The following is a 57,509-nucleotide window of genomic DNA, read 5'->3' as shown; positions in this document are numbered from 1 at the left end:
CAAAGGGAACCCGTTCTGCGGGGGACAAGGCGTCTACGTACGGCACCTCGCACGCGAGCTGGCCCGCCTGGGCCACACCGTCGAGGTCATCGGCTCCCAGCCCTACCCGGTCCTCGACGAGGGCCACGACGACCGCCTGAGCCTCACCGAGCTGCCCAGTCTCGACCTCTACCGGCATCCCGATCCCTTCCGCACCCCGAAGCGCGGCGAGTACCGCGACTGGATCGACGCCCTCGAGGTCGCCACGATGTGGACCGGCGGCTTCCCCGAGCCGCTCACCTTCTCGCTCCGCGCCCGCCGCCATCTGCGCGCCCGGCGCGGCGAGTTCGACGTCGTCCACGACAACCAGACACTCGGCTACGGCCTGTTGGGCGACGTCGGCGCCCCGCTGGTCACCACGATCCACCACCCCATCACCGTGGACCGCCGGCTGGAGCTGGACGCGGCGCAGGGCCTGCGGCGCAAGTACTCCATACGCCGCTGGTACGGCTTCACACGCATGCAGAAGCGCGTGGCCCGCCGCCTGCCTTCCGTGCTCACCGTCTCCGGCACCTCGCGCCAGGAGATCGCCGACCATCTCGGCGTACGCGACGACCGCATCCACGTCGTCCACATCGGCGCCGACACCGACCTGTTCGCCCCGGACCCCTCGGTGCCCGTCGTGCCGGGCCGGATCGTGACGACGTCCAGCGCCGACGTGCCGCTCAAGGGCCTCGTCTTCCTCGTCGAGGCGCTGGCGAAGGTACGCACCGAGCGCCCCGACGCCCACCTCGTCGTCGTCGGCAAGCGGCCCGCGGAGGGACCCGTCGCCCAGGCGATCGAGCGGTACGGCCTCGAAGGATCCGTCGAGTTCGTCAAGGGCATCACGGACGCCGAACTCGTCGACCTGGTGCGCTCGGCGGAGGTCGCGTGCGTGCCGTCGCTCTACGAGGGCTTCTCCCTGCCGGCCGCCGAGGCCATGGCCACCGGAACACCGTTGCTGGCCACGACCGGCGGCGCGATCCCCGAGGTCGCCGGCCCGGACGGCGAGACCTGTCTCGCGGTACCGCCGGGAGACTCCGGCGCGTTGGCGGAGGGCCTGAGCCGCCTGCTGTCCGACCCGGAGCTACGAGCACGACTGGGCGCGGCCGGCCGTGAGCGCGTACTGGCCCGCTTCACCTGGGCCCGCGCCGCACAGGGCACGGTCGCCCGCTACCGGGAGGCCATGGCCCGCTCCGCGGGCGAGGCCGCCCCCGCGGTCCCCGCCCCGAGCCGCTCCGCGCCCACGCCACCCGGCCGCTCCGCGGCCCCCGAAGTTGCCGACGTTGTATCCGATCGCGAAAGCAGGGCCACGTGCTGACCGTCGACTTCTCCCGGTTCCCGCTCGCCCCGGGCGACCGCGTCCTGGACCTCGGCTGCGGCGCGGGCCGGCACGCGTTCGAGTGCTACCGGCGCGGCGCCCGGGTCGTGGCGCTCGACCAGAACGCCGAGGAGATCCGCGAGGTCGCCAAGTGGTTCGCGGCGATGAAGGAGGCGGGGGAGGCCCCGGAGGGCGCCACCGCGACGGCCATGGAGGGCGACGCCCTCGCGCTGCCCTTCCCCGACGAGTCCTTCGACGTCGTCATCATCTCCGAGGTGATGGAGCACATCCCCGACGACAAGGGTGTACTCGCCGAGATGGTGCGGGTGTTGCGGCCCGGCGGCCGGATCGCCGTCACCGTCCCGCGCTACGGCCCCGAGAAGGTCTGCTGGACGCTGTCCGACGCCTACCACGAGGTCGAGGGCGGCCACATCCGCATCTACAGGGCGGACGAGCTGCTGGCGAAGATCCGTGAGGCGGGCCTCAAGCCGTACGGCTCCCACCACGCCCACGCGCTGCACTCGCCGTACTGGTGGCTGAAGTGCGCGTTCGGCGTCGACAACGACAAGGCGCTGCCGGTGCGGGCGTACCATAAGCTGCTGGTCTGGGACATCATGAAGAAGCCGCTCGCGACCCGGGTCGCCGAGCAGGCGCTGAACCCGCTGATCGGCAAGAGCTTCGTGGCGTACGCGACCAAGCCGCACCTGCCGCGTCTCGCCGGGACCGAGGTGGCCGCCAAGTGACCACCCCCCGGACAGAACACCTCGTCCTGCCCGGGGTCCTCACCGCGGAGGAGGCCGCCGCGACCGTCGCCGGCATCCTCGCCGTGCAGCGGGAGGACGGGGCGATCCCGTGGTTCCGGGGACACCACCTGGACCCGTGGGACCACACCGAGGCCGCGATGGCCCTGGACGCGGCGGGCGAACACGAGGCCGCCGAGCGGGCGTACACGTGGCTGGCGCGACACCAGAACGAGGACGGCTCCTGGTACGCGGCGTACGCCGACGGCGCCCACGACGACGTCACCGACAAGGGCCGGGAGACGAACTTCGTCGCCTACATAGCCGTCGGCATCTGGCACCACTACCTCTCCACCGGCGACGACATGTTCCTCGACCGGATGTGGCCGACGGTCTACGCGGCGATCGAGTTCGTCCTCCGACTCCAGCAGCCCGGCGGGCAGATCGGCTGGAAACGCGAGGACGACGGCACGCAGACCGCGGACGCCCTGCTGACCGGCTCCTCCTCGATCCACCACGCGCTGCGGTGCGCGCTCGCCATCGCCGAGCAGCGCGAAGAGCCCCAGCCGGACTGGGAGTTGGCGGTCGGCGCGTTGCGGCACGCGATCCGCCGCCACCCGGAGCGGTTCCTCGACAAGGACCGCTACTCGATGGACTGGTACTACCCGGTGCTGGGCGGCGCGCTCACCGACGCGGAGGCCAAGTCCCGCCTGGAGGCGGACTGGGAGCGCTTCGTCGTCCCCGGCCTCGGGGTGCGCTGCGTCGTGCCCAACCCGTGGGTCACCGGCGGCGAGTCGGCCGAACTCGCCATCGCCCTGTGGGTGGTGGGCGAGTCCGACCGCGCGCTGGAGATCCTCCAGTGGATCCAGCACCTGCGGGACCCGGAGTCCGGCCTGTACTGGACGGGTTTCGTCTTCGAGGACAAGGCCGTCTGGCCGCGGGAACTGACCACGTGGACGGCCGGCTCCCTGCTCCTCGCGGTCGCCGCGCTGGGCGGCGACGAGGCGACCTGCTCGGTCTTCAGCGGCGACCGCCTGCCGAGGGGCCTGGACCCGGACTGCTGCGACTGAGGGGTCCTTTCACTATGAGCGACCCGGACGGGCATAGTGAAAGGACCCCTGAGCACGTCCGGGCCCGCTCAGTGCCGGTGTACGCGGTTGGCGATGGCGTGGCCGACGAAGAGGTAGACGACGGCGGCCAGACCGTAGCCCGCGACGACCCGCGCCCAGGCTTCGTCGAACGTGAAGAGGTCGTGGGACCAGCCGGCGAGCCAGCGGGCTGCGTCGTGGATGAACTGCACGAAGTCGTTCGCGCGGTTCGCGTCCATCAGATACATCAGGATCCACAGGCCCAGGATGAAGGCCATGATGTCGGCGACGACGGCGATGACCGTGCCGGCCTGGTTGGAACCGTTGCGATATCGAGGGGACATGCCCATCGGATTGCCGCTCAACCCTGGATGAAACCTCAACCGGCCCGACCGGGCACGTCATGGGCGTTCGTCATGCAGGTTCCTTTCGTTCAACTGGACTTCGATCTATGGTCGTTCGGGGGTAAGGAGCGTCGTCGACGATCCTGGCCCACCCTGGGGGGAGGACGCCGGTGTCCCTGAACAGACCCGCTCCGCTGGAGCCTCGTCTGGCCGTCACCAGACCCGCGCGCGGCCGCCTGCGCAGAGCTCTGGCGGTCGCGCTGCCCGTCCCGGTCCTCGGCCTGGTGCTGCTGATGACGTCGGGACATCTGCTACTGCCGGTGCAGAACGTCGTCACCATCGAGGCCAAGATGGCCTCCAAGCGGGACTTCTTCGAGGACCCCGAAGTCGAACGGCTGCTGCTGAAGCACGGCTTCCGGGTGCACATCACCCGCATGGGCTCCCGGGAGATCGCCAACCAGGACGTCAAGGGCTACGACGTCGTCTTCCCGTCCGGCCAGCCCGCCGCCGACCTGATCACCCGCGAACGCGCGGCGGCCGACCGCCCCGTGACGAACTACCGCCCCTTCGTCAGCCCCATCGTGCTGGCCACCTACCGGGGCTACGCGGAGGCCCTGCGAGGCGCGGGCGTGGCCGAGCGCCTGCCCGGCCCGGGCGGCCGGCATCTCTACTACACCCTGGACATGGCGGAATTCCTCGAGCTGACCAGGTCCGGGAAACGCTGGGACGACATCGGCATCTCCCGGCAGGGCGTCCGCAACGGCAACAAGATCCTCGCCCAGTCCTCCGACATCTGCGAGGCCAACTCCGGCGCCACCTACCTCGGCCTGGTCGCCTTCGTGGAGGGCGGCAACGACGCCCCGGACACCGAGGCGGAAGCGGAGAAACTCGCCGGCCGTATCAAGCCCCTCCTCGTCGAACAGGGCCTGCCCTCCTCGGAGAAGGCCGAGACCTACCTGTCCGCCGACGGCAAGGGCATCTCACCGATCGCCGTGATCTACGAGCACCAGTTCCTGGCCCACCAGATCCAGTACGAGGCCGAACACGGCACCCCCGACACCGAACGCGTCCTGCTCTACCCCTCCACCCGCTTCGTCACCGAGCCCCAGCTCGTCGCCCTCACCCGGGACGGTGACCGGCTCGGCGACCTCGTCGCCAACGACCCCGAACTCCAGCACCGCGCCATGGAGCTGGGGTTCCGCGTGCGTGACTCAGGCAGCGACGCGACCGGCGACGGGCTGGCCGACTTCCTCGGCGAGCGGAACATCCCCGCACCCGTCACCTCCGCCGACGACACCAAGGCCGTACTGCCCCGGCTGCCCCTGCTGGAGCGGATGATCCAGATCGTCGGCGACTGCCCGCCCGCCGAGGGCGCCGAGTGAGGGGCAAGGCAGCACTTCTGACGGTGTGCGCGGTCCTGGTCACCACTCTGCTGTCCGCCTGCACCGGCGACGGCGACGGCGAACGCGTCCGGCTGCGCGTCCTCGCCGGCCCCGATCTCGCCGTGCTCGCCCCGCTCCTCGACGAGCTGGCGGACGAGACCGGCGTCGACCTCGACCTCGACCCCCGGGCCGACGCGGAGACCCTGCTCGCCGCGTCCCGCACCGGATACGACCTCGCCTGGCTCTCCTCCGACCGCTATCTGCGGCTGCGCGACAAACGGTCCACCCAGGGGATGCAGCGCACGCCGACCATGACGTCCCCCGTCGTCATCGGCCTCACCCCCGACACCGCCCGCACCCTGGCCGCGGACGTACCCGGCTCCCGGCTCACCTGGGCGGACGTCGCCGACGCCGCCGCGCGGGGCGAGGTCCGCTTCGGCATGGCCGACCCCCGCAACGCGGGCAGCGGGCTCGCCGCCCTGGTCGGCGTGGCCACGGCCGCCGCCGGCACCGGCGCCGCCCTGCGCACCGAGGACGTCTCCTGCGACCGGCTGCGCGGTTTCCGCTCCGGCCAGAGTCTCACCGCGGCCACCTCACCCGACCTCGTCGACTCCTACGTCACCCACCAGGACCGGGCCGACGCGCTGATCGCGTACGAGTCCGACCTGCTCGCCCTCAACGCCTCGGGACGGCTGAAGGAGAAACTGACAGTCGTCCGCCCCGAGGACGGCATGGTCCTGTCCGACTTCCCCCTCCTCCTGCTCGACCCGTCCCGCCGCGCCGCCTACGACAAGGTCACCGAGTGGCTGCGGCGCGACGCCGTGCAGGAGAAGATCATGCACAGCACCCAGCGCCGCCCGGTCAGTGCCACGGTGCCCCGGGACGCCCCCCTGCGCGCACCGATCGGCAACGCCCTCTACTTCCCCGACCAGCCGGCCGTACTGGACCGCCTGCTGGCCAACTACGGCGACCCGCAGCACCGCACCGCAGGCCAGGTCGTCTTCCTGCTCGACTTCTCGGGCTCGATGCGCGGCCCCCGCATGGCCGCCCTGCGCGAGGCGTTCGCCGGGCTCAGCGGTGCGGACTCCTCGGCGACGGGCAAGTTCACCCGCTTCTACCGGGGTGAGCGCCTGACCGTCGTACGGTTCGGCGGTCGTGTCCTGGAGGAGAGGACGGTCACCGTCAACGGCCCGAAGGACCTGGACGCGCTCTCCGACACCGTCGCCCGCGGCGGCTACGGCGACGGCACCGCCGTATGGTCCGCCCTCGACCACGGCTACCGCACCGCCGCCGACGCCGTCGCCGCCGACCCCGGACGTTCCGTCTCCGTGGTCCTGATGACGGACGGCGAGAACAACGCGGGCCTGTCCTACCCGCAGTTCGTCCGCCACTACGAGGCGCTGCCCGACGCGGCACGCCAAGTCCCCACCTATTCCATCCACTTCGGCGAGGCCGACGCGGGCGAACTGCGGCGCGCGGCGGCGCGGACCGGTGGGCGGATGGTGGACGCGGACGACTCGTCCCTTTCCGAGGCTTTCAAGGAGATCCGTGGCTGTCACTGATGGACTGTGGTGGAGCGTGTGGTGGCCGTGGATGACGCTCTGGCTGGTGACGGCAGCGGGCCTCGTGGTGCTCGCCGTCGTCCTGCTGGTCCACGCCCGCGAGGCCCGCCGGCGGGCGGCGGCACGGCAGACGGCGTACAGCATCTGCTTCTACCTGGACGGGAAGTCCGTCATGGACCTCTACCAGGTCAGCCACTACAGCGAGGCGCTCGAACAGGCGGTGGAGCACCGCACCAACGTCAACACCAGCGTCGGCTTCCTCGGCAAGCTCATGCCGTGGACCGTCAAGGCCGGCCGGGACGTCACCCAGGAGAAGTTCACCAAGTACGTCCAGAAGAACGAACCCATCAACGTCATAGGGATGCTGATGGACGCCCTCGACCGGGCCGACGCCATCGTCCACGCCGACCTGCGCACGGGCGACGTACGGCCCAACCGGGCTCTCACCGACGCCCTCGACGGCGACACCCGGATCGCGCTGAGCGACATCGACGAGTTCGTCTCGGTGCGGGGCCGCTTCCTGATGGACCCGGACACCTCGCAGGGCATCGTCCTGCGCGCCGCGTACAGCGATCCACAGGCACCGCCGTACGTCAGGGTCGTCGGCGCCCGTGAGGGCCTGCGGCGCGAGACCATCCCGGAGGGCACCTTCACCGCCCGCTGCCTGGGCAAGATGACCGGCTGGCGGCAGGACACCGGCGAGGTGACGCTGGAGGCGATCGCGATCTTCCGCTGACCACCGACGTTCTAGGAGTTGAGCTCGGCCAGCACCCGCAGCGTGTGCCGGTCCGGGTTCATCGCCAGCAGGTCCGTCACCGGCCCCTTGCGCCACGACTCCAGCCGTTCCGCGATGCGTTCGCGCGGTCCGACGAGGGAGATCTCGTCCGCGAACGCGTCCGGCACGGCGAGCACGGCCTCCTCCCGGCGGCCGGACAGGAACAGCTCCTGGATCCGCCGCGCCTCCTCCTCGTACCCCATGCGCGCCATCAGGTCGGCGTGGAAGTTGCGGGCCGCGTGCCCCATCCCGCCGATGTAGAAGCCGAGCATCGCCTTGACGGGGAGCAGCCCTTGGGCGACGTCGTCGCAGACCCTCACCTGCGCCATGGGCGCCACGAGGAAGCCCTCGGGGAGGCCGGCCACCGCCTCCCCGTACACCTCGGGCCGGCTCGGCGACCAGTACAGCGGCAGCCAGCCGTCGGCGATCTTGATCGTCTGCGCCACGTTCTTCGGCCCCTCGGCGCCGAGCAGGACCGGGAGGTCCGGGCGGAGGGGGTGGGTGATGGACTTGAGCGCCTTGCCGAGGCCGGTGCCGTCGGCGCCCCGGTAGGGGTGGGAGTGGAAGCGGCCGTCCAGCTCGACCGGCCCCTCCCGCCCGAGGACCTGGCGTACGACATCGACGTACTCCCGGGTCGCGGTCAGCGGCGACCTCGGGAACGGGCGGCCGTACCAGCCCTCGACGACCTGCGGGCCGGACAGCCCGAGCCCGAGCATCATGCGGCCCCCGGAGAGGTGGTCCAGGGTGAGGGCGTGCATGGCCGTCGTGGTCGGGGAGCGGGCCGCCATCTGCGCCACCGCCGTACCGAGCCTGATGCGGGAGGTCTGCGCGGCGATCCAGGTCAGCGGGGTGAACGCGTCCGATCCCCACGACTCGGCCGTCCACACGGAGTCGTAGCCCAGCCGCTCCGCCTCCCGCACGAGCGGAACATGGTCCGGGTCGGGGCCGCGGCCCCAGTAGCCGAGGGTGAGACCGAGCCGCATAGCTGCCTCCTGATGGGGCGTCAGCCGAGGGGAGACTGTACGACAACGGCCCCCCGCCCGGAAGGGCGAGGGGCCGCAGGTCGAGAACGGGATCAGCCGCGCTGGATCCCCGAGGTGTCCTGCAGCACGCCACGACGACCGTCCTGGGTCTGCGCGACCAGCGCCCCGCCGCGCTGCTCGACCGCCAGGTACCAGGTGCCGGGGGCGAGTTCGGCGATCGGTGCCGACGAGCCGTCCTCCGCGAACAGCGGCCGCGGCACCGGCACGGCGAACCAGAACGGCGAGAAGTCCGGCGCCGGCGGCTGAGCCTGCCCCTGCTGCGGCGGCTGAGGCTGCTGCGGCTGCGCGCCGAAGGGCTGACCGGGCTGCGGCTGGGCACCGTACGGCTGCTGCTGCTGCTGCGGGGGCTGGGCGCCGGGGTAGCCGTAACCGCCGGGACCACCGGGGGGCTGGGCGCCGTAGGGCTGGGGGGCGGCCGGCTTGGGGGCGGGGATGAGGGCGGCCTGCAGGGCGGGGACCAGGGGGGTGGCGACGGCGGCGCCGGCCAGCAGCAGCGCGCCGATCAGACCGAGGATGAGGCCACCGCCGGTGCTGATGTCCGCTCCACCGAGTTCGTCGCTGAACGCGCCCAGCGGGTCGATGATCGTCCAGAACGAGGTCCATGCGGCGAAGATCGACAGTGCGACACCCAGCTGCCCCAGGTCGAGCCCGACGACCTTGCGCGGCTGCGGGAGTGCGCGGGAGACGACGATCAGGGCCGCCCCGATGATGCCACCGATGTACAGGCTCATCACCAGGCCGAGGTTTTCCCAGGCGTTGGGGATGTCGCCGCCACCGCTGTCGCTGGAGTACGTGTCGAGGAACGACGCGATGAACAGCAACACCGCTGCTCCGATCACCACGCCGTCGCCTCGAGTGAGGGAGCGGATATTCACTTCAGGGTCCTTCGTAGGTCGTCTCGTCGTCGGTAGAGGCGTCGCTGTCACCATGTCGCCGTCAGGCCCTGGTGTGAAGCGCGGGGGTGGCCCCTCATCGTGGGGACGACACTATCGTCCGCCAGAACAGGGTGTCCGCCCGGATCAGCGCACCGATCACTACCCGCGCAGGAAACTCACGATTCCGTCAGAGATCCCTTGCGCCGCCTTCTGCCGCCACGCACCACTGGTCAGCAGTGCCGCGTCCTTGTTATCGCGCATGTTGCCGCACTCGACGAACACCTTGGGAACCGTTGACAGATTGAGACCGCCCAGGTCCGTGCGGGTGTCGAGTCCGGTGCCGTCTCCGATGTAGTTGGAGGGCGCGCTGCCCGTGGCGCGTACGAAGTTGCCCGCGATGCGCTCGCCGAGTCCGCGCGAAGGGCCCACGATCGCACGGGTGTCGGCGGCGCCCGCGTGCACGCTCCCCGGCAGGATGACGTGGAAGCCGCGGTTGCCGGCCGCGGAGCCGTCCGCGTGGACCGAGACGACGGCGTCCGCGTGCGCCGCGTTGCCGATCCGGGCGCGCTCGTCCACGCACGGGCCGTAGGGCCGGTCGCCGTCCTGGGTCAGTTTCACCGTGGCGCCCTGAGCCTGGAGGAGGGTGCGCATCCGGTGGGCGACATCGAGGGTGAACTCGGCTTCCGCGTAACCGGAGTTGGTGGCCGTCCCGGTGGTGTCGCACTCCTTCGCGTTCGTGCCGATGTCCACCTTGCGGTTGATCTCGGCGGTGTGCCGGAAGTTGCCCGGGTTGTGGCCCGGGTCGATGACGACGACCTTGCCCTTGAGGGGGCCGGTGGCGGCGGGCGCGGAGGTGGTGGGGGCCGCGCTCGGGCCCGGCTGCTTGGCGTCGTCGGGGGCGGAGGACGTCGGCGCGGATGCCCTCGGGGAGGCCGACGCGCTCGACGACGAGGGTGTCCCGACCGCCCCCGCCGATGCTCCTTCGTCGGATCCGCCCACCGCCTCGTACACCAGCCAGCCGAGCAGCGCGCCCGGCACGAGTGCGGCGACCGCGACGGTCAGGGGGCCGCGCCGGGAGCGGCGGGGCCGGGGAGGTTCGAAGTCCGGGCCTACGTACGACACGACTGCCACCTTACGGGCCGGCCACCTGCTCCGCGGACCCCGGCACACCGCGGAGCAGGGGCCCTTGGGGCGCTGCGGCGGCGATCGTGGACCGGGGTCAGAGTCCTGGCCCGGTGCGCCTCAGCACCCGCAGCGAGTCCGTCACCGAGACCTCGGTGAAGGCACCGGACGCCAGGGCCCGGAGGTAGAGGCGGTAGGGGGCCTGGCCGGTGAACTCGTCCACCGGGTCGGGGAACACGTCGTGGATGACGAGCAGCCCGCCCTCGGCGACGTGGGGCGCCCAGCCCTCGTAGTCGGCGTTCGCGTGCTCGTCGGTGTGGCCGCCGTCGATGAAGACCAGGCCGAGGGGGGTGCCCCAGACCTTGGCGACCTGCGGGGAGCGGCCGACCAACGCCACCACGTGCTCCTCGAGACCGGCGCGGTGCAGCGTGCGGCGGAAGGCCGGCAGGGTGTCCATCAGGCCGATCTCGCGGTCGACCGTCTCCGGGTCGTGGTACTCCCAGCCCGGCTGCTGCTCCTCGCTGCCCCGGTGGTGGTCGACGGTGAGCGCCGTGACGCCGGCCTCGCGGGCCGCGTCGGCGAGCAGGATCGCGGACCGCCCGCAGTACGTGCCCACCTCGAGGAGCGGCAGGCCGAGCCGACCGGCCGTCACGGCCGCCGCGTACAGGGCGAGGCCCTCACCGGCGGGCATGAACCCCTTCGCGGCCTCGAAGGCGGCCAGGATCTCGGGCTTGGGGGCCGCGGGCATGGGGGTCCTTTCGGTCGTACGTCCTTCCGGGCGCCCATGGTGCACCACGCCCCCCGTCCCGACGCACCACACCCCCCGTCTCGTGGGCGACGGGGGGTGCGGTGCCTCATCAGGACGGAGGGGCGTGCGGGGGGATCGTCAGGCGGAGACGGTCTCGCCCGGCAGCGACAGGTCCAGGGCGACCGCGCGCTCGTCGCCCGAGTGGGTCGCCGCGGAGGCGAGCGGGCCGTGTCCGGCGGCCTTGGCGGCCACGACGTACGGGCCCTGGACCGGGACGGCGAGGGTGTAGCTGCCGTCCTCGGCGGAGAGGGTCGCGCCGGCCTGACGGCCGCGGCGGTCGATCAGGGTGACCTTGGCGCGGGCGACGGGAGTGCCGGCGGCGTCCAGGACCCGGCCCCGGAAGCCGCGCAGCATTTCCTCGGCGCGTTCGAGCACCGCGTCCTCCTCGCTGCTCGCGCGCAGCTGCGGCTTGGCCGCCGGGCGGTTGCGGGGCAGGAGGAGCGCCATGACGAGGCCGACCGCGACCGCGCCGGTCGCGATCAGGAAGGAGACGCGGAAGCCGTGCATGGTCGGGACCGCGACGCCGTTCACGTTGTTCGCGGTGTTGGCGAGGACCATGCCGATGACGGCGCTCGACACCGACGTCCCGATGGAACGCATCAGCGTGTTCAGGCCGTTCGCGGCGCCCGTCTCCGACGCCGGGACCGCGCCGACGATCAGTGCGGGCAGGGAGGAGTAGGCGAGGCCGATGCCCGCGCCCAGGATGACGGCGATGACGAGGCTCTGCCAGGGGGCGCTCATCAGGCCGAGGCCGGCGCCGTAGCCGATCGCGATGATCAGCATGCCGAGGATCAGGGTGACCTTGGGTCCGTACTTGGCCGACAGGCGGGCGTAGACGGGGGCCGTGACCATCATGGTCAGGCCGAGGGGTGCGACGAGCAGGCCCGCCACGACCATCGACTGGCCGAGGCCGTAGCCGGTGGACCTGGGCAGCTGGAGGAGCTGGGGCAGGACCAGCGAGACGACGTAGAACGAGACGCCGACCATGATCGAGGCGAGGTTGGTGAAGAGCACCGCCGGGCGGGCCGTGGTGCGCAGGTCCACGAGGGGGGCCTTCAGGCGCAGCTCCATCACGCCCCACAGGACGAGCACGACGGCGGACGCCCCGAACAGGCCGAGCGTGGTCCCGGACGTCCAGCCCCAGTCGCTGCCCTTGGTGATGGGCAGGAGGAAGAGGACGAGGCCCGCGGAGAGACCGATCGCGCCCGCGACGTCGAAGGTGCCCTTGGCGCGCATCGGGGACTCGGGCACGACGAGGAGGGTGAGCGCGATGGCGAGGGCGCCGAGGCCGGCGGCACCGTAGAAGAGGGCGTGCCAGTCGGCGTGCTGGGCGACCAGGGCCGCGGCGGGCAGGGCGAGGCCGCCGCCGACGCCGATCGAGGAGCTCATCAGGGCCATCGCCGAGCCGAGCTTCTCGCGGGGCAGCATGTCGCGCATCAGGCCGATGCCGAGCGGTATCGCGCCCATCGCGAAGCCCTGGAGGGTACGGCCCGCGATCATCGTGAGCAGGTCGCTGGTGAGGGCGCTGACCAGCGCGCCGACGACCATCACCGAGAGGCTGAAGATCAGCATGCGCCGCTTGCCGTACAGGTCGCCGAGGCGGCCCATGATCGGGGTGGCGACGGCGCCGGAGAGCAGGGTCGAGGTCAGCACCCAGGTGGCGTTGCTCGGCTCGGTGTCCAGCAGCTGCGGCAGGTCCTTGATGACCGGCACGAGCAGGGTCTGCATCACCGCGACCACGATGCCCGCGAAGGCGAGCACCGGGACCACGGCGCCGCTCGCCCTGCGTACGGGTTGGTCGGTCGACGTGTGCGTCATGGAGTGGGGCCTCCAGGCCGGTGGTTCGGATGGTCCCGTGCGGGATACGTGCAGGGTGAACCCCGTGCGCCTGGGCAACTATTCCAGTGCTTCGGCCTCCTAACGATTTCTTTGTCTTCTCTTGGCACTGGGGGGACCAGGGGGGACTAGGCCGAAATGCCGATGCAGGGGGAGCGGGTGGTTGAGAGCATGACAGTCATGCTCGGAGCCGCTGACGTCACCCGCATGTCCCCTCGCCGCACCGCGCCGCCGACCTGGCTGGTCCTCGCGCTCGCGTGTGCCGGACAGTTCCTGGTCGTGCTCGACGTGTCCGTCGTGAACGTGGCACTCCCGTCGATGCGGGCCGACCTGGGGCTGAGCCAGCAGGGGCTCCAATGGGTGGTCAACGCCTACGCCATCGCCTTCGCCGGCTTCATGCTGCTCGGCGGGCGGGCCGGTGACCTCTACGGCCGCAAGCGGATGTTCCTGGTCGGGCTCGGCCTGTTCACCGTGGCCTCGCTGGCCGGCGGACTCGCCCAGGAGGGCTGGCAACTGCTGGTGGCGCGCGCCGCGCAGGGGCTCGGTGCGGCGGTGCTCGCGCCCGCGACGCTGACGATCCTCACGTCCGCCGTCCCGGAGGGTGCCGCACGCGCGCGGGCCATCGCGACCTGGACGGCGGTCGGCGCGGGCGGCGGGGCGGCCGGCGGGCTGGTCGGCGGGGTCCTGGTGGACGTCCTGTCGTGGCGTTGGGTGCTGCTGATCAACGTGCCGGTGGGGGTGGTGGTGCTCCTCGGCTCCGTGGTGTGGCTGGTCGAGGGAAGGGCGGGGGACGGACGGCGACTCGACCTGCCGGGCGCGCTGCTGGTGACGGCCGGGCTCGCCACCCTGGCCTACGGCATCTCGCAGACCGAGGCCGAGGGGTGGACGGCGGCGGCCGCCCTGGTACCGCTGCTGGCCGGGCTCGCGCTGATCGGGTGCTTCCTCGCCGTCGAGGCCCGTACGGCGGCTCCGCTGATGCCGCTCGCACTGCTCGGGGTGCGGGCCGTGGCGTCCGCGAACGTGGCGATGTTCCTGTGCGGCTCCGCCATGTTCTGCATGTGGTTCTTCATGACGTTGTACGCGCAGAACGTGCTCGGCTACTCGCCGCTGGACGCCGGTCTCGCGCTGGTGCCGAGCTCCCTGGCCGTGGTCGTCGGCTCCAAGCTCGCGCCGCGCTTCATGCGGCGGGCCGGGGCGCGTGCCGTGGCGGTGCTCGGGACCCTGGTCGCGGTCGCCGGGTTCGGCTGGCAGTCGACGATGACCGCGGACGGGGCGTATCTCACCACCATCATGATCCCGGGCATCCTGATGATGCTGGGCGCGGGCCTGGCCGCGACGCCGCTCGCCGCGCTGGCCACGGCGGGGGCGGCGCCGGGGGAGGCCGGGCTGGTGTCGGGGCTGGTCAACACCTCGCGCACGATGGGCGGTTCGCTGGGGCTCGCGGTCATGTCGACGATCGCGGCGGCCCGCACGGCCGGGCGCGGCTCTCCCGAGGCGCTGACGGAGGGGTACGCGCTGGCGTTCCGGGTGGGGACCGGGGTGCTGGCCGGCGGGGTGGTGCTGATGCTGCTGTGGCTGCCGCGGAGAGCCGCCGTGGAGTGAGCGGGCGGCAGCGGCGCCCGCCCGGAGAGGCCACGGCACACCTGCTCCGGCCATCGAGCTGACACTCCGTCAGGAGCCTTCACAACTGTGGGGCGCTGGGCTATACAGGGGGCGCCGGACTGGAACGCGTTCTAGGTCGGCCCCGTGTCGACCTCGGTGCGGCCGACGGTGCGGACGGCCGCACCGAGGTCTCTGAGCCCTCAGGAGCAGGGAGCCCCATGCCCATCGACGCAGCCAAGGCCCTGGCCGCCGAACCCCGTTCCGGCGAGATCGCCTGGACCGCGAAGGACGTCCAGCTGTACCACCTGGGCATCGGCGCGGGCATCCCCGCCACCGACCCCGACGAGCTGCGCTACACCCTGGAGTCCCGGCTGCACGTCCTGCCGAGCTTCGCCACCGTGGCGGGCGCCGGCTCGCCCGGGGTGATCAGCGGTCTGTCCATGCCCGGCGTCGACGTCGACCTGGCGCGCGTCCTGCACGGCGGCCAGAGCCTGGAGATCCACCGCCCCCTGCCGGTCGAGGGCACGGCCACCGCGACCTCCCGCATCGCCGGCGTGCACGACAAGGGGAAGGCGGCCGTCCTCGTGATGCGCACCGAGGTCGCCGACGCCGACGGCCCGCTGTGGACCAACGACGCCCAGATCTTCGTCCGCGGAGAAGGCGGCTGGGGCGGCGACCGCGGCCCCTCGGCCCGCCTCGAACCGATCGACGCCGAGCCCGACCGCGTCGTCGAGCGGCCCGTCCGCGAGGACCAGGCCCTGCTCTACCGCCTCTCCGGCGACCGGAACCCACTGCACGCCGATCCGGAGTTCGCCAAGGTCGCCGGGTTCGAGCGCCCCATCCTGCACGGGCTGTGCACGTACGGCATCACGCTCAAGGCGGTCGTCGACACGCTGCTCGGCGGGGACGTGACCCGGGTGCGCGGGTACGCCACCCGGTTCGCCGGGGTCGTGTACCCGGGCGAGACCCTGCGCGTGCGCATGTGGCGGCAGGAGGGGGTCGTGCGGGTCGCCGTGCACGCGGTCGAGCGGGACGACGCCCCGGTCCTCGCCGACACCGTCGTCGAACACTCCTGAGCCACCGAGCCAACGGCCACCGAGTCAACGGGCCACCGAGCCACCAGCCTCTCGAGGGGAGCCGCACCATGCGCGCAGCCGTACTGCACGAGATCGGCCAGGACAAGCTGGAGGTCCTCGACGACGTCGAGGCGGTGGGCTTCGGCCCCGGCCGGGCGAGGATCCGGGTGCGGGCCACCGGGCTGTGCCACTCGGACCTGTCCGCGATGGGCGGCGTACTCCCGCAGCCGGCGCCGTTCGTGCCCGGCCACGAGGGCGCCGGGGAGATCCTCGAAGTGGGGGAGGGCGTCAGCCACGTCAAGCCCGGCGACCGGGTCGTCGTCTGCTGGCTGCCCGCCTGCGGTGTCTGTCCCGCCTGCAAGCGCGGCCAGACCCAGCTGTGCCTGGCCGGGTTCATGAACGCGGGCACCCCCAACTTCAGGCGCCCCGGCGGTGACCTCTTCGGCTTCGCCGGCACCGGCACCTTCGCCGAGGAGGTCGTGGTCGACGCCGGCTGTGCGGTGCCGATACCCGACGACGTGCCCTTCGACATCGCCGCGCTCATCGGCTGCGGGGTCACCACCGGACTGGGGGCGGCGCTCAACACCGCGGACGTGGAGGCGGGTTCGTCGGTCGCCGTCATCGGCTGCGGCGGGGTCGGCATCTCCGCGATCCAGGGCGCACGCCTCAAGGGCGCCGCCGAGATCGTCGCGGTCGACCCGGTCGCCTCGCGCCGCGAGTCCGCGCTCCGGTTCGGGGCCACCAGGGCCGTCTCCCCCGACGAACTGGCCGACGCCAAGCAGCAGGTCACCGCTGGTGAGGGCTTCGACTACGTCTTCGAGGTCGTCGGCCGCTCCGCCACCGCCCGCACGGCGTACGACACCACGCGGCGCGGCGGCACCCTGGTCGTCGTCGGCGCCGGAGCCATGGACGACCACCTCCAGCTCAACATGTTCGAGCTGTTCTTCGACGAGAAGCGGATCCTGCCGTCGATGTACGGCGGCGGGGACGTGCTGCGCTCCTACGAGCGGACCATCGCCCTGTGGCGGGCCGGCCGCGTCGACCTGGACGGCCTGATCACCCACCGGGTGCCGCTGAGCGAGATCAACGAAGCGCTCGACCAGATGCGGACGGGGACGGCTCTGCGCACCTGCATCGAGATCTGAGGAACCGGTATGTCACTGCCACTCGAAGGGCTCTGTGCCATCGTCACCGGCGCGGGCCGCGGCCTCGGCCGGGCCGAGGCGCTGGAACTGGCCCGGCTCGGCGCGGCCGTCGTCGTCAACGACTTCGGGCAGCCCGGCCGGGACGGCTCGGGCGAGGCCTCCACCGCCCCGGCCGAACAGGTCGCCGCCGAGATACGAGCGGCGGGCGGAAGGGCGCTGGCCCACACCGGCGACGTCTCCGACTTCCGACAGGCCGGTGTACTGGTCGAGTCGGCGACCGGCGAGTTCGGCCGGCTGGACATCCTGGTCAACAACGCGGGCATCCTGCGCGACCGCATGGTGTTCTCCATGACCGAGGACGAGTGGGACGCGGTGATCCGCGTCCACCTCAAGGGTCACTTCAACACCACCCACTTCGCGGCCGCGCACTGGCGCGAGCGGTCCAAGGCGGTGGGCGGGCCGGTGTACGGGCGGATCGTGAACACGTCGTCGGAGGCGTTCCTGGCCGGGTCCGCCGGCCAGCCCAACTACGCGGCGGCGAAGGGAGGCATCGTCGGGCTCACCACGTCGACGGCCCTCGCGCTCGCCAAGTACGGCGTGACCGCCAACGCCATCTGCCCGCGCGCCCGCACCCGGATGACCGAGGACGTCTTCGCCGGGTTCGAGCAGCCCGCCGACGGACTGGACCCTCTCGCCCCCGAGCATGTCGCGCCGCTCGTCGGCTACTTGGTCTCGCCCGCCGCCGCACGGGTCAACGGCCAGCTGATCGTCGTACACGGCGGCATGGTGGCGATCGTCGAACGGCCGCGCGTACAGGCCAGGTTCGACAGCAAGCAGGACACCTTCACGTACGACGAACTGGACGCGCTGCTCACCCCGCACTACGCGCAACGGCCGCAGGGGGAGACCTTCGCGGCGGCGGAAGTGCTGGGGCTGCGGCGCTCCTGACGCTGGGCGGGGCCGGGTCCTGCGGTTCGGACGGCCCCGGCCATGGCGGCGAGCTCGGAACGGCCGCGGCCCGCGTCCGGGACGCCGATCTCCACCGTGTTCACGCCGGCGTGCGCGCTGCGGACGTCCGTCACCAGGGCGCGGACGCGTAAGGGGTCCTTTCACTATGCCCGTCCGGGTCGCGCGGCCTGGCACCGCACCTCGCCGCGTTGCCGAAACGCCCACGTGGCTCCTCCCCCACGCTCGAACAACCTCGCGCGGGGGGACCCCCATCGCGGCCGCTCCGGCGCCTTGCGATGCACGGCACCCGACCACGCGACCTGATCGGACGCTCATAGTGAAAGGACGCGTAAGCGGGCGCCGTCCGTGCCGGCGACCGGAGCGTGGTCGGCGTGGCCGCCGTCCGCGAGTGCAGCCGGTGGCCGCCCCCGGGCGACGCGGGGGCGTGGTCGAACGCGCGGCTCCGTACGACGGTTTCGGCGGGCAGCGAGTCCAGCAGGAGGTCCCGCAGGTCATCGCGGTCGACCTCGGGGCGGGTCAGCGGGGCGTCGTCCGGGGTGTCCTGGCGCAGCAGGAGCGTGCCGTCCGGTTCCGGCAGCCGCAGCCTGTCCCCTCGGGACGGGCGACCGCGTGGAAGGCCCCCTCCGGCCCGGCCTCGCGCAGGGCACGCCGGCCGCCCTCCGGGTGCAGGTCGAGCATGCCGCTCTGGCCGTGGGCGGCGCGGGAGGAGGTACTGCTCACAGGTCGGGACCTCGGCCTTCTCCATAGGGCTGCTGCCGTTTCGATAGGGCGCCTACTTCCATACGGCGTATCGATCGACATGGCGTATCGTTTATGGCCTTGGTAAAGGCGGGGGGAGATGAGGTCCGATGGTGGTACGCAAGGATGGCGACAGTGAGTCCACGCTGGTCTGGGCGCGCCCGGAACCGCCGGACCGGCCGGCGCCGGCCCCGCTGAGCCGGGACCGGATCGTCCGGGCGGCGATCGAACTCGCCGACGGGGACGGACTGGACGCCGTCTCGCTGCGCAAGGTCGCCGCGATGCTCGACGCCGGCCCGATGCGGTTGTACCGCTACCTGTCCACCAAGGAGGAACTCCTCGACCTCATGGTGGACGCCGTGTACGGCGAGATTCCCCGGGCGGACCCGGCCGACGGAGACTGGCGGGACGCCCTGCGCTCCTTCGCGCACGGCATGCGGCAGGCCGCGCTGCGCCACGAGTGGTTCGCCGACCTGCTGGGGCGGCGGCCCCACCTCGGCCCCGAGGCGCTGGCCAACCTGGAGGCATCCCTGGCGGCCCTGGACGCGGCGCTGTCGACCGGCGACATCGACTCCGTGATCCAGGCCCGCGACGCGGTCAACGCCTATGTGATCGGCGCGCTGCGCAGCGAGATCACCGAGCGCCGTACCGAGCGGGCGACCGGCCTGGACGAGCGCCAGTGGCAGGTCGCCTCCAGCTCGTACCTCAACCAGGTGCTGGCCACCGGCCGTTATCCCACGCTGGCCAGGGTGGTCTCCGATGCCGGCGACCGCGATGCGAAGGCCAAGTTCGACACGGGCCTCGATTTTCTGCTGGACGGCATCGCAGCCCGCCTCGGCGTCTGAGCGCACTCCTCCGCGTCGGATCGCCCCTCTCCGCCCTCCAGCCCCTCTCCGCCCTCCAGTCCCTCTCCGCCCTCCGCGGCCAGGAACGCACCCCGCGTTCCTGGCCGCGGTTCGTTTCCCCCGCCCGCGGAACCAGGCTTGCGATACGTCGCATGCTGTCGATACGGTGTATTGACTAATACGACGTAATCGACAGGAGAGGGGGCCTCGGATCATGTCCACGTCGCAGGCCGAGAAAGCCGAGCCGGAAGCACAGGTGCCGTGGGGCGCCCTCGCCGCCCTGATGGTCGGCTTCTTCATGCTCATGCTCGACACCACCATCGTGGTCGTCGCGATGCCGACGCTCTCCGCCGACCTCCACACGGATGTCAGTACGACGGTCTGGGCGACCAGCTCCTACCTGCTGGCGTACTCCGTACCGCTGCTGCTCGCGGGCCGGCTCGGCGACCGCTTCGGCACGAAGCGGATCTACATGATCGGCATGGCCCTCTTCACCGTCGCCTCACTGCTGTGCGGGCTCGCGGCGGGCATCGGACAGCTCATCGCCTTCCGCGCCCTCCAGGGCCTCGGTGCCGCCACCATGGCCCCCCAGTCCATGGCGACCATCGGCAAGATCTTCCCCAAGGACATGCGCGGCCGGGCCATGTCGTACTGGGGGCTGGTCTCCGGCGCCGCGATCCTCGTCGGACCCATCTCCGGCGGTCTGCTCATCGACGCGTTCGGCTGGCGGTCCATCTTCTTCATCAACGTGCCCATAGGGATCGTCGGGCTGTTCGTCGCGCAGCGCTTCGTGCCGTCCCTGCCCGGCAGCCCGCACCGCTTCGACTTCGTCGGCGTGCTGATCAGCGGTCTGTCCCTGTTCAGCCTCGTCTACGCCCTGGAGAACGGCAGCGGCTACAACTGGTCGGAGATCACCGACGACCTGCACATCCTCGGGTTCGCCACCGGGATCCCCGTCTCGGTGTACGGAGTCCTCGCCCTCGGCGTGGTCCTCGCGGTCCTCTTCGTCCTGTGGGAACTCGTGAACAGGAGCGAGCCCCTGGTGCCCCTGGGGATCTTCCGGGTCAGGACCTTCGCCGCCGCCAACCTGGCGATCGTCACGGCCGGCTTCGCCATCACCGCCGCGAGCTTCCCCGGCACCCTGTACTTCCAGTCGGGGCGCGGCATGACGCCGAGCCAGGCCGCCCTGATGATGCTGCCGTCGGCGCTGGTCTCGGTTCCGCTCGCGCCCCAGATCGGCAAGCTGGTCGACCGGGTCGGTCCCAAGTGGCCGGCGTTCTCCGGGCTCGCGCTGTTCAGTGCCGCGCTCTTCGTACGGCACTACCTGATGACTCCGGACATGTCCCTGGTGGTCCTCCTCGCGCACGCCGCCTGGATGGGTGCCTCCAGCTCGCTGATGATGAGCCCGCTGGCCGTCGCCGCGATGCAGAGCCTGCCGCCGCAGTACATCGGCGTCGGGTCGGGGGTGTTCAACACGTCCCGGCAGATCGGGTCCACGCTCGGCGCAGCGGTCATCGCGACGGTCATGGCCGCCCAGTTCAAGAGCGAGATCGAGGCGCACGCGGCGAGCCTGACCGGCAGTCAGCGCGAGAGGCTCGGCGGCATCGACTTCCAGCAGCTCGACTCGGGGCACAGCGTGCCGGAGTTCGTCCGTACCGTCGTCTCGGCCGTCATGGCCGACTCCCTGCTGTGGCCGGCGGTGGCGATGACGATCGGAGCGGCCATGGTCCTGTTCGTCCGCAATCCGGCCCGCAAGGGCTGACCATCGTCGGGTCCCGCCCGGCCCCCGATCACCGTCCGCTCGTACCGGCCCCGCGGCGAGCGGCGGTGTGCGGAGCTCCCCGCCGTCGGCGGGGAGCTCCACTGGCTCCGGCGTCGGATCAGCGGATCCCGATGGATCCGGTGTCGGATCAGGCCTCACCGATCATGAAGCCCACCCCGCGCACGGTCACGATCCAGTCGCTGGAACCCAGCTTGTTCCGGATGCTGCTGACGTGCGTGTCGACCGTGCGCCGGGAGCAGGAGCCGCCCCAGACCTGCTCCATGACGACGTCCCGCGCGATGACCGTACGGGGGTGCGACGCCAGGAACCGCAACAGGTCGAACTCCTTGCGGGTCAGCCGGATCCGCTGCCCGGCACACGTCACCTCGCGCGCTCCGGCGTCGATTCGGAGCGACCCGTGCTCGATGGTGGCGGGCGTGCGGGACGGCGGGCGGACCCGCCGCATCACGGCGTCGATCCGTGCCGTGAGTTCCCGGAAGCCGAAGGGCTTGACGACGAAGTCGTCGGCCCCGGCCTGCAACCCGAGGACCGTGTCGACCTCGGAGGAACAGGCGGTGACCGCGATGATCGGCACGTCACAGGCGGTCCGGATCACCCGGCAGATCTCCAGTCCGTCCAGATCGGACAGCTCCAGGCCGAGCACGATCAGGTCGGCGTCCCCGTAGGCGTCCAGCGCGTTCGCGCCGGTCGAGACGCCGCGCACCTGGTGGCCCTGTCGCAGCAGGTTCTTCTCCAGGACGTCACGGTCCTGATCGTCGTTGTCCACCAGGAGGATCCGCCAGCTCTCCGGGGTCCTGTGTGGCTGGATGGGGCGCCTGAGGGCCGCCTGGAGGAAGTTGGCGGGGAGGGTGGCCGAGGTGGTCAACTCCGTCGTGAGGTGCCGGAAATGTTCGATGACCTGCAACAAGTTTCCCCCTCACGACGTGGCTCAACGCTCACACGTTGGCGCAGCGCAAATCAATGGCCTTTGGATCAGATGGCCGAAACCGTGTTCGCGGCGCGGTCCCGTTCCCGGTCACCGACCGGCAGAAAAGCGGATTGTTTCGTTCCAGCAATCGGAACGAAACGATCCCTATCGCGGAATGGGTAGGTAAAACGGGCACGTCTCGATCGTCTCCGCCAGACCTGAGCCGCGCGTGACCATTCCCCTCTGCGACGCCGTGCGGGTGTCGGCGGGTGGGTGGTGTTCCGGCCGGTCTCCGACGGAATGGCTCATTTCCGACGGCGAGTCTCCGCTCCCGTCTTCGGGTACGGCCGGCTCGGACTGCCCTGTGGATGAGCCGGCTCCGTTCCGCCTGCCGGTTCCCTGGACGGATGCCCGGCTTGTCGTCGCAGGTCAGGCGCGCCGAGGCGGGGAATCGGGGAAGGTGTGAAGGGGGTGAGCGCCGGCTTTGCGGCCTTGCGATCCGCCGCATCGGTCCGCTACAACGTATCTGTCAATACGGTGTAACGACTGCCGAAGGGCGAGGGAGTCCGGTGATCGGCCCTGGTGGTCGGTGGCGCCGATCCCCCACGGGCACACCCGCAGATCCTCTCCGGGCACACCCGCGCCGCGGCGATCGCAAAGGAGTGCCATGACCCACGTCGAGCACGTCACCGCTACCGGGCCCGCCATCGAGCCCGTCACCTTCCCGATACCCCGGACCTGCCCTTTCGGCGTCCCGGACACCTACGAGCAGCTGCGCCGCACCGAGCCCGTGAGCCGGGTGAGGATGTCCGACGGCCGTCTCGCCTGGCTGCTCACCCGGCACGCGGACATCCAGACCGTTCTGGTCGATCCGCGCTTCAGTGCCAACCGCAGCGACCCGGGCTTTCCGGCGATGTCGCGCGGCGGAAAGAATGCGTTCACCCATTTCGCGCCGTTCATGATCTCCCTGGACGGAGAAGAGCACACCGCCGCCCGAAAGCCGATGATCACGGAGTTCTCCATGCGGCGCGTGGCCGCATTCCGGCCGCGTATTCAGGAAATCGTCGACGACACCCTCGACAAGATTCTGGAACTTCCCAGGCCGGTCGACCTGGTGCAGGAACTGGCCCTCACCGTGCCGTCCCGGGTGATCACCGAACTGCTCGGCGCGACACCGGCCCACCTGGAACGCTTCTACGAACTGGCCGGCGGCATGCTCAAGCGCTCCACCACCGCCGCCGAGCGCGACGAGATAGCCCGCGACATGCGCCTGAACATGGACCGGCTGATCGCCGAGAAGGAGGCGCACCCCGGAGACGACCTGCTCAGCCGCGAGATCGCCCGGCAGCACGCCGAGCACGGCGACATCGACCGCCCCGGCCTGGCCGGCCTGGCCCAGCTGCTGCTGCTCGCCGGGAACGAGTCCACCAGCGAGATGATCGCGCTCGGGATGGTCGCCCTGCTCACCCGCCCCGACCAGCTCGCCGCCGTCACCGCCGAATCCGGCCGGACATCCGGAGCCGTCGACGAACTGCTGCGCTACTTCTCGGTGGTCGAGATCGGCATGGCCCGGGTCGCCACCGAGGACGTAGAGGTCGGCGGCGTCGTCATCAGGGCGGGAGAGGGAGTGGTCGCCTCCAACGTGGCAGGCAACCGTGACCCCGAGGTCTTCCCCGAGCCCGACGACCTCGACGTGCTGCGGGACGCCCGCAGGCAACTCGCCCAGGGCTACGGCCCGCATCAGTGCCTGGGCCAGAACCTGGCGCGGGCCGAGCTGGAGATCGTCTTCGACACCGTCTTCCGGCGTCTGCCGGGCCTGCGCCTCGCCGTCGGCCTGGACGAACTGCCGTTCAAGTACGACGCGTTGGTCTTCGGCCTGCGCCGGCTGCCCGTCACCTGGTGACCGGCGGACGCCTCACCACGTCGCCCGCCCACCGACCGCCCCGCCCGAGCGGGACCCACGGAACCGAGGAGACACCGATGGAAACCGCACTCTCGCACCACACCGGGAGCGCAGTCACCCCCGACGGCACGGCCCGGTTGGCCGCCCGGATCGAGCGGCGTCTGCGGGCCGCGGACCGGCTGCTGCTGCCTCTGGACGAGGAGCTGCGACTCCTGGCCGAGCTGCAGGAGTTCGACCTGGGCCGCTTCCTGCTCCACAACGAGGGACTGAACGGCTACTGGACCTCGTACGTCTTCGGACACCGGCCGGGCGACCCGGTGGCGACCGAGCTGGAGCGCTGGCTGCTGACCCGGTCGCTGCTGCCGGGCATCAGGGAACGCTTCGGCCGGTTCAAGGCGGCGATCGCCCCCTTCGTGACGGACGGCGCCGTGCTCGCCTCCGTTCCCTGCGGCCTCATGGACGATCTCCTCCAGCAGGACTACCGCGGCACCACCGGCGTCCGCCTCATCGGTGTGGACATCGACCCCGAGTCGGTCGGCCTCGCCCGCGAGAACGCCGCCGAACGAGGCCTCGCCGACCTGTGCGAGTTCCGCGTGGGCGACGCCTGGCGGCTCGACCTGGACGCGGAGGCCGACCTGCTCACCAGCAACGGGCTGAACATGTACGAGTCCGACCCGGAGCGCCTGGTGGAGCTGTACCGCAACTTCGCGCGGGCACTGCGCCCCGGCGGCCGGCTCCTGGTCAGCTTCATCCCCGTACCCCCGGCGCCGCCCTGGGCCGAGGGCGGCCGGCCGGGCAGCTGGGCGAAGTACGGGATCGAGGACGCCGACCTGCTCAGGGACATGGCCGTCTTCGGAGACATCCTGCGGGCGAAGTACCTCAACTTCACCGGCGAGCGGGAGATCCGGGACCAGCTGTCCCGGGCGGGCCTCGTCGTCACCGACGTCTCCCGCAGCGCGGCGGGGGCGCTGCCCATCGCGATCGCGGTGCGGCCGAACTGACAGCAGCCCGAAGTCCGTTGTGCAGGTGTGCAGGTGTGCAGGTGTGCAGGTGTGCAGGGGGGAGCGTTCTTTGATGAGCACCGACGACGGAAGAAACGCACGAGACCCGTTCGGAAGGACACCGTTGCCCTTCCGTTCGTCGGTCTCCTGGAGAATCCTGGTGGCCGGCGAGGACGCACAGGACCGTGAGGTGTTGCGGCGGCACCTCGAACGGCACGGTCACCAGGTGCGGTCCGTGGCGCGCGGCACCGAGGCGCTCGCCCACCACGCGGACGCCGATCTGGTGCTCGTGGACCTCGATCTGGTGGATGTGGACGGGCTGGAGGTCTGCCGGTCCGTCCGCGAGACGAGTGACACGCCGATCATCGCGGTCAGCGGCCGCAACTCCGAACTCGACACCGTCCTCAGCCTTCAGGCAGGAGCCGACGGAATTCTCGTGAAGCCATACGGGGTGCGCGAACTACTGGCCCGTATAGAGGCCCTGATGCGCCGCGCGCAACCCGGCCCGAGAAGTCTTTCCCGTATCGAGCACGGACCTTTGCTCATCGATGTGGAATCACGGGAGGTGACGTTCGAGGGTCGTAAGGTCAATATGACGAAAAAGGAGTTCGATCTTCTGCACATGCTGGCCTCGCAGCCCGGCACCATCGTTTCCCGACGCGTCATCATGCAGCAGATCTGGGGCGACTCCTGGTCCCGGCGGACCGTGGACACCCATGTCAGCAGCCTGCGTGGCAAACTCGGCGCCAGCGACTGGATCGTGACCGTCAGGGGAGTGGGATTCATGCTGGGACGAGCTGCCTGAACTGCGGATTCACCAAGGCCGACGCGGCAGTGCCGCGTCGGCCTTCTGCATGCCCGCTGCATGCCCGCTGAATGCCCGTCGCCTACCCCGTCGCCTGCCCGCACAGCGGGATCTGTAGAAGTCCTGACATTGCGCCGACCGATTCCTGCAGTACCCGCACTTTCGCCGCAAGGAAATGAGGAATTCACGAAAAACCCCTCCTTGAGCTTGTCGCCGGATTCCGGCAGCCTGGAGTCGCAAGGTACGGAGCGGCAGGCAGGAAGAATCCATGGAAACCAGCGTCAGTCTGAGTCGGTTGGATTTCGGCTCCCCTTCTGAGATCGGGAAACTGTTCAGTGAATTCGATGCCCGGGCCGGCTCCGCGACGGGAATCCGGCGACGGCAGCTGTTCCATTACAGCGACCTTGTCGTGCACGTCCAGGACTTCGACCACGACGAGGCCGCCGCGGCACCCGGCCGGGCGGACGACATCCTGCCCGCCCGGCCCGCGACCCGCTTCTACCAGTGGTCGGGCGGCCCCGCACCGACACAGGAACCCCTGTACAGCACGGTGATCGTGAACCGCATGGACCCCGTGCACATGCCCGAGGTCCGCCGGCTCTTCGAGGAACTGGACACCACCGACTTCGCGGAGCAGATGGGCACGCGCCACCGGCAGCTGTTCCTGGACGGCGACGTGTACCTGCACATCCAGCACTTCGTCCAGGCCGACGGAGGCGCGCTGATCGACCAGGCATGGAAGGACGCCGACCCGCGCTTCATCAAGATCTGCGACGCGCTGATGCGGATCATCCCGCCCTACGACCCGGCCGTCTGGCACTCACCGGCCGACTCCGTGGCCACCTCCTGCTACCGCTGGGAGGCCGCGGCATGAGGGACCGACGGGTCGTCATCACCGGGATGGAGGTCCTGGCGCCGGGCGGCGTGGGCACCGGCGAGTTCTGGAAGCTGCTGAGCGAGGGACGCACCGCGACCCGCGGCATCACCTTCTTCGACCCGGCCCCGTTCCGCTCCCGGGTCGCCGCGGAGATCGACTTCGACCCGTACGCCCACGGCCTGACCCCGCACGAGGTGCGGCGCATGGACCGGGCCGCCCAGCTCGCCGTGGTCGCCGCGCGCGGCGCCGTCACCGACAGCGGCCTGGACATCGAGACGCTCGACCCGTACCGCGTCGGCGTCACCATCGGCACCGCCGTCGGCTCCACCATGAGCCTGGACGAGGACTACCGCGTCGTCAGCGACGGCGGCCGGCTCGACCTGGTCGACCTGGACTACGCCGACCCGCACTTCTACAACTACTTCGTGCCCAGCTCCTTCGCCGCCGAGGTCGCGAGGACCGTCGGAGCGCAGGGGCCGAGCGGCGTCGTCTCGGCCGGCTGCACCTCCGGCCTGGACGCGGTCGGCTACGCCGTGGAGCTCATCCGCGAGGGCACCGCGGACGTCGTGGTCGCGGGAGCCACCGACGCGCCGATCTCACCGATCACCATGGCCTGCTTCGACGCCATCAAGGCGACCACACCCCGCCACGACGACCCGGAGCACGCCTCCCGGCCGTTCGACGGAACCCGCAACGGGTTCGTCCTCGGCGAGGGCGCCGCCGTCTTCGTCCTGGAGGAACTGACGGCCGCCCGGCGGCGCGGCGCGCACGTCTACGCCGAGATCGCGGGCTACGCCACCCGCAGCAACGCCTACCACATGACCGGACTGCGGCCCGACGGCGCGGAGATGGCCGAGGCGATCCGGGTGGCACTGGACGAGGCCCGCATGAACGGCACCGAGATCGACTACATCAACGCCCACGGCTCCGGCACCAAGCAGAACGACCGCCACGAGACCGCCGCCTTCAAGAAGAGCCTCGGCGACCACGCGTACCGCACCCCGGTCAGCTCCATCAAGTCGATGGTCGGGCACTCCCTGGGCGCGATCGGCTCCATCGAGATCGCCGCGTCGGCCCTGGCCATGGAGCACAACGTGGTCCCGCCGACCGCGAACCTGCACACCCCCGACCCCGAATGCGACCTCGACTACGTGCCGCTGACCGCCCGTGACCAGCTGACCGACGCCGTCCTGACGGTCGGCAGCGGCTTCGGAGGGTTTCAGAGCGCCATGGTGCTCGCCCGCCCCGAAAGGAAGGCGCCGTGACCACCTCCGTGGCAGTGACCGGACTCGGCGTGGCCGCGCCCAACGGTCTGGGCATCGAGGACTTCTGGGACGCGACACTGGCCGGCAAGAGCGGAATCGGCCCGCTCACCCGCTTCGACGCCTCGCGCTACCCCGCCCGCCTCGCCGGTGAGATCACCGGCTTCAGGGCCGAGGACCACGTCCCGGGCCGTCTGATGCCCCAGACCGACCGGGTCACCCGGCTGTCGCTCGCCGTCGCCGACTGGGCTCTGGCCGACGCCGGCATCGACCCCGCCGCCGTACCCGCTTTCGACATGGGCGTCATCACCGCCAGTTCGGCGGGCGGCTTCGAGTTCAGCCAGGGCGAACTGAAGAGCCTGTGGGGCAGGGGCAGCCAGTACGTCAGCGCGTACCAGTCGTTCGCCTGGTTCTACGCCGTCAACACCGGCCAGATCTCCATCCGGCACGGCATGAAGGGTCCCAGCGGCGTGGTCGTCACCGACCAGGCCGGCGGGCTCGACGCCGTCGCCCACGCCCGTCGGCAGATCAGACGAGGCACTCCCCTGGTCCTCGCGGGCGCGGTCGACGCCACCCTCTGCCCCTGGGGCCTGGTCGGACTGCACACCAGCGGACGGCTCAGCACCGCCGACGAACCCTCCACCGCCTACCTGCCCTTCGACGAGCGGGCGAGCGGCCACGTCCCCGGCGAGGGCGGCGCACTCCTCGTCCTGGAACCCACCGAGGCCGCCCGGGCCCGCGGCGCCCGGGTGTACGGGGAGATCAGCGGCTGCGCCGCGACCTTCGACGGACGGCGGCCCGGACTGCGCAGGGCCGTCGAACTCGCCCTCGCCGACGCCGGACTCGACGCCCGCGACGTGGACGTCGTGTTCGCGGACGCGGCGGCCGACCCGGAACTCGACCGTGCCGAGGCCGAGGCGCTCGTCGATGTCTTCGGCGCGTACGGGGTCCCGGTCACCGCGCCCAAGACGATGACCGGCCGCCTCTACGCGGGCGCCGCCTCCCTGGACCTCGCCGCCGCCTTCCTGGCCCTGGCCGACGGCCTGGTGCCGCCCACCGTCCACACCGAGCCCGCCGACCGCCACGGACTCGACCTGGTCCTCTCCCAACCACGCCCCGCCGAGCTGCGCACGGCGCTGGTGCTGGCGCGCGGGCACGGCGGTTTCAACTCGGCGATGGTCGTCCGCGCCGCGGGCGGTTGAGCCCGCTTCCCTCGGAGCCCTCAGCTTCTCGGCCTTCCCAACTCCCTGACACCGAAGGACAGTTCCTCATGGCCCACGCCGCCTTCACTTTCGACGACCTCAAGCGCATCCTCCTCGAGGGCTCCGGCGCCCCCGAGGGGATCGAGCTCGACGAGCACGTCCTCGACACCGAGTTCGGCCTGCTCGGCTACGACTCGCTGGCCCTGCTGGAGACCGCCGGTCGCGTCGAACGCGAGTACGGCATCTCGCTGGAGGAGTCGATCCTCTCCGACGCGCCGACCCCCCGTTCCTTCGTGGCCGCCGTGGCCGCCCACCTCGGCGCGACCGCCGCCGCCTGAGCCCCCGGGAGAAGCACATGCAGCAGCAACGGACCGCCCTCGTCACGGGCGCCACCAGCGGCATCGGCCTCGCGGTCGCCCGCCTCCTGGCCGAGCAGGGCCACCGCGTGTTCATCGGGGCGCGTACGGCGGAGAACGTCGTCTCCACCGTCAAGGAGCTGACCGAGCGCGGACTCGATGTCGCCGGCGCCCCCGTCGACGTCCGGTCCACCGCGTCGGTGCGCGCCTTCGTCGAGGCGGCCGTCGAACGGTTCGGCCCCGTCGGCGTACTGGTCAACAACGCCGGCCGGGCGGGCGGCGGCGTGACCGCCGACCTCACCGACGAACTGTGGGAAGACGTCCTGGACACCAACCTCAACAGCGTCTTCCGCGTCACCCGCGAGGTGCTCAACACCGGCGGCATGCGGACGGCGAGCAGGGGCCGGATCATCAACGTCGCCTCCACCGCGGGCAAGCAGGGCGTGGTCCTCGGAGCCCCGTACTCGGCCTCCAAGCACGGCGTCGTCGGCTTCACCAAGGCCCTCGGCAACGAACTGGCCCCCACCGGCATCACGGTCAACGCGGTGTGCCCCGGCTACGTCGAGACGCCCATGGCCCAGCACGTCCGCAAGAACTACGCGACCCTGCACGCCACCAGCGAGGACGCGATCCTCGAACGCTTCCAGGCGAAGATCCCGCTCGGCCGCTACTCCACCCCGCAGGAGGTGGCGGGCCTGGTCGGCTACCTGGCGTCCGACACCGCCGCCTCCATCACCTCGCAGGCCCTGAACGTCTGCGGCGGGCTCGGCACCTTCTGATCCCCGAAACCGGACGTCCCCACGCGTCCACGAGTACGAGGAGGCCGTAGTGCCGTCCGAACAGCGCGAGGTCGTACACGAGATCAAGGTGTCGGCGCCGGCCGAGACCGTCTACCGCATCGTGGCGGACGTGGCCCACTGGCCGCGCGTCTTTCCACCGACCGTCCACGTCGAACACGTCGAGCGGGGCGAGCACGAGGAACGCATTCGTATCTGGGCCACCGCCGGCAGCGAGGTGAAGAGCTGGATCTCACGGCGCGTCCTCGACCCCGACGGGCTGCGCGTCGACTTCCGCCAGGAGGTCAGCACGCCTCCGGTGGCGGCCATGAGCGGCGCGTGGCTGATCGAACCCCTCTCCTCCGGCGAGTCCCTGGTGCGCCTGCTGCACTCCTACCGGGCGGTGGACGCGGCCGGACTCGCCTGGATCGACGAGGCCGTGGACCGCAACTCGCGCTCCGAACTCGACGCCCTCAAGGCACATGCCGACCCCGTTCCCGCCGACACCGGCCTCGTCTGCTCCTTCGAGGACACCGTCCAGGTGGCCGGCTCGGCGCGGGACGTCTACGACTTCGTCGACCAGGCCCACCTGTGGCCCGAGCGGCTGCCGCACGTGGACCTCGTACGGCTCACGGAGGACCCGCCCGGCCTCCAGGTCCTGGAGATGGACACCCGGTCCAAGGACGGGTCGACACACACCACGAAGTCGTTCCGGGTGACCTTCCCGGACCGGAAGATCGTGTACAAACAGGTCACCCTGCCGGCCCTCATGACCCTGCACACCGGCCGCTGGACGTTCCTCCCGAACGCCGACGGCGTCGCCGCCTCCTCCCAGCACACGTTCGTCGTCCACACCGCGAACATCACGAAGGTCCTCGGCCCCGGCGCGACCGTGCCGGACGCCGTCCAGTACGTCCGCACCGCCCTCAGCACCAACAGCCTGGCCACCCTGAACGCGGCCAAACTGCACGCCGAGACCCGGAGCCGAGCATGACCTCACCCCCGACCAACGGCCCACCCGGGCCGACCCACCACTCGCCTGCTTCCGCCGACGGGCCGCCCGCGCCGTGTTCGCGAGGTGCGACGCGCCACGGGCCCGGTGCGCCGGGGCAGGCCGAGCCGGCCGCACAGGGCACCGACCGGCTGCCCGCGTCCGCCGGCCGATCGGTCGTCCTTGCCGACGGGCTGCCGCCTCTGGCCCGGGGGTTGCCCGCGCCGGGGGAGCAGCGGGTCGGTCCGGCGGATCGGTTGCCCGCGGCCGGGTATCGTCGGCCCGCGCCCGCCGACGCGCCACCCGCCTCAGCCGACCGCTCGCCCACCCCTCCTGACGGCCCGCCCGTGCCCGGGGACCGGCGTCTGCGTTCGCCGGATCGCCCGCCGGCACCCGTCGACGGGCTGTCCGTCGCTGACCCGCCGGCTGCCTCCGCCGCCCGGCCGCCCGCCTTCGCCACCCCCGGGTCCACCCCCACCGCGGAGACCCGTTCGGCACACGTGCGGCGGATCGTCCTCGATGCCGGCGGCATCCCGTTGTCCGCCCTGCTCGCGCTTCCGCGGCAGGGCGTCGCGCGGGCGACGGTCGTCGCTCTGCACGGAGCCGGTATGCGCGCCGGCTACTTCGACGGGCGGGCGTGTCCCGGGCAGTCCCTGCTCGGGCTTGCCTCGGAACTGGGGCACGCGGTGCTCGCCGTCGACCGGCCGGGCTACGGGGTGTCGGCGGCCCGGCTGCCGTACGGGCAGTCCGTCGCCGAGCAGGCGGTGACGCTGGGCGCCGCCCTGCGGGACTTCGCCACCAGGTACGGGACCGGCGAGGGCCTTTTCCTGCTGGCCCACTCCTTCGGCGGCAAGGTGGCGCTGGCGTTGGCCGCGGACGCACCGGCGGAGCTGCTCGGCGTCGACGTCTCGGGCTGCGGCAACGCCTACGCGGCCGACCTCGACGAGCCGGCCGGCCCGGGCGGGCACTGGTCGAGGAACTGGGGCCCGCTGCGGCTGTACCCGCCCGGCACGTTCAGCGCCGGCGCGGCCGTGGTCGCCCCCGTTCCGGAACGTGAGCTGCGGGACGCGGCACGCTGGCCCGAGACGTGGCCCGCCCTGGCCGGCCGCATCCGGGTACCCGTCCGTTTCACCTTCGGCGAGCACGAGTCCTGGTGGCGTCACGACCCGCCCACCCTGACCCGGCTGCGCGTCCAACTGCCCCGAGCACGCCGTGTCATGACGGAACACCAGTCCGGCGCCGGTCACAACATCAGCCTGGGCTGGGCGGCCCGCGCCTACCACCTGCGCGCGCTGGGCTTCCTGGAGGACTGCCTGCACGACCGTCGCCCGGCCGCCTCGCTCCCGCGCCCGTGAGGAGAACCATGCCGACAGTCCTTCCCCAGCCGCAGCCCACCCGGGCACACCCGCTGCTGGACGCACTGAGCGTGTTCGCCCCGAGCGCGAACGAGCCGGAGCCGCGGCCCGGCCCCCTCGCCTCCGGAGCCGCCCCGCCACCGTCGGACGCGACGGGCCGCGTCCGCCCGACCGCCCCGCCCGCCGACCTCGGCGCCGGACAGGGCGACCTGCTCGCGGCCATCCTGTCCGTCGGCCCGCCCGACACGTGCGCCCCGGACGGCAGGACGACCGCACGCGCCCGGCCGTAGGTCCCTTCTTCCCTCCCGGCCGACAGCCGCCGCCAACCAACCCCAGGGAGCGCTGTGTCCCGTCGCCCGCCCGCCACCTTGAAGTCCCGCCGCGCGAGCCCGCAGAGATCCGAGCAGCCCGTCGTGGTCACCGGCTCCGTCGCCACGGACTGCCTGATGACCTTCCCGGGGAGCTTCGCGGAGCAGCTGCTGGCCGATCAACTCGCCCACGTCTCCCTGTCGTTCCTCGTCGACACGCTCGACATCCGCCAGGGCGGCGCCGGTGCCAACATCGCGTACGGCCTCGCCCTGCTCGGTCTGCGGCCGGTCCTGGTGGGTGCCGTGGGCGCCGACTACCAGCCGTACGGGGCGCAGTTGGGCGCGCTCGGAGTGGACCTCGCCTCCGTGCGCACCTCACGGACCCGGCACACCGCCCGCTTCTCGTGCACCACCGACCGGGACGGCAACCAGCTCGCCTCCTTCTACCCGGGCGCGATGGACGAGGCCGTCGAGATCGACCTGGCCGACACCGTGCGGCGCCTCGGCGGCACCGAAATCGTCCACATCGGTGCCGACCAGCCGGCGGCGATGCTGAGGCACACGGACACCGCGCGGGCGCTCGGCGTCCCGTTCGCGGCGGACCCCGCCCAGCAACTGGCTCGCCTGGACGGCCCCGCCGTCCGACGCCTCGTCGCCGGGTCACGGTTCCTGTTCACCAACGCGTACGAACACGCGCTGCTGCTCGACAGGACGGGGTGGACCGAGGCGGAGGTACTGGCCGAGACGCACACGTGGATCACCACGCTCGGCGCGAAGGGCTGCCGTGTCGACCGCGCCGGCGAGCCACCGGTGGAGATCGCCGCCGTGCCCGCCCGGTCCGCCACGGACCCGACCGGCGTGGGCGACGCCTTCCGCGCGGGTTTCCTCGCGGCGACCGTGCGCGGACTCGACACCGTGCAGGCCGCACAGGCCGGTTCGGCGCTGGCGACCTGCGCGCTGGAGGGCGTCGGCCCGCAGACGTACGAGGACACCCTCGACGGGGAAAACCTGGAGGCCACGCTCATCGCCGCCTACGGACCGGAAGCGGCGCTGGTGGCCCGGACGCTGACGGGCGCGAGCTGACCCGTGCGCCCTCACCGAACGCGACGGTCCCCGGCATCCGTTGATGCCGGGGACCGTCGAAAGGAAGCCGAGCGCCTGAGGCTTGACCAGCTTGGTCAGGCCGCGTACTCGGTCTGCGTCTGCTCGACCGGCCTGCGGTGACGGCCGCGGGGGGCCGCCTGGCCCGCCTCGCCGTCGTGCTGCGCCGAAACCGGACCCCGGTGCCGGCCGTGGCCGGTGGACTCCTGGACGTCGGCGGTGTGCTGGTTCGTGCTGGCGTCACTCATCGGAAAACTCACCCCGTCAACATGATCTTTCTGACAGCCGGGCGAGTTTAACCGGCGGCCCACACCCCGAATCCAGGCGGCCACGCCAACCGGCACTACTTCGTTACAAGACGCCCAAGGGGCGCCTCCTGAAGGGGCACAGGACGCAGTACGGCGGGGGCCGGAGGGTCCGCTTCCGACGGCTCGCCGGACGCCGCGGAGGACCCCTCCGACGCCGCCCCCGAAGCCGTACCGTCCCGGACCGGACCCTCCGCCCCCGTGCCCCCCCTACCCCCCGAGCCCCCCGCTTCCCCCGCGTCCCCCGAGGGCGCCGCCACCCGCGCCAGCCCGCACGGCGCCTCGGCCGTCGCGTACGGCAGGTGGAGTACCCCGTCCCCGGTCCAGAGGCCCGCGCCCGCCAGCCAGCCCCGGGGCGGCGGCAGGTGGTGCATCCGGCGCTGCGCGGGCCGCCACACCCCGACCCAGCTGCCGACGGGGCCGTCGACCCGCAACGCCACCGCGCAGCTCTCCGGCATCAGCACCTGCCCGGGCTGGATGGCGAACGGCGTGACCGTGCAGTCGGGCACCCGCAGGCACTCCGGAAAGCGCACCGGCAGGGTGCTGCCCAGGACCCCCCAGCCCAGCCGTCCGTGCCCCGGCGACGGCGCGTCCGAGCGGATCAGCAGCAGTCCGCTGTCCGGGTCGGCGAGCAGCAGCCGGTCGTCGCTCTCCGCCGCGATCTGGAGCAGCGGCGAGACCTCGCCGCCGCGCTCCAGGTCGACCACGACGGCCTTCGTACGGCCGTCGGCCTCCCGGTCCAGGGCCAGCATCCGACCGGCGTGGTCCAGCCACACCCCGCCCGAGCAGCGCCCCGGAACCTCCGCAAGGTGCTCCGGCCCGAAGGCGCCGCCCGCCACCAGCCACACCGCGCTGGAGCTGCGGCCCACGGCGACGGCGTACGCCTTCTCGCCGCCCGGTGCCGGCGGCAGCAGCCGCAGCCGGGTGCCCTCGTCGGGGCACTCGACCGCGCCCAGCGGCAGCTCACCGGTGTCGGGGCCGGTCGGATAGAGAAGCGAGAAGGTGTGCCGTCCGCCCGCGAGCCGCCGGATGAGGACGCGTCCGTCGCCCATCGGCTGGACCTCGGTGCCGGGCTCCTCCGGCTGGTTGCCGGGCAGCGGCACCGCGTACGGCTCGGGGCCGTCCAGCGTCCAGCGCTCCGGGAACCAGGAGTCGCCGTCCTGCGTGAGACGGGCGGCGTAGGCACCGTCCGCCGTGATGGCGCACTCCGGCCGCGTGGCACCATCCGCGTCTTCCGCCGGGGGCTCGATCGCACAGGCCGTCATCGTCTGGTCACCTCCGGCCACGAAGCTAGTTTTCGTACGCACACGCGGGGGACCGGCGAGCAGTCACTTCACACAAAGGGGTGGCCCAGGAACGATTTGCCTGAGGAAGCCGGGGCGACTGTGCTGAGCGGCGGGAGCGACGGCGGCGCCGGTTCAGTGGCGGAGAACAGACAGGTAGCCTTTCCTCGTGCCCCGTCTGTCTGAAGTCATCACCGCGCTGGAGAACCTGTGGCCCGCCGCGCGGGCCGAGTCCTGGGACGCGGTCGGCACCGTCGTGGGCGACCCCGACCAGGAGGTCACGCGGGTCCTGTTCGCCGTCGACCCGGTCCAGGAGATCGTCGACGAGGCGGTGAAGCTGGGCGCCGGCCTGCTGGTCACCCACCACCCCCTCTACCTGCGCGGTACGACGACGGTCGCGGCCTCCACCTTCAAGGGCCGCGTGGTGCACACGCTGATCAAGAACGACATCGCGCTGCACGTCGCCCACACCAACGCGGACAAGGCGGACCCGGGCGTCTCCGACGCCCTCGCCGGCGCGCTCGACCTTCGCGTCGTACGCCCCCTGGTGCCGGACCCGACCGATCCGTCCGGCCGCCGAGGCCTGGGCCGCATCTGCGAGCTGGACCACCCGCTGTCCTTGAGGGATTTCGCCACCCGCGCCGCCGAGCGGCTGCCCGCCACCGCGCAGGGCATCCGGGTGGCGGGCGACCCCGAGGCCGTGGTGCGCACGGTCGCCGTGAGCGGCGGTTCGGGCGACAGCCTGTTCGACGACGTCCGCGCGGCCGGCGTCGACGCCTTCCTCACCGCGGACCTGCGCCACCACCCGGCGTCGGAGTTCGTGGCAGGGCACACCCACAGTCCCCTCGCGCTGCTCGACGCGGCACACTGGGCCACCGAGTGGCCCTGGTGCGAGCTGGCCGCCACGCAGCTCGACGAGATCTCCGACCGCAACGGATGGGACCTTCGCGTCCACGTCTCCAAGACGGTCACCGACCCTTGGACCGCCCACGCGGCGTCCGTCACCACCACTGAAAACCTGGGAGCCCCCAACTGAACGCCGAGCCCGCCGACCAGATCCGCCTTCTCGACGTCCAGGACCTCGACGTCCGTCTCCAGCAGCTCGCGCACAAGCGCAGGTCGCTGCCCGAGCACGCCGAGATCGAGGCGCTGACCAAGGACCTGACCCAGCTGCGCGACCTCCTCGTGGCCGCGCAGACCGAGGAGAGCGACACCGCCCGCGAGCAGATCAAGGCCGAGCAGGACGTGGACCAGGTGCGCCAGCGCGCCGCCCGCGACCAGCAGCGCCTCGACTCCGGCGCGGCCACCTCCCCCAAGGACCTGGAGAACCTGCAGCGCGAGATCGCCTCCCTCGCCAAGCGGCAGGGCGACCTGGAGGACGTCGTCCTCGAGATCATGGAGCGCCGCGAGTCCGCGCAGGAGCGGGCCGCCGAGCTGACCGAGCGGGTCGCGTCCGTCGAGTCGAAGATCGAGGACGCGACGGCCCGCCGGGACGCCGCCTTCGAGTCCCTCGACGGCGAGGCGGCGACGGCGACGAAGGAGCGCGAGGTCATCGCCGCCACGATCCCCGCCGACCTGATCAAGCTCTACGACAAGCTGCGCGCCCAGCAGGGCGGCGTCGGCGCGGCCAAGCTCTACCAGCGCACCTGCCAGGGCTGCCGCCAGGAGCTCGCGATCACCGACTTCAACGAGGTCCGCTCGGCGGCGCCCGACACGGTCGTCCGCTGCGAGAACTGCCGCCGCATCCTGGTGCGTACGTCCGAGTCGGGTCTCTAGGACCACGGTGATCCGGTAAGGGGCTGCGGACGTGCGGGAGTTCATCGTCGAGGCCGACGGCGGGTCACGGGGCAACCCGGGGCCCGCGGGCTACGGATCCGTGGTGATCGACGCGGCGACGGGGGAGACCCTCGCCGAGGCGGCGGAGTACATCGGCGTCACCACGAACAACGTGGCCGAGTACCGGGGGCTGGTGGCCGGCCTGCGCGCCGCGCACGCACTCGACCCCACGGCCAAGGTCCACGTCCGCATGGACTCCAAGCTCGTCGTCGAGCAGATGTCGGGCCGCTGGAAGATCAAGCACCCCGACATGAAGCCACTCGCGGCGGAGGCGGCGCGGATCCTCCCGGCTTCCCAGGTGACGTACGAGTGGATCCCCCGCGAGCAGAACAAGCACGCGGACCGGCTGGCCAACGAGGCGATGGACGCGGGCAAGCGGGGCGAGCAGTGGGTGGCGTCGGCCTCCACGGCGGAGCTGGACGCGGCCGACGCGCGCTCGGCCGCGGCCAGCAGGGCCGCGGCTCGCCCGGCCGTCGAGCGCTCGGCCGCCGCGAGCCCGGCGGTCCTTGAGCCGTCCGGGCCGCCGGGAGACGCGACTGCGGGTGCGGCGCGTGCGCGTGCCGCGATGGCGGGCGCGTCCTCTCCGGCCGGGCTTCCTCCCTTCACTGCCGCTGCCTCGTCACCCGCCCTGTCCTCCCGCCGCGGAGCGGCGGACTCACCCGGTGGCGGGGCCGCGAAGGCCGGTGCGGATGTGCGGGCCGCGCAGGTCGTGGCCTCGCCCGGGTGGGGTGCGGCCGACATGGGGGCGCCTGCCACCTTCGTGCTGCTCCGGCACGGCGAGACGCCGCTCACGCCTCAGAAGCGGTTCTCCGGGAGCGGCGGGAGCGACCCCTCCCTCTCCGACATCGGGCGGGACCAGGCGGAGCGGGTCGCCGCGGCGCTGGCCCGGCGCGGCACCGTCCAGGACATCGTCGCCTCGCCCCTCGCCCGCACCCGCGAGACCGCCGCAGCCGTCGCCGCCCGCCTCGGTCTCGAGGTGAGTGTCGACGAGGGCCTGCGCGAGACCGACTTCGGTTCCTGGGAGGGCCTGACCTTCGGCGAGGTCCGTGAGCGCTTCCCGGACGACCTGAACAAGTGGCTGGCCGCCCCGGAGGCCGAACCCACCGGCGGCGGCGAGAGCTTCGCGGCCACCGCCACCCGGATCGCCGCCACCCGCGACAAGCTGGTCGCGGCGTACGCGGGCCGCACGGTCCTGCTGGTCACCCACGTCACGCCGATCAAGACGTTCGTACGACTCGCCCTCGGCGCCCCGCCCGAGTCCCTGTTCCGCATGGAACTGTCGGCGGCCTCCCTGTCGGCGGTGGCGTACTACGCGGACGGCAACGCCAGCGTCCGGCTCCTCAACGACACGTCCCACCTGCGCTGAGCGTGGCGGCCGCACGGGCCAGCTCCTCGATCCGCCCCCAGTCCCGCGCCGCCACCGTGTCCGCCGGTAGCATCCAGCTTCCGCCCACGCAGCCGACGTTGGGCAACGACAGATACTCCGGCGCCGACTCGATCCCGATCCCGCCGGTCGGACAGAACCGCGCTTGCGGCAACGGCCCCGCCAGCGACCGCAGATACGCCGTACCGCCCGCCGCCTGCGCCGGGAAGAACTTCATCTCCCGCACCCCGCGCTCCAACAGCGCCACCACCTCGGACGTCGTCGACACTCCCGGCAGGAACGGCACCCCGGACGCCCGCATCGCCTCCAGCAGTACGTCCGTCCAGCCCGGGCTCACCAGAAAACGCGCCCCGGCCCCCACCGCCTGTGTCACCTGCGCCGGCGTCAGCACGGTGCCCGCGCCGACCACCGCCCCCGGCACGTCCCCGGCGATCGCCCGGATCGCGTCGAGCGCGGCGGGCGTCCGCAGCGTCACCTCGATCGCGGGCAGCCCTCCTGCGACCAGCGCCCGGGCGAGCGGCACGGCGTCGGAGGCGTCGTCGATGACGACGACGGGCACGACGGGGGCGAGGTCCAGGAGTGACGGGGCCATGGCGTCATCCTGCCCTCGGTGTGCAGCATGCGCAAAGGTCGTTGCGCATGCTGCAACGCGTGTACGGCTCTAGCTGTGCGGCAGCTCAGTGGACCTCGTCCACCAGCACATCCAGCGCCCAAGCCGTCGTCCCGGCCCTCGCGGGTGTTTCCGCCTCCACCACGTACCCGAGGTCCCGAAGCACCGTCACCAGCTCCGCCGGATCCCTGGGCGCGATCCCGGCCGACAGCAGACTCCGCACGATCCGCCCCTTCGTCGCCTTGTTGAAGTGGCTGACGACCTTCCGGGTCGGCGCGTGCAGCACCCGTACCGTCGCCGTCCGCCCGGCGACCTCACCCTTCGGCTTCCACGCGGCCGCGTACGCCGAGGACCGCAGGTCCAGCACCAGCCCGGCCCCGGCCACCTCCGGAAGCGCGGACGCCATCGCCGTACGCCAGTGCGCTCCCAGCGCCCCGGTCCCGGGCAGCTTCACGCCCATCGAGCAGCGGTAGGAGGGAATGCGGTCGGTCACCCGGACCGCGCCCCACAACCCGGAGAAGACGAGTAGCGACCGGGCGGCGCGCCTCTTGGCGGCGGCGTCCAGGGTCGCCAGGCCGAGGGCGTCGTACAGCACACCCGTGTAGATCTCCCCGGCGGGCCGCGCCCCCGCGGTCCGCAGCTCCGCGTTCTTCGCGACCTCGCCCTTCAGCCCTTCACTCAGCCCGAGCACGTCGCGTGCCTTGTCCTCGTCGCCCGCACACAGCTCGACCAGCTCGTCCAGTACGGCCTCACGGGCGGCGGTGAGCCCCGGCAGCGACAGCGACTCCAGCTTCAGCGGGGCGCCGCGGCCGGAGGAGGCCTTGCCTTCGGAGGGCGGCAGCAGGACAAGCACGGATCGATCCCCTTCGGTTGAACTCCTGAGCTCCTGAGCTCCGCAACAGCGTACGGCGTGCCCCCGAGCCGCCCTCGCCCGTAGGGCCTGCCCGGCGGATCCTCTCGGAGACGCGGGGCTTGGCACGCCCATCTGCCGCGTTGTCGTCAGTCGCCGACTCCCCCACGCTCGAACAACCTCGCGCGGGGGGACCCCCATCGCGTCGACTCCTTCCTCCGCCTTGCAGCTGCACGCACCAAGCCCCGCTCGCCTGCGCTGATCAGGCATCGCGGCTTTCCCCCGAGCTGATCCGCCGGACAGGCCCTACGCTCGCTGTATGCCCCGCCGCCACATCCGCGTGTCCGGCGCCCCCGAAGCCCCCCTCCGGGCCGCCCTCGCCGCACTGCGTACGGAACTCGGCGTGCCCGAGAGCTTCCCGCCCGAGGTGCTGGCCGAGGCCGAGCGGTCGGCGAAGGCGCCCGCCGTCCCCGCGTACGACGCCACCGACCTCCCCCTGTTCACCATCGACCCGCCCGCCTCCACCGACCTCGACCAGGCGATGCACCTGTCCCGGCACGGCACCGGCTACCGCGTCCGGTACGCCATCGCCGACGTCGCCGCCTTCGTCGTGCCCGGCGGGGCCGTGGACACGGAGGCCCACCGCCGGGTGACCACGCTCTACTTCCCCGACGAGCGGGTCCCCCTGCACCCGCCCGTGCTCAGCGAGGGCGCCGCCAGCCTCCTCCCCGACCAGGCCCGCCCGGCCGCGCTGTGGACGATCGACCTCGACGCGGACGGCCGTACGCTCGCCGTCGACGTCCGCCGGGCCCTCGTCCGCAGCCGGGCCAAGCTCGACTACGCGGCCGTACAGAAGCGGATCGACTCCGGCACCGCCGAGGAGCCGCTGGCGCTGCTCAAGGAGATCGGCGAGCGGCGCGAGGCGCTGGAGGCCGAACGCGGCGGCATCTCACTCAACGTCCCCGAGCAGGAGATCGTCGACCAGGACCACACGTACGAGCTGACGTACCGCGCCCCGCTCCCCGCAGACGGCTGGAACGCCCAGATCTCCCTGCTCACCGGGATGGCGGCGGCGGACCTGATGACCGCGAACGGCACGGGCATACTTCGCACCCTCCCCGCCGCCCCGGACGGCGCGGTCGGCCGCCTCCGCCGCACCGCCCACGCCCTGCACATCGACTGGCCGCACCACGTCTCGTACGCCCACCTGGTCCGCTCCCTGGACCCGCACCGCCCGCACCACGCGGCCTTCCTCCAGGAGTGCACGACCCTGCTGCGCGGCGCCGGCTACACCCCCTTCCGGGACGGCGCGCTGCCGGACATCACCACGCACGCCGCCGTCGCCGCCCCCTACGCCCACTGCACGGCCCCGCTCCGCCGCCTCGTCGACCGCTACGCGTCGGAGATCTGCCTGGCGGCCGTCGCCGGCGACGCCCCGCCCGACTGGGTGCTCGCCTCGCTCGACGTACTGCGCAAGGAGATGGCCGACGGCACCCGGCGCGTCGGGGCCGCCGAGCGCGGGTGCGTCGACATCGTCGAGGCCGCACTGCTCAAGGGCCGGGTGGGGGAGGTGTTCGACGGGTGGGTGGTGGACGTGGAGGAACGGCAACCGACCGTCGGAACGGTGCAGTTGGAGTCCCCGGCGATCATCGCCCGCATCGAGGGCGACCCTCTTCCCCTGGGGGAACGGCTGCGGGTACGCCTCACGCGGGCCGATCCGGCACTGGACGCCCCGTCGAAAGTGCTGTTCGCGCCTGCTTGATCGCACGTACGAGATTGTCGGCGTCCTCGGCATGGAAACGCACGAGACGAATGTCCCGGCGACGGCCGATGAAGGTCAAGTGCGCTACAGGCTCGGCGAGTACGAGCGTGACGGAGGTCTGCGCGCCCACGGCGAGGTCGAGTTCACCGTCGGCACGCTGATGACCGGCCCGCAGCTCACGGCGTACGTCAGCGATCGTCTCCAGGGGAACGCGCAGATCCACGTGCACGCCCCGGCGGATCCGCAGCGAACCGGCGTCGAGCACATGCGGCCGCACCACGTTCGCCGCGTGCAGCCCGACGACGAAGACAAGGGTGTACAGGTCCAGGGCGAGCCACACCCGATGCACGACCGGATAGTCGCGCAGCAGCACGGACATCGTCAGCGTCTCGACCACACACACGAACCCGAAGCCGAACATCATCGCGCCCTGCCCGCGCGCGTACCCGAAGACCCGCCCGCCGTCGCCGGTGCCGTGGGTCCTCCGGCCCGCCCACAGCACAAGACTCACGAGCATCCCCAGCTCGTGCCGAACGAGCACGCGCACGGTCCTCATCGGTCCCTGCCCTCGTTCCTGCCCTCGGTCAGGATCCGCAAGGTCCGGCGGATCGCCTCGGCCTGCGCGGGCGCGAAGTCCGCGTAGAAGGCGCGGAGGAAACTGTCGTCGTGATCGATGGCGGCGGCCTCCGGCAGCAGCTCGGCGGGCAAGCACGCGACGAGGGCACGGGCGGCCTCGTCCACGCGCGGGTCGTCCGGGTCGGCGTCGGCGAGCGCGTCGAGCAAGGCGTAGGCGGCAAGGGCCCGCTCCACCCCACCAGGGGTGGTGAAGGTGCTGCCCAACAGCCCGATCAGCTGCTCCCGGGCCTCCGGTGTCGCCGAGGTGTCGATGAGAGCGAGGATCTCGCGGTCCTTGGCCGCCATGGGTGAGTCGGAGACGTCCCCCACCTCGCTGAGCAGCGCCGCGAGCTCCGGCGAGACCGGCCCCTCGGCAGGCAACGACCCCTGCTTGATGAGCCCGCGCAGCCGGGCACGCTGCTCCCGGATCGCCGCCTCCTGCCGGGCCAGATCCTCGTCGAGCTCGGTGAGAACCTCGACGAGATCCTTCCCGGCATCCTCGGCAAGCACGTCCCGCACCTCCGCGAGCCCCAGCCCGAGCTCGGTGAGCCGCCGGATCCGGGCGAGCACGACGGCATGCCGCAGCGTGTAGTCCCGATAGCCGTTGCCGAGCCGCCGGGGCTCAGGCAACAGGCCGAGATGGTGGTAGTGCCGAACGGCCCGGGTCGTGACCCCGACCGCGACGGCAAGTTCTCCGATCCGCATGGGACCAGTACAAACGCTGACGCTGCGGCAGGGTCAAGGCCGGGGGCCGGCGCCTTCTCGTACAGGTGATCTTCCGCGGTTCCGTTCCGGTGAGCGACTGAACCGCCATTGCATGGAAGCCATGGCACTGGATCCGATCACACGGAAGCTCCTGTTGGACTGGTTCGTCGACCTGGACACCCCCGAGGGCCTTCGAGCGGAACTCATCGAGGGGGAGCTCGTCGTGACCCCGGTGCCGGACGGGCACCACGAGCACTGCATCAGCCGGACCGCGCGCCAGGTGTATCGGCGGTCCCCGGCCGAGATCGAGTTCTCGGCGAACAAGGGTCTGCTGCTGCCGAGCGAGGACGGCTTCCCGAAGGACCACGTGATCCCGGACGGTACGTTCGCCCCGAAGGAACTGGAGCTGTATCGAGGAGCCGAAGCCTGGATGCCTGGGGAAGGAGTCGCCATGGTGCTGGAGGTGACGTCCCCGAGACCCCAGACCGCCCGGAAGCCGCAGACCGACCGCGAGACCAAACGCCGCTGCTACGCCCGCGGCGGCATCCCCCTCTACCTGCTGGTCGACCGCGAGGCCTCGTGGACCACACTGTTCAGCGACCCGGCGTCGGGCGACTACCGGGAGATCCGCGCCGCCGCCTTCGGCAAGCCCCTCACCCTCCCGGACCCCTTCGCCTTCGACCTGGACACGTCGGACTTTCTTTGAGCCCTCCGGCGTTCCACCCACAAGGACGACGACCAGGGGGCGGCGCATGGAGCAGGCACGGTGGACCAGGGCACGCCTAGGCAGCTGCGGCCCCCCGCTCGACCTGCTCACCGCCCGCTTCGACCGCCACACCTACGCCGCGCACACGCACGAGCAGTTCAGCATCGGCATCTGCGTCGACGGCTCCGAGGTCATCGACTACCGGGGCGACCACCTCCGCCCCGGCCCGGGCGCCATCGTCGTACTGGCCCCCGGAGAAATGCACACAGGCCGCCCCGCCGCCTCTGACGGCTACGCCTACCGCGCCCTGTACCCCGACCCCTCCCTCCTCACCGAAGGCACGCTCGGCGACGGCCTCCCGCACTTCCCCGAGCCCCTCCTCGACGACCCCGAACTGGCGACCGCCCTCCGCCGCGCCCACACGGAACTCAGCGCCTGCCCCGACCCACTGGAGACCGAGTCCCGCCTTCCCTGGCTCCTCACGGCGCTGGCCCGCCGCCACTCCACGGCCCGCGCGGCGAGCGACACGGTCCCCGGCGCCGCCCACATCGCCCACGCGGTACGCGACCGCCTGGCCGACGAGCTCCTGGAGCCCCCGTCCCTCGCCGAACTCGCCGCCGTCCTGGGCCTGTCCCGCTACCAACTCCTCCGAGCCTTCCGTACGACGATGGGGATACCCCCGTACGCCTGGCTGGCGCAGCACCGGGTGCACCGGGCCCGCGGGCTACTGGAGTCCGGACTGAAGCCGGCCGAGGTCGCGGGACTGGTGGGCTTCGCCGACCAGGCGCACCTGACCCGCTGGTTCCGGCGGGTCCTCGGGGTCACCCCGGCGGCGTACCGCAACAGCGTTCAAGACGGCCGCCGCTGACCTGGCGAACATGGCCGCATGACTGCACGCGGCTGGTTTCTGTTCTCCCTGATGGGAGTGGTCTGGGGCATCCCCTACCTGCTGATCAAGGTGGCGGTGGACGCCCCCCTGTCCCCGTCCATGGTGGTGTTCGCGCGCTGCGCGCTGGGCGCGGCCCTGCTCCTGCCCTTCGCCCTACGCCAGGGCGGCCTGCCCGCGACCGTACGGACCCACTGGCGCCCGATGCTGGCCTTCGCGTGCATCGAGATCATCGGCCCCTGGTGGACCCTGACCGACGCCGAACGCCACCTGTCCAGCTCCACGGCAGGCCTGCTCATCGCCGGCGTCCCGATCGTAGGAGTGGCCCTGGCCCGCTTCTTCGGCGACACGGAGAGGCTGGGGATGAGGCGCGTCATCGGACTCGGCCTGGGCCTGGCCGGCGTAGGAGTCCTCACGGTCCCGCACCTCACCGGCGGCGACGCCCGCTCCCTCGCAGAGGTCCTGGTGACGGTGGTCGGCTACGCAGCGGCCCCCCTGATCGCGGCCCGCCACCTGAAGAACGTCCCCACCCTCCAGCTCATCGCCCCCTGCCTGGCCCTCGCGGCCCTGGTCTACGCCCCCGCGGCGGCCCTGACCCGGCCGTCGGCGATGCCCTCTACCTCCGTCCTGGCCGCACTGGCGGCACTGGGCGTCATCTGCACGGCGGTCGCCTTCGTGGCCTTCCTGGAGCTGATCAAGGAGGTCGGTCCGACGAGGGCGACGGTGTTCACGTACGTCAACCCGGCGGTGGCGGTGGCAGCGGGCGCGATCTTCCTGGACGAGCGGCTGACGGCGGGCATCGTGGCGGCGTTCACGCTGATCCTGGCGGGGTCGGTACTGGCGACGGCGGCTGGCCCGGGGGCCGCCGTACCTCCGGTGCACCCCGAGGAGCGCGGCGGCCTAGCACAGCGACTCCGCCGCGGGCCGGACCCCCGGCCGGACAGAGGCGAGGCCCGCGCCCGGTAACATGGTCGACACGGCAGACGAGCCGGGCGGACGGCCGCGTGAAGACCCTCAGGGGGATTCCCGAGGAACGTCCGGGCTCCACAGGGCAGGGTGATGGCTAACGGCCACCCGGGGTGACCCGCGGGACAGTGCCACAGAAAACAAACCGCCCAGCGCCTCGGCGCTGGGTAAGGGTGAAACGGTGGTGTAAGAGACCACCAGTGCCCAGGGCGACCTGGGCAGCTAGGTAAACCCCACCCGGAGCAAGGTCAAAAGGAGCGCGGTAAAACGCACTCTGCGCGGACGTTCGAGGGCTGCCCGCCCGAGTCCGCGGGTAGACCGCACGAGGCCGGCGGCAACGCCGGCCCTAGATGGATGGCCGTCTCCCCGGCCGCCGCGAGGCGGTTGGGTGACAGAACCCGGCGTACAGCCCGACTCGTCTGCCTTTTATTGCTCTGACCTGGGTGTTTCCTAGCCTGACCACCACACCACTGGTGTCCGTCAAAGCGCCTCGTCTCTCTCATCGTGTAGGACACCGGGTTGGCCCTTGAGCGCCGGATGATAGCGGGATCATGCGTCAGCTCCCGGCGCTATCGTTGGGGCCCTCAGTTGGAGTATCACCACTAGTGATGCTGCGATCGCGTATTGGCATGCGAAGGATGGGCGCCGAAGGATGGACAGGCCACACGTAAACCCTGCCGTGGAACCGCGGTCTGGCTCTGGTCTCGACGCAATCAAGGGGGTGGCGTGGTAGTGGCTCTCAAGAAGTCGGACCTGTACAGCTCGCTCTGGCGCAGCTGCGACGAGCTGCGTGGTGGCATGGATGCCAGCCAGTACAAGGACTACATCCTGACGCTGTTGTTCGTGAAGTACGTGACAGACAAGGCCAAGTCCGATCCGAACTCCTTGATCGACGTACCCGCCGGCGGGTCCTTCGACGACATGGTTGCCCTCAAGGGCGACAAGGAGATCGGCGACAAGATCAACAAGATCATCGGCAAGCTCGCCGAGGCCAACGGGCTTGAGAAGGTCATCGACCTTGCCGACTTCAACGATGAGGAAAAACTCGGCAAGGACAAGGAGATGCAGGATCGCCTCTCCAAGCTGGTGGCGATCTTCGCTGATCTCGACTTCCGAGGTAGTCGCGCTGAGGGCGACGACCTGCTCGGCGACGCCTACGAGTACCTGATGCAGCACTTCGCAACGGAATCGGGCAAGTCGAAGGGGCAGTTCTACACCCCGGCCGAGGTCTCGCGAGTACTCGCCAAGGTCGTCGGCATCGGAGCGGGCACCCCGCAGGACCACACAGTCTACGACCCTACGTGCGGGTCCGGCTCGTTGCTCCTCAAGGTCGCTGATGAGGCCCCACGTGGCCTCACTATCTACGGCCAGGAGAAGGACAACGCCACCTGGGCGCTGGCCCAGATGAACATGATCCTGCACGGCTACGAGGACCGTGACATCCGCAAGGGTGACACGATTACCAGCCCACAGTTCACCCATGGTGCACGGCTACAGACCTTCGACTTCGCCGTTGCCAATCCGCCATTCTCGATCAAGTCGTGGAGCAACGGCCTGGAGAACGAATACAGTCGCTTCGAGTTCGGCCGGCCGCCGGAGAAGAACGGCGACTACGCCTTCCTCTTGCACATCCTCAAGTCCCTCAAGAGCAACGGCAAGGCCGCAGTCATCTTGCCGCACGGTGTGCTGTTCCGTGGCCATGCCGAAGCGAACATCCGCAAGGAGCTGCTGCGCCGTGGCTACGTTAAGGGCATCATCGGCCTTCCCACGAACCTCTTCTACGGCACCGGCATCCCAGCTTGCATCATCATCCTCGACAAGGAGAACGCCCAGGCACGAACTGGCGTCTTTATGATCGATGCCTCCAAGGGTTTCGTGAAGGATGGCAACAAGAACCGCCTCCGCAGCCAGGACATCCACAAGATCGTCGACGTCTTCAACAAGCAGACCGAGATCGAGCGCTACTCGCGTATGGTGCCGCTCCACGAGATCGCCGACCCGAAGAACGACTACAACCTCAACATCCCGCGGTACATCGACTCCTCCGAGCCGGAAGACATCCAGGACCTTCACGCCCACCTTCACGGCGGGATCCCGGACCACGACCTGGACGCACTCAACGGGTACTGGGAGGCATTCCCGAGCCTTCGTGCCGCGCTCTTCAAGCCGAACCGCCCCGGCTACAGAGACCTGGCTGTCGGCGTGGCTGAGGTACAACAGGCCATCCTGGACTCCGACGAGTTCCAGAAGTTCGCTATGGACATCCGCGGCCAGGTTGACGACTGGTTCGCCGCGCACCGGCCGGTTTTGCAAGCCCTCAACCCGGACACTGTCCCCAAGAATCTGATCGCTGGTATCAGTGACGATCTGCTGGCCCGGTTCAAGAACACCCCTCTGCTCGACGAGTACGACGTCTACGAGCAGCTCATGACTTATTGGCACGGCGTCATGCACGACGACGTCTTCCTCGTCATGAACGACGGGTGGTGTGAGGCGGCGAAGCCACGCAAGACCATCGAGGACAAGGAGCGCAAGCTCTCCGAGACCCCGGACCTTGTCATTGGCTCGGGGCGAAGCGCCACCAAGTACAAGATGGACCTCATCCCGCCGACGCTTGTCGTCGCTCGGTACTTCGCGGACGAGCAGTCCAAGGTCGACGCACTGCACGCGGCAGCTGAAGAGGCAAGCCGTGCTGTCGAGGAGTACATGGAGGAGCACGCCGCAGAGGACGGCCTGCTTGCCGAGGCGATGGACGATGGCAAGATCTCTAAAGCTCTCGCTTCGACGCGCCTCAAGGTGGCTCGGCACGAGGGAGCTGACGCGGAGGAGATCAACGCTCTCCAATATCTGATCAAGCTGTACAACGACGAGGCCGTCGCCAAAAAATCCGCAAAGGAAGCCCAGGCCACCCTCGACCTCGCGACTCTTGAGAAGTATGGCGCCCTCACCGAGCCTGAGATCAAGCTGCTTGCGCTCGATGACAAGTGGCACGCCACGATCGCCGACCGAGTCGCTCACGTGGTCGACTCGCTGACGCTGACCCTGGTTGGCCGGATCCAGGAACTCGGCGAACGATACGCCGCAACGGTCGAAGACCTGGTGACCGATCTCGCGAAGCTGGAAAGCCTCGTGACGGGGCACCTCGCTGACATGGGGGTGCGATGACGTCCGCAGCTCCACCACAGGACTGGCATTCGGTGCCGGTGTCCGACCTGATCAGCATTTCGCACGGGTTCGCCTTTAAGGGCGAGTACTTCTCTGAATTCGGAAGGGACGCGGTCACCACACCCGGAAACTTTCTGGAATCGGGTGGGTTTCGCCGCACTGAGAAAAGGCAGCGGTACTACAGCGGCAGCATTCCGGAAGCCTACCGGCTCAACGCCGGAGATCTGATCGTCGCGATGACTGAGCAGGCCGAAGGGCTGCTCGGCAGTACTGCGTTTGTTCCGGATACCGGCAGTTGGCTTCACAACCAGCGAATCGGCCGCATTCGGGCCAAGGCCGATGAGGTTTCACTCAAGTACCTGTACTACGTATCCAACTCTTTCGAGTTTCGAAAGTCGGTTACTGAAACCGCCGCTGGCACCAAGGTCAAGCACACGTCGCCGGTCAAGTTGGGCGCGGTAGAGATCCTTCTGCCGCCGAGAGAAGAGCAGGACCGGATCGCCGGGAAACTTGATGATTGCGACGCGATGATTCTGGGGCTCGAACGCCTCATCGCTAAAAGGCAGGAAATCAAGCAAGGGTTCATGCAGCAACTCCTCACCGGTAGGTCCAGGCTCCCCGGATTTACTGCACCGTGGGAAGAGGACTCCGTCGGAAGCTTCCTGGAATTCAAGAATGGCCTCAACAAGGGAAGCGAGTTTTTTGGTTCAGGAACACCAATTGTGAACTTCATGGACGTTATGAACGGTCCATTGATCACTGCCACCGATCTACTAGGGCGAGTGACCCTCAGCCGGGATGAGCGTAGGCGCTTTTCCGCTAAGAAGGGGGACATTTTCTTTACGAGAACTTCAGAAACTGTGGAGGAAGTCGGCACCGCGGCCGTTCTGGTCGAAGATGTGCAAGATGCCGCCTTCAGCGGTTTTATCCTGCGTGGGCGTCCACGCACAACGGATTGTGACCCTCGATTTCTTGCCTATCTATTCCAAACCGACAGAGTTCGGAGGCAAGTTACGTCAACCGCTACATATACAACTCGCGCTTTGACTAACGGCAGATCTTTGAGCCGGATTGTTGTACAAGTTCCATCGTTGGATGAGCAGCGCGCCATCGGCTCAGTCCTCGAAGATAATGAGTCTGAGCTCTCCACTCTCGAGGAACGACTCAAGAAAGCTGTCGACATCAAACTGGGCATGATGCAGCAGCTCCTGACCGGCCGTACTCGCCTGCCTGTCAAAGAGGGTGCAGCATGAGTAACGTTGCGCAACCCGAGCGCAAGACTCAAGACCGCGTCGTCGAGCTGTTCCGAGACTCGTTGGGCTACGAGTACCTCGGCCACTGGGGATACCGTGCAGCAAATTCCAACGTAGATGTGGAACTGCTCACGCAAAACCTCCGCGCTCGGAACTACAGCGACGAACTCATCAACAGGGCGATCGACAACCTGAAGAGCGACGCCTCGCTCGGTGGCGGTCGTGATCTGTACGAGGCGAACCGAGACGTCTACGGCCTGCTCCGGTACGGCGTGAAAGTTAAGCCCGGTGTCGGCGAGCAGACGCAGACGGTCTGGCTTATCGACTGGGAGCGCCCCGAAGCCAACCACTTCGCTCTGGCCGAGGAAGTGACGGTGCTGGGGCAGCACAGGAAGCGCCCAGACATCGTGCTGTACGTCAACGGCATCGCCTTCGGGACGATCGAGCTCAAGCGCTCGAAGGTTGCCGTCTCTGAAGGTATCCGGCAGAGCATCGGGAACCAGCGTCCCGAGTTTATTCGGTCATTCTTCACGACGGTGCAACTCGTCATGGCCGGCAACGACGTGGAGGGGCTGCGTTACAGCGCTATCGACACGCCGGAGAAGTACTGGCTCACATGGCGTGAACCGTCCGACATCGCCGATCCCCTCGATCGTTCCTTGACCCAGCTCTGCTCGAAGGAGCGTCTGCTTGAGCTGGTTCACGACTTCATGGTCTTTGACGCGGGACAGAAGAAGACGTGTCGGCACAACCAGTACTTCGGCGTCAAGGCGGCTCAGGAGCGGATCGCCAAGCGCGAGGGCGGCATCATCTGGCATACCCAGGGCTCCGGCAAGTCGCTGACAATGGTGTGGTTGGCTAAGTGGATCCGCGAGTCTCAGGTTGGGACAAACCCACGGGTCTTGCTGATCACTGACCGGACCGAACTGGATGATCAGATTCAGAAGGTCTTCCGGGGAGTCAAGGAGGCCATCTACCGGCCCAAGAGCGGCTCTGACCTCCTCGCCACATTGAATGCAAGTGAGGAGTGGCTGGTCTGCTCGCTGGTTCACAAGTTCCGTGGCTCGGAAGACGAGGCCGCCCGCGATGAAGCTGAGAACGAGTTCATTCGTGAACTCAAAGCGACTGTCCCCAAGGACTTCCACGCCAAGGGCAACATCTTCGTCTTCGTAGACGAAGCTCACCGTACACAGTCGGGCAAGATGCACGACGCCATGAAGGCGCTCATGCCTGGTGCCATGTTCATCGGCTTCACTGGCACACCTCTCCTCAAAGAGGACAAGGACACCACTGTCCAGCGGTTCGGCAGCTTCATTCACACCTACAAGTTCAACGAGGGTGTTGCAGACGGCGTAGTGCTCGACCTGCGGTATGAGGCTCGCAACATCGACCAGGACCTGACCTCGCCGGCGAAGGTCGACCAGTGGTTTGAGGCCAAGACTCGCGGCATGACGGACCTCTCCCGCGCCGAGCTCAAGAAGCGCTGGGGCACCATTCAAAAGGTCGTCAGCTCGGAGCCGCGTGCCCGGCAGATAGTCAACGACATCCTCTTCGACATGGAGATCAAGCCGCGTCTGTCGGATGGCCGCGGCAGCGCCATTCTCGTCAGTCAGAGCATCTACCAGGCGTGTAAGTTCTACGAGCTGTTCACTCAGGCCGGGTTCAGGGGCAAGTGCGCCATCATCACGTCGTACACACCGCAGGCGAGTGACATTGCCAAGGAAGACTCAGGCCACGGCGCGACCGAGCGGCTGCGCCAGTACGAGATCTACGGGCAGATGCTCGCGGACCACTTCAACGAGCCTGCCGACAAAGCGATGAGCAAGGTCGAGCAGTTCGAGAGGGACGTCAAGGAACGTTTCATCAATGACCCGGGCCAGATGCGGCTGCTCATCGTCGTCGACAAGCTCCTGACCGGCTTCGACGCCCCGAGCGCGACGTACCTGTACATCGACAAGAAGATGCAGGACCACGGTCTGTTCCAGGCGATCTGCCGGGTCAACCGCCTCGACGGCGAGGACAAGGACTACGGCTACATCGTCGACTACCGCGACCTGTTCAACTCCCTTGAGTCCGCGATCACGGACTACACCGGCGGTGCTCTCGAAGGCTACGAGTCGAAGGACATCGAAGGGCTGCTGTCAGACCGGATCGACAAGGCCCGTGACGACCTTGATGAGGCCCTGGAGAAGATCCGGGCGCTCTGTGAGCCGGTCGAACCACCAAAGAACACCCTCCAGTACCAGCGGTACTTCTGCGCCCGGGAACAGGGCAACACCGAGCAACTCAAGGCCAACGAACCCAAGCGGGTTGAGCTCTACAAGTCTGTGGCGGCCGTGACCCGAGCGTACGCCAACCTCGCCAACGAAATGCAGGCTGCTGAATACAGCGACGCCGAAGCCACAGCGATCAAGGAAGAGATCGCCCACTACGCCAACGTGCGTGAAGAGGTGAAGCTCGGCGCTGGCGAGAATGTCGATTTCAAGCAGTACGAGGCCGGCATGCGGCACCTGCTGGACACGTACATCAGCGCCAGCCCCTCCGAGGTGGTCTCTGACTTCCAGGAAGCCGGGCTGATCCAGTTGATCGTCGAGACGGGAGCTGGCGCGCTCGACAAGCTTCCCGCGGGTATCAAGAAGGACCCGGAAGCGGTGGCGGAAACGATCACCAATAACATGCGCGTGGTGATCATCGACGAGCGCCCGATGAACCCGAAGTACTACGACAAGATGTCGGAGCTGCTCGACGCCATACTCGAGGAACGGCGGCAAAATGCTCTGGACTACAAGGAGTACCTCGCGAAGCTCCTGGAGCACGCCTCCAAGCTCGGCAAAGGCGAGTCAGACACCCAGTACCCGGAGTGGGCTGACAACGGTGCTCGCCGCGCTCTGATTGATTTCTTCGGTCAGTCACCGGAGCTGGCCGCGGTTGTGGACACCACCATCCTCCATACCAAGCCCGACTCGTGGGTGGGTAACGCGATGAAGGAGAAGAAGGTGAGGCGCGCGCTCGCTCAGGCATTGACCGCCGACTTCGACCGGCTTGATGAGCTACTGGAACTGCTCAAGGCGCGCCATGAGTACCGCTAGTGCCTCTCTCACCATCCGCGGCATCGACGTTGACGTCATCTACAAGGACATCAAGAACCTGCACATCGGTGTCTATCCACCACTGGGACGCGTCCGTGTAGCAGCGCCGCACCAGCTCGACAATGAGCAGGTGCGACTCGCTGTAATCCAACGCCTACCGTGGATCAAAGAGCAGCGCGAGCAACTTCGATCAGCCGCCCGGCAGTCCACGCGAGAGATGGTGACGGGTGAGTCCCACTATGTGTGGGGCGTTCGCCGCAGGATGAAGGTCGTGGAGCGTCCCGGTCGGGCTCACTTCGAGCTAGACGGTGAACGACTGCTGCTGTACGTCCCGGCCGGCACAACAGCTGAACGGCGGCGGGAGTTGCTCGACCGTTGGTATCGGGAGCAGCTTCGACATGTGATCCCGGATTTGATTGCCAAGTGGGAAGCGGTTCTCGAAGTGTCGGTACCGCGGTGGAATATCAAGCGCATGAAGACCAAGTGGGGATCATGCAATCGCGAAACCGGGCACATCTGGTTCAACGTCGAGCTAGCCAAAAAGCCTCCAGGCTGCCTCGAGTACATCGTCGTCCACGAGATGACGCACTATCTTGAACGTAACCATGGTGAACGCTTCGCCAAGCTCATGGAGAGGTTCGTGCCGAACTGGCGGAGCCTTCGTGATCAGCTGAATGAAGCGCCACTTGCGGAGGAAAAGTGGGCATGAGGACGCAAAAGGAAGAGCCCTTCGCAGAGCAAACTTACGCAAACAGCATCACGGTGCGGGCGGCGGCGTGATTCGTCAGATTGGTGCACGAGCTTGAGCCGAAGGCGTCGCGATCGTCGTGGCAGGGCGAGGCGATAGGGTTGAAAGTCAGTTCGACCGAAGTGCGGGTGTCCGCCGCAGAACCGGAGGCTCAACCCGGTGAAGTTCATTGTCCTGCCCCAAGACACACCGGTGCGCTCAGGCCCCGAGGCTGTGGTCCTAGTAGCCGATGATTGGGATGACTTCGGCTTCCGCACCAGCTATACGCTTTGGTACCGAGACTCGCTGACGCAGACGAACCTAGGCTTCGTCAAGATCGCCGTCGCCGGGCAGGAAGATGGCCCCAGCCCCATCCGTGCTGGGGTCTACGACGGCTCGCCGCCGGGTGAACTTTTCTCGCTCGGGCAGAGCGATCTCTACTACGACAACATCAAGAAGCTCGGACACGACAAGCGCGAAGAGATCCTCCGAGGGCTCTCTGACGTGGCCTACAATCTCGACCTTCTTGAGGCCGCCATGCAGTACCCAGTCACACGTTCATCACTGTTGCGGACGATCGGCGAGCAGACCATCAGGGCGCAGTTCAACCGGATCGCACACGGTGGTGTCCGGCTGACCGAGTACCGGTTCCGCTACACCGCACCGAGACATGGCGCTGGTAGCACTCTGGACTTCAAGGTCGATCCTGACTCCAGGCCATCTAGCAATATCCATGTCCTCATCGGCCGCAACGGGGTTGGCAAGACGACCTTGCTGAGGAATCTCGCCGCCGCGGTCGTCTGGCCCGAGAGGCATGCGGAATTCGGCCGTGTGGATGTGCTCCCGACGCCCACGTCCACAGAGGGTGAGCGGTTTGTGAACGTAGTCTCGGTCACCTTCAGCGCGTTCGATCCCTTCGTCGAAGTTGTCGAGGAGAGTGATCCCCGAGCGGTGAAGTACACCTACGTCGGCCTGCAAAGCACCTCGCTCGATGATCTGCCCACCGACACCCAGCAGCAACGACTACAAGCGGCCTTCAACGCTGGAGTCCACGCCGTCATCAACTCACGCGACCTCATGCGCTGGCGCGACGCCATGATGATGCTGAGCCGTGACCCGCAGTTCGCGGACTCGGCTGTCGCGGCCTACGCCCGCGACATGCGGGCCGGCATGAAAGTTACGGACTCACACGTGCGTGACTTGACCTCTGCCTTCGGGCGGATGAGCTCAGGTCACGCGATCGTGGTGCTGACCATGACACAGCTCGTGCACCTCGTGGCGGAGCAGTCCCTAGTCCTGGTGGACGAGCCCGAGGCCCACCTGCATCCGCCACTGCTGGCTTCCTTCATGCAGGCGCTGTCTAGCCTGTTGGCTGCCCGCAACGGTGTCGCCGTAGTCGCTACACACTCGCCTGTCGTCCTTCAGGCGATGCCGCAGTCCTGCGTGTACAAGCTGATCCGCCAGGGCAGGAGCAGCCGCGTTGAGCGCCCGCTGATTGAGACTTACGGTGAGAACGTGGGCGTGCTGACCCACGAGGTATTCGGGCTGGAGGTGATGGAGTCCGGCTTCTACGCGGAGATCAGCAGAGCGGTGGCCACTCTGGACTCATACGAGGAGGTTGTCGCCCATTTCGATGGGAAGCTCGGCGGAGAGGCAAAAGGACTGGTCCGGATCCTCCTCGCAGAGAAGACGGATGGGCCCCTTTGATGTGGCCCCTCAGGATCCCCATGCGTAAGGCGAGTGACAGCTACCGGGCATGCGTCGCCCGCAGCACCACGGCGGAAGGGCGGCGTGAGCGGTTACTCAAGGCGGCCGACACCGTACAGAAAGCTGGTCAGGCGCTGCGCGCGGCTGCGGCTGACAGGAAACTGCACGACCTTGACACGAAGGGCTTTACGGTCCCCGAGATTGCTGGTGGCGCCTTCGTGGATTGGGCGTACGATAATGGCATGCAGACCGTCGAAGGACGGGTGATCCGCGACGAGCTGATGGCCGCTCCGCCCAACGAACGGTGCCCGTTATGCCGACAAGGCACCGTCCGCCAGCTCGACCATTTCATGCCGAAGAGCCTCTTCCCGGCACTGTGTGTAGATCCGCTCAACTTAGTCCCCGTCTGCGAGCGGTGTAATCTAATAAAGGGCAATAAACGTCCGGACAGCGTCGAGAACACGCTCCTGCACCCTTACATCGACCGAATATCCCACGAGGGCTGGCTGGACGCACGAACGGTCCATGATTCCGGCACCCTGCAACTGCGCTTCTTCGTCAGCCCACCGGCTTCCTGGGATGCCACACTCATCGCCCGGGTCAAAAACCACTTCACGCTCTTCCGGCTCGGAGCGCGCTACGCCATCGAAGCCAACCGCGCGATCACAGATATGACGTACGGCATCGACAGGCAGCGCAAACGCGGTGGCGCACGCATGGTTCGCGCCTACCTCCAAGAGCAAGCAGAGACCCGGTTTGCTGTCGACCTCAACAGCTGCGAAGGCGTCACCTACCGGACACTCGCAACCGACGACCTCTACTGCCACGGTCCCTCAATGCAAGACACCTCTAACTTAGTGGGCCCGGAAATGAGGAAGTGAGTATGGCGTCGGGCTGCGGCGAGTCGGTAGCTTCCCTGAGGTCGACCCTCGAAAGCTCAGAAGTCATCTCATTTGGTCGGTCGGTAGGTTGCCGTTCATGGTTGGGACCGTCGGGTGGCTGTTGCCAGATGAGTTACGGGAGTTGCACCAGCTTGGGGTTCCGGAGGTGCCCTGGCGTCCTCTGGGTGGCCCAAGGTCGCAGCGGGAGAGCGGATGACGTGTGCAGGGCCGTCGCCAACCATGCACAGCGGTAAGGCCGTTGTCGGTCCTACGGTTTAGTCTTCGGCCATGCGACCGCCTCTTGAACACGAGCTGCGTGATGCGCTCGTACAGAACTTGGAGTTGATCGAGCCGGGCCTCCGGCCGGTGCAATTCAAGGAGTACCCCCTGCCCAACGCGCACGGCACCAAGGGCAGCATCGACATCTTGGCTCGTGACCGCCACCAGATGTGGGTGGTCATCGAGCTGAAGCGGTCGCGCTCCAGCGCACGCCAAGCCCTGCACGAGGTGAACAAGTACACCGAGCTTCTCTGTCGGGAGAGGAATCTCGCACCTGACCGTATCCGAGCTGTGATCGTGGCATTGCCGGACGACTGGGAGGAACTACTGACAGCCGTCAGCCACGCGGCGCGCGATTGGAGTCATGATCTTCGCGGCTACCGGCTCCTCCTAGATGGTGACGGTCACCCCGTCGGAGCCGAGCGGGTGCAGCTACTGCCTCGGGCGTTCGAGCCCCGCATCACCCCCATTCACAACCTTTTCTTCTTCACTACGGAGGAACAACGCCGGCATGGCTGGCGCGTCATCAGCAAGGTTGCAGACGATCTTGGGGCGCTGGACCTGCTTGCGGCGGACTTCGATCG

General features: G+C 69.7%; 52 protein-coding genes and 1 other RNA gene (2 of these 53 running past the window's edge). 39 read left to right on the top strand and 14 right to left on the bottom strand.

The window, feature by feature from the left end; translation table 11 throughout:
- The 3 genes in view from ACZ5XS_RS18260 to ACZ5XS_RS18250 are tightly spaced (each overlapping or abutting the next) and all read left to right on the top strand, a layout consistent with a single transcriptional unit that may run on beyond the window.
- A protein-coding gene (locus ACZ5XS_RS18260) for a glycosyltransferase family 4 protein (RefSeq protein ID WP_468652400.1) crosses the window boundary here: on the top strand, positions 1-1,339 show its 3' portion. The gene continues 86 nt to the left of window position 1, outside the view; 1,339 of the gene's 1,425 nt are visible here — the last part of the coding sequence; its start codon lies off the left edge, out of view; its stop codon occupies positions 1,337-1,339.
- Positions 1,333-2,082, top strand: coding sequence for a class I SAM-dependent methyltransferase (locus tag ACZ5XS_RS18255; protein WP_468652398.1), 750 nt, complete (start codon positions 1,333-1,335; stop codon positions 2,080-2,082). The genes ACZ5XS_RS18260 and ACZ5XS_RS18255 overlap by 7 nt, the downstream gene beginning before the upstream one ends.
- Entirely contained in the window at positions 2,079-3,149 is a 1,071-nt protein-coding gene (locus tag ACZ5XS_RS18250) for a prenyltransferase/squalene oxidase repeat-containing protein (RefSeq protein WP_468652396.1), read from the top strand. The genes ACZ5XS_RS18255 and ACZ5XS_RS18250 overlap by 4 nt, the downstream gene beginning before the upstream one ends.
- Positions 3,150-3,217: 68 nt before the next feature.
- On the opposite strand, the gene ACZ5XS_RS18245 is transcribed toward ACZ5XS_RS18250, so the two are convergent.
- The gene (locus tag ACZ5XS_RS18245) at positions 3,218-3,511 is read right to left on the bottom strand and encodes a hypothetical protein (RefSeq protein WP_468652394.1); all 294 of its coding nucleotides are present in this window, start codon (positions 3,509-3,511) and stop codon (positions 3,218-3,220) included.
- Between the two features lie 170 nt (positions 3,512-3,681).
- On the opposite strand from ACZ5XS_RS18245, the gene ACZ5XS_RS18240 reads away from it, so the two are divergent.
- Genes ACZ5XS_RS18240 through ACZ5XS_RS18230 form a run of 3 tightly spaced genes read left to right on the top strand, consistent with a single transcriptional unit; the run spans position 3,682 to position 7,191 of the window.
- The gene (locus ACZ5XS_RS18240) at positions 3,682-4,893 is read left to right on the top strand and encodes a hypothetical protein (protein WP_468652392.1); all 1,212 of its coding nucleotides are present in this window, start codon (positions 3,682-3,684) and stop codon (positions 4,891-4,893) included.
- On the top strand, positions 4,890-6,455 hold the full coding sequence (locus ACZ5XS_RS18235; protein ID WP_468652390.1) for a vWA domain-containing protein: 1,566 nt from the start codon (positions 4,890-4,892) through the stop codon (positions 6,453-6,455). The genes ACZ5XS_RS18240 and ACZ5XS_RS18235 overlap by 4 nt, the downstream gene beginning before the upstream one ends.
- Positions 6,442-7,191: a hypothetical protein gene (locus ACZ5XS_RS18230; RefSeq protein WP_468652388.1), complete on the top strand. Its 750-nt coding sequence runs from the start codon at positions 6,442-6,444 to the stop codon at positions 7,189-7,191. Before ACZ5XS_RS18235 ends, ACZ5XS_RS18230 begins: the two co-directional genes overlap by 14 nt.
- Before the next feature lie 11 nt (positions 7,192-7,202).
- On the opposite strand, the gene ACZ5XS_RS18225 is transcribed toward ACZ5XS_RS18230, so the two are convergent.
- The 5 genes from ACZ5XS_RS18225 to ACZ5XS_RS18205 form a co-directional block, all read right to left on the bottom strand.
- A complete protein-coding gene (locus tag ACZ5XS_RS18225) occupies positions 7,203-8,213 on the bottom strand; it encodes an LLM class F420-dependent oxidoreductase (protein WP_468652386.1) in 1,011 nt (336 codons plus the stop codon).
- 92 nt (positions 8,214-8,305) lie between these two features.
- Positions 8,306-9,148: a hypothetical protein gene (locus ACZ5XS_RS18220; RefSeq protein WP_468652384.1), complete on the bottom strand. Its 843-nt coding sequence runs from the start codon at positions 9,146-9,148 to the stop codon at positions 8,306-8,308.
- Positions 9,149-9,307: 159 nt separating this feature from the next.
- On the bottom strand, positions 9,308-10,270 hold the full coding sequence (locus ACZ5XS_RS18215; RefSeq protein WP_468652382.1) for an N-acetylmuramoyl-L-alanine amidase: 963 nt from the start codon (positions 10,268-10,270) through the stop codon (positions 9,308-9,310).
- 97 nt (positions 10,271-10,367) lie between these two features.
- Complete coding sequence (locus ACZ5XS_RS18210) at positions 10,368-11,018, bottom strand: class I SAM-dependent methyltransferase (protein ID WP_468652380.1); 651 nt, start codon at positions 11,016-11,018, stop codon at positions 10,368-10,370.
- Between the two features lie 138 nt (positions 11,019-11,156).
- Positions 11,157-12,896, bottom strand: coding sequence for an MFS transporter (locus ACZ5XS_RS18205; protein WP_468652378.1), 1,740 nt, complete (start codon positions 12,894-12,896; stop codon positions 11,157-11,159).
- 189 nt (positions 12,897-13,085) lie between these two features.
- Here ACZ5XS_RS18205 and ACZ5XS_RS18200 point away from each other — a divergent pair, with 189 nt between their 5' ends.
- From ACZ5XS_RS18200 to ACZ5XS_RS18185, 4 genes are all read left to right on the top strand, one after another.
- Positions 13,086-14,516, top strand: coding sequence for an MFS transporter (locus ACZ5XS_RS18200; protein WP_468652376.1), 1,431 nt, complete (start codon positions 13,086-13,088; stop codon positions 14,514-14,516).
- Between the two features lie 218 nt (positions 14,517-14,734).
- A complete protein-coding gene (locus ACZ5XS_RS18195; RefSeq protein WP_468652374.1) occupies positions 14,735-15,592 on the top strand; it encodes a MaoC/PaaZ C-terminal domain-containing protein in 858 nt (285 codons plus the stop codon).
- A gap of 68 nt (positions 15,593-15,660) precedes the next feature.
- Complete coding sequence (locus ACZ5XS_RS18190; RefSeq protein WP_468652372.1) at positions 15,661-16,737, top strand: Zn-dependent alcohol dehydrogenase; 1,077 nt, start codon at positions 15,661-15,663, stop codon at positions 16,735-16,737.
- A gap of 9 nt (positions 16,738-16,746) precedes the next feature.
- Positions 16,747-17,685: a 3-oxoacyl-ACP reductase gene (locus ACZ5XS_RS18185; RefSeq protein WP_468652370.1), complete on the top strand. Its 939-nt coding sequence runs from the start codon at positions 16,747-16,749 to the stop codon at positions 17,683-17,685.
- A gap of 537 nt (positions 17,686-18,222) precedes the next feature.
- Here ACZ5XS_RS18185 and ACZ5XS_RS18180 read toward each other — a convergent pair.
- A complete protein-coding gene (locus ACZ5XS_RS18180; RefSeq protein WP_468652368.1) occupies positions 18,223-18,426 on the bottom strand; it encodes a hypothetical protein in 204 nt (67 codons plus the stop codon).
- Positions 18,427-18,554: 128 nt separating this feature from the next.
- Here ACZ5XS_RS18180 and ACZ5XS_RS18175 point away from each other — a divergent pair, with 128 nt between their 5' ends.
- The gene (locus ACZ5XS_RS18175) at positions 18,555-19,289 is read left to right on the top strand and encodes a TetR/AcrR family transcriptional regulator (protein WP_468652366.1); all 735 of its coding nucleotides are present in this window, start codon (positions 18,555-18,557) and stop codon (positions 19,287-19,289) included.
- A gap of 214 nt (positions 19,290-19,503) precedes the next feature.
- A complete protein-coding gene (locus ACZ5XS_RS18170; protein ID WP_468652364.1) occupies positions 19,504-21,051 on the top strand; it encodes a DHA2 family efflux MFS transporter permease subunit in 1,548 nt (515 codons plus the stop codon).
- Between the two features lie 148 nt (positions 21,052-21,199).
- Here ACZ5XS_RS18170 and ACZ5XS_RS18165 read toward each other — a convergent pair whose 3' ends face one another.
- Positions 21,200-21,976, bottom strand: a complete 777-nt coding sequence (locus ACZ5XS_RS18165) for a response regulator transcription factor (protein WP_468652362.1) — start codon at positions 21,974-21,976, stop codon at positions 21,200-21,202.
- Between the two features lie 670 nt (positions 21,977-22,646).
- On the opposite strand from ACZ5XS_RS18165, the gene ACZ5XS_RS18160 reads away from it, so the two are divergent.
- The 12 genes from ACZ5XS_RS18160 to ACZ5XS_RS18105 all read left to right on the top strand — a co-directional run bounded on the left by ACZ5XS_RS18160 (position 22,647) and on the right by ACZ5XS_RS18105 (position 33,898).
- Positions 22,647-23,882: a cytochrome P450 gene (locus ACZ5XS_RS18160; RefSeq protein ID WP_468652360.1), complete on the top strand. Its 1,236-nt coding sequence runs from the start codon at positions 22,647-22,649 to the stop codon at positions 23,880-23,882.
- A 77-nt stretch (positions 23,883-23,959) separates the two neighbouring features.
- Positions 23,960-24,883 carry an SAM-dependent methyltransferase gene (locus ACZ5XS_RS18155; RefSeq protein WP_468652358.1) on the top strand — a complete coding sequence of 308 codons (924 nt, stop codon included), beginning with the start codon at positions 23,960-23,962 and terminating at the stop codon, positions 24,881-24,883.
- 73 nt (positions 24,884-24,956) lie between these two features.
- Positions 24,957-25,688 (top strand): response regulator transcription factor, encoded by a 732-nt coding sequence (locus ACZ5XS_RS18150; protein WP_468652357.1) that lies wholly within the window; start codon positions 24,957-24,959, stop codon positions 25,686-25,688.
- 268 nt (positions 25,689-25,956) lie between these two features.
- Positions 25,957-26,562, top strand: a complete 606-nt coding sequence (locus ACZ5XS_RS18145) for a TcmI family type II polyketide cyclase (RefSeq protein WP_468652355.1) — start codon at positions 25,957-25,959, stop codon at positions 26,560-26,562.
- Complete coding sequence (locus ACZ5XS_RS18140; protein WP_468652353.1) at positions 26,559-27,830, top strand: beta-ketoacyl-[acyl-carrier-protein] synthase family protein; 1,272 nt, start codon at positions 26,559-26,561, stop codon at positions 27,828-27,830. Before ACZ5XS_RS18145 ends, ACZ5XS_RS18140 begins: the two co-directional genes overlap by 4 nt.
- The gene (locus ACZ5XS_RS18135; RefSeq protein ID WP_468652351.1) at positions 27,827-29,029 is read left to right on the top strand and encodes a ketosynthase chain-length factor; all 1,203 of its coding nucleotides are present in this window, start codon (positions 27,827-27,829) and stop codon (positions 29,027-29,029) included. The genes ACZ5XS_RS18140 and ACZ5XS_RS18135 overlap by 4 nt, the downstream gene beginning before the upstream one ends.
- Positions 29,030-29,097: 68 nt before the next feature.
- Entirely contained in the window at positions 29,098-29,367 is a 270-nt protein-coding gene (locus tag ACZ5XS_RS18130; protein ID WP_468652349.1) for an acyl carrier protein, read from the top strand.
- Positions 29,368-29,384: 17 nt separating this feature from the next.
- The gene (fabG, locus tag ACZ5XS_RS18125) at positions 29,385-30,164 is read left to right on the top strand and encodes a 3-oxoacyl-ACP reductase FabG (RefSeq protein WP_468652348.1); all 780 of its coding nucleotides are present in this window, start codon (positions 29,385-29,387) and stop codon (positions 30,162-30,164) included.
- Between the two features lie 49 nt (positions 30,165-30,213).
- The gene (locus tag ACZ5XS_RS18120) at positions 30,214-31,155 is read left to right on the top strand and encodes an aromatase/cyclase (RefSeq protein ID WP_468652346.1); all 942 of its coding nucleotides are present in this window, start codon (positions 30,214-30,216) and stop codon (positions 31,153-31,155) included.
- 497 nt (positions 31,156-31,652) lie between these two features.
- A complete protein-coding gene (locus ACZ5XS_RS18115) occupies positions 31,653-32,507 on the top strand; it encodes an alpha/beta hydrolase (protein WP_468652428.1) in 855 nt (284 codons plus the stop codon).
- 8 nt (positions 32,508-32,515) lie between these two features.
- Positions 32,516-32,797 (top strand): hypothetical protein, encoded by a 282-nt coding sequence (locus ACZ5XS_RS18110; protein WP_468652344.1) that lies wholly within the window; start codon positions 32,516-32,518, stop codon positions 32,795-32,797.
- A 156-nt stretch (positions 32,798-32,953) separates the two neighbouring features.
- Positions 32,954-33,898, top strand: a complete 945-nt coding sequence (locus ACZ5XS_RS18105; RefSeq protein ID WP_468652426.1) for a carbohydrate kinase family protein — start codon at positions 32,954-32,956, stop codon at positions 33,896-33,898.
- A gap of 95 nt (positions 33,899-33,993) precedes the next feature.
- Here the strand turns inward: ACZ5XS_RS18105 and ACZ5XS_RS18100 are convergent, their stop codons facing one another.
- Both ACZ5XS_RS18100 and ACZ5XS_RS18095 read right to left on the bottom strand, forming a co-directional pair.
- Positions 33,994-34,164, bottom strand: a complete 171-nt coding sequence (locus ACZ5XS_RS18100) for a hypothetical protein (RefSeq protein ID WP_468652342.1) — start codon at positions 34,162-34,164, stop codon at positions 33,994-33,996.
- Positions 34,165-34,259: 95 nt separating this feature from the next.
- On the bottom strand, positions 34,260-35,486 hold the full coding sequence (locus ACZ5XS_RS18095) for a hypothetical protein (protein WP_468652424.1): 1,227 nt from the start codon (positions 35,484-35,486) through the stop codon (positions 34,260-34,262).
- A gap of 187 nt (positions 35,487-35,673) precedes the next feature.
- Between ACZ5XS_RS18095 and ACZ5XS_RS18090 the strand changes: the two genes are divergently transcribed.
- Genes ACZ5XS_RS18090 through ACZ5XS_RS18080 form a run of 3 tightly spaced genes read left to right on the top strand, consistent with a single transcriptional unit; the run spans position 35,674 to position 38,706 of the window.
- Complete coding sequence (locus ACZ5XS_RS18090; RefSeq protein WP_468652340.1) at positions 35,674-36,540, top strand: Nif3-like dinuclear metal center hexameric protein; 867 nt, start codon at positions 35,674-35,676, stop codon at positions 36,538-36,540.
- Positions 36,537-37,280, top strand: a complete 744-nt coding sequence (locus ACZ5XS_RS18085; protein ID WP_468652422.1) for a zinc ribbon domain-containing protein — start codon at positions 36,537-36,539, stop codon at positions 37,278-37,280. The genes ACZ5XS_RS18090 and ACZ5XS_RS18085 overlap by 4 nt, the downstream gene beginning before the upstream one ends.
- A gap of 31 nt (positions 37,281-37,311) precedes the next feature.
- Positions 37,312-38,706, top strand: coding sequence for a bifunctional RNase H/acid phosphatase (locus tag ACZ5XS_RS18080; protein WP_468652338.1), 1,395 nt, complete (start codon positions 37,312-37,314; stop codon positions 38,704-38,706).
- Here ACZ5XS_RS18080 and eda read toward each other — a convergent pair.
- Together eda and yaaA are read right to left on the bottom strand one after the other, a co-directional pair.
- Positions 38,681-39,316: a bifunctional 4-hydroxy-2-oxoglutarate aldolase/2-dehydro-3-deoxy-phosphogluconate aldolase gene (gene eda / locus ACZ5XS_RS18075; RefSeq protein WP_468652337.1), complete on the bottom strand. Its 636-nt coding sequence runs from the start codon at positions 39,314-39,316 to the stop codon at positions 38,681-38,683. The two genes, ACZ5XS_RS18080 and eda, sit on opposite strands and share 26 nt — an antisense overlap.
- Before the next feature lie 85 nt (positions 39,317-39,401).
- Positions 39,402-40,187 carry a peroxide stress protein YaaA gene (gene yaaA, locus ACZ5XS_RS18070; protein ID WP_468652335.1) on the bottom strand — a complete coding sequence of 262 codons (786 nt, stop codon included), beginning with the start codon at positions 40,185-40,187 and terminating at the stop codon, positions 39,402-39,404.
- Between the two features lie 316 nt (positions 40,188-40,503).
- On the opposite strand from yaaA, the gene ACZ5XS_RS18065 reads away from it, so the two are divergent.
- Positions 40,504-41,946, top strand: a complete 1,443-nt coding sequence (locus ACZ5XS_RS18065) for an RNB domain-containing ribonuclease (RefSeq protein ID WP_468652333.1) — start codon at positions 40,504-40,506, stop codon at positions 41,944-41,946.
- Here ACZ5XS_RS18065 and ACZ5XS_RS18060 read toward each other — a convergent pair.
- Together ACZ5XS_RS18060 and ACZ5XS_RS18055 are read right to left on the bottom strand one after the other, a co-directional pair.
- Positions 41,888-42,502 (bottom strand): hypothetical protein, encoded by a 615-nt coding sequence (locus ACZ5XS_RS18060; protein ID WP_468652332.1) that lies wholly within the window; start codon positions 42,500-42,502, stop codon positions 41,888-41,890. The two genes, ACZ5XS_RS18065 and ACZ5XS_RS18060, sit on opposite strands and share 59 nt — an antisense overlap.
- A complete protein-coding gene (locus tag ACZ5XS_RS18055; RefSeq protein WP_468652330.1) occupies positions 42,499-43,266 on the bottom strand; it encodes a MerR family transcriptional regulator in 768 nt (255 codons plus the stop codon). Before ACZ5XS_RS18055 ends, ACZ5XS_RS18060 begins: the two co-directional genes overlap by 4 nt.
- A 112-nt stretch (positions 43,267-43,378) precedes the next feature.
- On the opposite strand from ACZ5XS_RS18055, the gene ACZ5XS_RS18050 reads away from it, so the two are divergent.
- The 11 genes from ACZ5XS_RS18050 to ACZ5XS_RS18000 all read left to right on the top strand — a co-directional run.
- Positions 43,379-43,972 (top strand): Uma2 family endonuclease, encoded by a 594-nt coding sequence (locus ACZ5XS_RS18050; RefSeq protein ID WP_468652328.1) that lies wholly within the window; start codon positions 43,379-43,381, stop codon positions 43,970-43,972.
- Between the two features lie 46 nt (positions 43,973-44,018).
- On the top strand, positions 44,019-44,840 hold the full coding sequence (locus ACZ5XS_RS18045; protein ID WP_468652326.1) for a helix-turn-helix domain-containing protein: 822 nt from the start codon (positions 44,019-44,021) through the stop codon (positions 44,838-44,840).
- Between the two features lie 18 nt (positions 44,841-44,858).
- On the top strand, positions 44,859-45,824 hold the full coding sequence (locus tag ACZ5XS_RS18040) for a DMT family transporter (RefSeq protein ID WP_468652324.1): 966 nt from the start codon (positions 44,859-44,861) through the stop codon (positions 45,822-45,824).
- Positions 45,825-45,842: 18 nt separating this feature from the next.
- Positions 45,843-46,246, top strand: an RNA gene (rnpB, locus tag ACZ5XS_RS18035) — RNase P RNA component class A.
- Between the two features lie 310 nt (positions 46,247-46,556).
- Positions 46,557-48,989 carry a type I restriction-modification system subunit M gene (locus tag ACZ5XS_RS18030; RefSeq protein WP_468652322.1) on the top strand — a complete coding sequence of 811 codons (2,433 nt, stop codon included), beginning with the start codon at positions 46,557-46,559 and terminating at the stop codon, positions 48,987-48,989.
- The gene (locus ACZ5XS_RS18025; protein WP_468652320.1) at positions 48,986-50,242 is read left to right on the top strand and encodes a restriction endonuclease subunit S; all 1,257 of its coding nucleotides are present in this window, start codon (positions 48,986-48,988) and stop codon (positions 50,240-50,242) included. Before ACZ5XS_RS18030 ends, ACZ5XS_RS18025 begins: the two co-directional genes overlap by 4 nt.
- A complete protein-coding gene (locus ACZ5XS_RS18020; protein ID WP_468652319.1) occupies positions 50,239-53,331 on the top strand; it encodes a type I restriction endonuclease subunit R in 3,093 nt (1,030 codons plus the stop codon). Before ACZ5XS_RS18025 ends, ACZ5XS_RS18020 begins: the two co-directional genes overlap by 4 nt.
- Positions 53,318-54,040 (top strand): M48 family metallopeptidase, encoded by a 723-nt coding sequence (locus ACZ5XS_RS18015; protein WP_468652317.1) that lies wholly within the window; start codon positions 53,318-53,320, stop codon positions 54,038-54,040. Before ACZ5XS_RS18020 ends, ACZ5XS_RS18015 begins: the two co-directional genes overlap by 14 nt.
- A 198-nt stretch (positions 54,041-54,238) precedes the next feature.
- A complete protein-coding gene (locus ACZ5XS_RS18010) occupies positions 54,239-55,765 on the top strand; it encodes an AAA family ATPase (RefSeq protein WP_468652316.1) in 1,527 nt (508 codons plus the stop codon).
- 20 nt (positions 55,766-55,785) lie between these two features.
- Positions 55,786-56,646 (top strand): HNH endonuclease, encoded by an 861-nt coding sequence (locus ACZ5XS_RS18005; protein ID WP_468652315.1) that lies wholly within the window; start codon positions 55,786-55,788, stop codon positions 56,644-56,646.
- A gap of 288 nt (positions 56,647-56,934) precedes the next feature.
- On the top strand, positions 56,935-57,509 hold the 5' end (the start) of the coding sequence (locus ACZ5XS_RS18000) for an endonuclease NucS domain-containing protein (RefSeq protein WP_468652314.1). It continues 1,045 nt past the right edge of the window; 575 of the gene's 1,620 nt are visible here — the first part of the coding sequence; the start codon lies at positions 56,935-56,937; its stop codon lies off the right edge, out of view.

The sequence above is a fragment of the Streptomyces sp. NPDC033131 genome (assembly GCF_055578365.1).
The sequence above is the reverse complement of the archived record's forward strand: the minus strand, read 5'-3'. Positions and strand labels throughout refer to the sequence as shown.

Coding starts and splice junctions, on each gene's coding strand:
- ACZ5XS_RS18060 (WP_468652332.1), bottom strand. CDS start 42,502: ATGAGGACCGTGCGCGTGCTCGTTCGGCACGAGCTGGGGATGCTCGTG.
- ACZ5XS_RS18205 (WP_468652378.1), bottom strand. CDS start 12,896: ATGACGCACACGTCGACCGACCAACCCGTACGCAGGGCGAGCGGCGCC.
- eda (WP_468652337.1), bottom strand. CDS start 39,316: ATGGCCCCGTCACTCCTGGACCTCGCCCCCGTCGTGCCCGTCGTCGTC.
- ACZ5XS_RS18145 (WP_468652355.1), top strand. CDS start 25,957: ATGGAAACCAGCGTCAGTCTGAGTCGGTTGGATTTCGGCTCCCCTTCT.
- ACZ5XS_RS18105 (WP_468652426.1), top strand. CDS start 32,954: ATGACCTTCCCGGGGAGCTTCGCGGAGCAGCTGCTGGCCGATCAACTC.
- ACZ5XS_RS18050 (WP_468652328.1), top strand. CDS start 43,379: ATGGAAGCCATGGCACTGGATCCGATCACACGGAAGCTCCTGTTGGAC.
- ACZ5XS_RS18210 (WP_468652380.1), bottom strand. CDS start 11,018: ATGCCCGCGGCCCCCAAGCCCGAGATCCTGGCCGCCTTCGAGGCCGCG.
- ACZ5XS_RS18245 (WP_468652394.1), bottom strand. CDS start 3,511: ATGTCCCCTCGATATCGCAACGGTTCCAACCAGGCCGGCACGGTCATC.
- ACZ5XS_RS18005 (WP_468652315.1), top strand. CDS start 55,786: ATGCGTAAGGCGAGTGACAGCTACCGGGCATGCGTCGCCCGCAGCACC.
- ACZ5XS_RS18110 (WP_468652344.1), top strand. CDS start 32,516: ATGCCGACAGTCCTTCCCCAGCCGCAGCCCACCCGGGCACACCCGCTG.
- ACZ5XS_RS18150 (WP_468652357.1), top strand. CDS start 24,957: ATGAGCACCGACGACGGAAGAAACGCACGAGACCCGTTCGGAAGGACA.
- ACZ5XS_RS18160 (WP_468652360.1), top strand. CDS start 22,647: ATGACCCACGTCGAGCACGTCACCGCTACCGGGCCCGCCATCGAGCCC.
- ACZ5XS_RS18045 (WP_468652326.1), top strand. CDS start 44,019: ATGGAGCAGGCACGGTGGACCAGGGCACGCCTAGGCAGCTGCGGCCCC.
- ACZ5XS_RS18020 (WP_468652319.1), top strand. CDS start 50,239: ATGAGTAACGTTGCGCAACCCGAGCGCAAGACTCAAGACCGCGTCGTC.
- ACZ5XS_RS18025 (WP_468652320.1), top strand. CDS start 48,986: ATGACGTCCGCAGCTCCACCACAGGACTGGCATTCGGTGCCGGTGTCC.
- ACZ5XS_RS18055 (WP_468652330.1), bottom strand. CDS start 43,266: ATGCGGATCGGAGAACTTGCCGTCGCGGTCGGGGTCACGACCCGGGCC.
- ACZ5XS_RS18170 (WP_468652364.1), top strand. CDS start 19,504: ATGTCCACGTCGCAGGCCGAGAAAGCCGAGCCGGAAGCACAGGTGCCG.
- ACZ5XS_RS18225 (WP_468652386.1), bottom strand. CDS start 8,213: ATGCGGCTCGGTCTCACCCTCGGCTACTGGGGCCGCGGCCCCGACCCG.
- fabG (WP_468652348.1), top strand. CDS start 29,385: ATGCAGCAGCAACGGACCGCCCTCGTCACGGGCGCCACCAGCGGCATC.
- ACZ5XS_RS18140 (WP_468652353.1), top strand. CDS start 26,559: ATGAGGGACCGACGGGTCGTCATCACCGGGATGGAGGTCCTGGCGCCG.
- ACZ5XS_RS18155 (WP_468652358.1), top strand. CDS start 23,960: ATGGAAACCGCACTCTCGCACCACACCGGGAGCGCAGTCACCCCCGAC.
- ACZ5XS_RS18100 (WP_468652342.1), bottom strand. CDS start 34,164: ATGAGTGACGCCAGCACGAACCAGCACACCGCCGACGTCCAGGAGTCC.
- ACZ5XS_RS18175 (WP_468652366.1), top strand. CDS start 18,555: ATGGTGGTACGCAAGGATGGCGACAGTGAGTCCACGCTGGTCTGGGCG.
- ACZ5XS_RS18130 (WP_468652349.1), top strand. CDS start 29,098: ATGGCCCACGCCGCCTTCACTTTCGACGACCTCAAGCGCATCCTCCTC.
- ACZ5XS_RS18185 (WP_468652370.1), top strand. CDS start 16,747: ATGTCACTGCCACTCGAAGGGCTCTGTGCCATCGTCACCGGCGCGGGC.
- ACZ5XS_RS18040 (WP_468652324.1), top strand. CDS start 44,859: ATGACTGCACGCGGCTGGTTTCTGTTCTCCCTGATGGGAGTGGTCTGG.
- ACZ5XS_RS18200 (WP_468652376.1), top strand. CDS start 13,086: ATGACAGTCATGCTCGGAGCCGCTGACGTCACCCGCATGTCCCCTCGC.
- ACZ5XS_RS18015 (WP_468652317.1), top strand. CDS start 53,318: ATGAGTACCGCTAGTGCCTCTCTCACCATCCGCGGCATCGACGTTGAC.
- ACZ5XS_RS18095 (WP_468652424.1), bottom strand. CDS start 35,486: ATGACGGCCTGTGCGATCGAGCCCCCGGCGGAAGACGCGGATGGTGCC.
- ACZ5XS_RS18065 (WP_468652333.1), top strand. CDS start 40,504: ATGCCCCGCCGCCACATCCGCGTGTCCGGCGCCCCCGAAGCCCCCCTC.
- ACZ5XS_RS18190 (WP_468652372.1), top strand. CDS start 15,661: ATGCGCGCAGCCGTACTGCACGAGATCGGCCAGGACAAGCTGGAGGTC.
- ACZ5XS_RS18195 (WP_468652374.1), top strand. CDS start 14,735: ATGCCCATCGACGCAGCCAAGGCCCTGGCCGCCGAACCCCGTTCCGGC.